Annotated in this window: 57 protein-coding genes, 1 pseudogene and 1 riboswitch (2 of these 59 only partly in view); of the genes and pseudogenes, 46 read left to right on the plus strand and 12 right to left on the minus strand. The window is 38.9% G+C overall.

From position 1 onward, the window contains the following. The 7 genes and pseudogenes from MHI47_RS02855 to hemQ form a co-directional block, all read right to left on the minus strand. Positions 1 to 1,306: the 5' portion of an amino acid permease gene (locus tag MHI47_RS02855; RefSeq protein ID WP_340829394.1), read on the minus strand. It extends 92 nt beyond the left edge of the window; the window shows 1,306 of its 1,398 coding nt (coding positions 1–1,306); its start codon is at positions 1,304 to 1,306; the stop codon falls past the left edge of the window. Positions 1,307 to 1,617: 311 nt separating this feature from the next. Further along, positions 1,618 to 1,755, minus strand: coding sequence for a formate--tetrahydrofolate ligase (locus tag MHI47_RS20170; protein WP_445678291.1), 138 nt, complete (start codon positions 1,753 to 1,755; stop codon positions 1,618 to 1,620). A 2-nt stretch (positions 1,756 to 1,757) separates the two neighbouring features. Next, a pseudogene (locus tag MHI47_RS02860) lies at positions 1,758 to 2,030 on the minus strand (formate--tetrahydrofolate ligase); the annotation flags it as partial. A 178-nt stretch (positions 2,031 to 2,208) separates the two neighbouring features. Further along, positions 2,209 to 2,349, minus strand: a complete 141-nt coding sequence (locus MHI47_RS02865; RefSeq protein ID WP_340829395.1) for a hypothetical protein — start codon at positions 2,347 to 2,349, stop codon at positions 2,209 to 2,211. A 236-nt stretch (positions 2,350 to 2,585) separates the two neighbouring features. Further along, positions 2,586 to 2,915, minus strand: a complete 330-nt coding sequence (gene gerQ / locus MHI47_RS02870; RefSeq protein ID WP_340761437.1) for a spore coat protein GerQ — start codon at positions 2,913 to 2,915, stop codon at positions 2,586 to 2,588. Positions 2,916 to 2,933: 18 nt separating this feature from the next. Then, complete coding sequence (locus MHI47_RS02875; protein ID WP_340768206.1) at positions 2,934 to 3,353, minus strand: cell wall hydrolase; 420 nt, start codon at positions 3,351 to 3,353, stop codon at positions 2,934 to 2,936. 110 nt (positions 3,354 to 3,463) lie between these two features. Continuing rightward, positions 3,464 to 4,213, minus strand: coding sequence for a hydrogen peroxide-dependent heme synthase (gene hemQ, locus MHI47_RS02880; protein WP_093535847.1), 750 nt, complete (start codon positions 4,211 to 4,213; stop codon positions 3,464 to 3,466). A 152-nt stretch (positions 4,214 to 4,365) separates the two neighbouring features. Between hemQ and pta the strand changes: the two genes are divergently transcribed. After that, positions 4,366 to 5,310, plus strand: coding sequence for a phosphate acetyltransferase (gene pta / locus MHI47_RS02885; RefSeq protein WP_340761438.1), 945 nt, complete (start codon positions 4,366 to 4,368; stop codon positions 5,308 to 5,310). Between the two features lie 20 nt (positions 5,311 to 5,330). Beyond that, the gene (locus tag MHI47_RS02890; protein ID WP_340764365.1) at positions 5,331 to 6,161 is read left to right on the plus strand and encodes a lipoate--protein ligase family protein; all 831 of its coding nucleotides are present in this window, start codon (positions 5,331 to 5,333) and stop codon (positions 6,159 to 6,161) included. 19 nt (positions 6,162 to 6,180) lie between these two features. Here the strand turns inward: MHI47_RS02890 and MHI47_RS02895 are convergent, their stop codons facing one another. Beyond that, positions 6,181 to 6,804 carry an RsfA family transcriptional regulator gene (locus tag MHI47_RS02895; RefSeq protein WP_093535843.1) on the minus strand — a complete coding sequence of 208 codons (624 nt, stop codon included), beginning with the start codon at positions 6,802 to 6,804 and terminating at the stop codon, positions 6,181 to 6,183. Positions 6,805 to 7,059: 255 nt separating this feature from the next. Between MHI47_RS02895 and MHI47_RS02900 the strand changes: the two genes are divergently transcribed. The 3 genes from MHI47_RS02900 to MHI47_RS02910 all read left to right on the plus strand — a co-directional run bounded on the left by MHI47_RS02900 (position 7,060) and on the right by MHI47_RS02910 (position 9,201). Beyond that, positions 7,060 to 7,287, plus strand: coding sequence for a DUF1450 domain-containing protein (locus MHI47_RS02900; protein ID WP_093061364.1), 228 nt, complete (start codon positions 7,060 to 7,062; stop codon positions 7,285 to 7,287). 76 nt (positions 7,288 to 7,363) lie between these two features. Beyond that, positions 7,364 to 8,659: an HD domain-containing protein gene (locus MHI47_RS02905; protein WP_093535841.1), complete on the plus strand. Its 1,296-nt coding sequence runs from the start codon at positions 7,364 to 7,366 to the stop codon at positions 8,657 to 8,659. 26 nt (positions 8,660 to 8,685) lie between these two features. After that, positions 8,686 to 9,201 (plus strand): YwgA family protein, encoded by a 516-nt coding sequence (locus tag MHI47_RS02910; protein WP_093535839.1) that lies wholly within the window; start codon positions 8,686 to 8,688, stop codon positions 9,199 to 9,201. 687 nt (positions 9,202 to 9,888) lie between these two features. On the opposite strand, the gene MHI47_RS02915 is transcribed toward MHI47_RS02910, so the two are convergent. Next, positions 9,889 to 10,074 carry a 2-hydroxymuconate tautomerase gene (locus MHI47_RS02915; RefSeq protein ID WP_090564533.1) on the minus strand — a complete coding sequence of 62 codons (186 nt, stop codon included), beginning with the start codon at positions 10,072 to 10,074 and terminating at the stop codon, positions 9,889 to 9,891. 66 nt (positions 10,075 to 10,140) lie between these two features. Here MHI47_RS02915 and MHI47_RS02920 point away from each other — a divergent pair, with 66 nt between their 5' ends. After that, entirely contained in the window at positions 10,141 to 10,662 is a 522-nt protein-coding gene (locus MHI47_RS02920; protein WP_340829397.1) for a YwhD family protein, read from the plus strand. A 337-nt stretch (positions 10,663 to 10,999) separates the two neighbouring features. Here MHI47_RS02920 and MHI47_RS02925 read toward each other — a convergent pair whose 3' ends face one another. Then, a complete protein-coding gene (locus tag MHI47_RS02925) occupies positions 11,000 to 13,066 on the minus strand; it encodes a transglycosylase domain-containing protein (RefSeq protein WP_340768210.1) in 2,067 nt (688 codons plus the stop codon). Positions 13,067 to 13,233: 167 nt separating this feature from the next. On the opposite strand from MHI47_RS02925, the gene speE reads away from it, so the two are divergent. Together speE and speB are read left to right on the plus strand one after the other, a co-directional pair. After that, entirely contained in the window at positions 13,234 to 14,067 is an 834-nt protein-coding gene (gene speE / locus MHI47_RS02930; RefSeq protein WP_093535831.1) for a spermidine synthase, read from the plus strand. A gap of 4 nt (positions 14,068 to 14,071) precedes the next feature. After that, positions 14,072 to 14,944 (plus strand): agmatinase, encoded by an 873-nt coding sequence (gene speB, locus MHI47_RS02935; RefSeq protein ID WP_340761443.1) that lies wholly within the window; start codon positions 14,072 to 14,074, stop codon positions 14,942 to 14,944. A 249-nt stretch (positions 14,945 to 15,193) separates the two neighbouring features. Here the strand turns inward: speB and MHI47_RS02940 are convergent, their stop codons facing one another. Next, the gene (locus tag MHI47_RS02940) at positions 15,194 to 16,282 is read right to left on the minus strand and encodes a diguanylate cyclase (RefSeq protein WP_340829399.1); all 1,089 of its coding nucleotides are present in this window, start codon (positions 16,280 to 16,282) and stop codon (positions 15,194 to 15,196) included. Between the two features lie 213 nt (positions 16,283 to 16,495). Between MHI47_RS02940 and MHI47_RS02945 the strand changes: the two genes are divergently transcribed. From MHI47_RS02945 to MHI47_RS03060, 24 genes are all read left to right on the plus strand, one after another. Continuing rightward, positions 16,496 to 16,915: a DUF1934 domain-containing protein gene (locus tag MHI47_RS02945; RefSeq protein ID WP_340829401.1), complete on the plus strand. Its 420-nt coding sequence runs from the start codon at positions 16,496 to 16,498 to the stop codon at positions 16,913 to 16,915. Beyond that, positions 16,916 to 18,583, plus strand: coding sequence for an arginine--tRNA ligase (gene argS / locus MHI47_RS02950; RefSeq protein WP_340829402.1), 1,668 nt, complete (start codon positions 16,916 to 16,918; stop codon positions 18,581 to 18,583). A 448-nt stretch (positions 18,584 to 19,031) separates the two neighbouring features. Further along, a riboswitch (cobalamin riboswitch) is annotated at positions 19,032 to 19,172 on the plus strand. 122 nt (positions 19,173 to 19,294) lie between these two features. After that, on the plus strand, positions 19,295 to 20,248 hold the full coding sequence (locus tag MHI47_RS02955; RefSeq protein WP_340829404.1) for an ABC transporter substrate-binding protein: 954 nt from the start codon (positions 19,295 to 19,297) through the stop codon (positions 20,246 to 20,248). A gap of 4 nt (positions 20,249 to 20,252) precedes the next feature. Further along, positions 20,253 to 21,236 carry a FecCD family ABC transporter permease gene (locus MHI47_RS02960; RefSeq protein ID WP_419958817.1) on the plus strand — a complete coding sequence of 328 codons (984 nt, stop codon included), beginning with the start codon at positions 20,253 to 20,255 and terminating at the stop codon, positions 21,234 to 21,236. Positions 21,237 to 21,240: 4 nt separating this feature from the next. Next, entirely contained in the window at positions 21,241 to 22,713 is a 1,473-nt protein-coding gene (locus MHI47_RS02965) for an adenosylcobinamide amidohydrolase (protein WP_340829406.1), read from the plus strand. After that, complete coding sequence (cbiB, locus tag MHI47_RS02970; protein ID WP_340768215.1) at positions 22,713 to 23,672, plus strand: adenosylcobinamide-phosphate synthase CbiB; 960 nt, start codon at positions 22,713 to 22,715, stop codon at positions 23,670 to 23,672. Before MHI47_RS02965 ends, cbiB begins: the two co-directional genes overlap by 1 nt. Next, entirely contained in the window at positions 23,659 to 24,735 is a 1,077-nt protein-coding gene (locus MHI47_RS02975) for a pyridoxal phosphate-dependent aminotransferase (protein WP_340829408.1), read from the plus strand. The genes cbiB and MHI47_RS02975 overlap by 14 nt, the downstream gene beginning before the upstream one ends. Before the next feature lie 8 nt (positions 24,736 to 24,743). Next, positions 24,744 to 25,238, plus strand: a complete 495-nt coding sequence (locus MHI47_RS02980) for a bifunctional adenosylcobinamide kinase/adenosylcobinamide-phosphate guanylyltransferase (RefSeq protein ID WP_340829409.1) — start codon at positions 24,744 to 24,746, stop codon at positions 25,236 to 25,238. 9 nt (positions 25,239 to 25,247) lie between these two features. Further along, entirely contained in the window at positions 25,248 to 26,078 is an 831-nt protein-coding gene (locus MHI47_RS02985; RefSeq protein WP_340829411.1) for a cobyric acid synthase, read from the plus strand. Further along, positions 26,075 to 26,824: an adenosylcobinamide-GDP ribazoletransferase gene (cobS, locus tag MHI47_RS02990; RefSeq protein ID WP_340829416.1), complete on the plus strand. Its 750-nt coding sequence runs from the start codon at positions 26,075 to 26,077 to the stop codon at positions 26,822 to 26,824. The genes MHI47_RS02985 and cobS overlap by 4 nt, the downstream gene beginning before the upstream one ends. After that, positions 26,794 to 27,393 (plus strand): histidine phosphatase family protein, encoded by a 600-nt coding sequence (locus tag MHI47_RS02995; protein ID WP_340829418.1) that lies wholly within the window; start codon positions 26,794 to 26,796, stop codon positions 27,391 to 27,393. The genes cobS and MHI47_RS02995 overlap by 31 nt, the downstream gene beginning before the upstream one ends. Further along, the gene (locus MHI47_RS03000; protein WP_340761457.1) at positions 27,345 to 27,746 is read left to right on the plus strand and encodes a bifunctional adenosylcobinamide kinase/adenosylcobinamide-phosphate guanylyltransferase; all 402 of its coding nucleotides are present in this window, start codon (positions 27,345 to 27,347) and stop codon (positions 27,744 to 27,746) included. The genes MHI47_RS02995 and MHI47_RS03000 overlap by 49 nt, the downstream gene beginning before the upstream one ends. Then, entirely contained in the window at positions 27,730 to 28,320 is a 591-nt protein-coding gene (locus MHI47_RS03005; protein ID WP_340768223.1) for a cob(I)yrinic acid a,c-diamide adenosyltransferase, read from the plus strand. The genes MHI47_RS03000 and MHI47_RS03005 overlap by 17 nt, the downstream gene beginning before the upstream one ends. A gap of 6 nt (positions 28,321 to 28,326) precedes the next feature. Continuing rightward, positions 28,327 to 28,809: an ECF transporter S component gene (locus MHI47_RS03010; protein WP_340761458.1), complete on the plus strand. Its 483-nt coding sequence runs from the start codon at positions 28,327 to 28,329 to the stop codon at positions 28,807 to 28,809. Further along, the gene (locus MHI47_RS03015; RefSeq protein ID WP_340829421.1) at positions 28,802 to 29,464 is read left to right on the plus strand and encodes a hypothetical protein; all 663 of its coding nucleotides are present in this window, start codon (positions 28,802 to 28,804) and stop codon (positions 29,462 to 29,464) included. Before MHI47_RS03010 ends, MHI47_RS03015 begins: the two co-directional genes overlap by 8 nt. Positions 29,465 to 29,722: 258 nt before the next feature. Beyond that, positions 29,723 to 31,879, plus strand: a complete 2,157-nt coding sequence (locus tag MHI47_RS03020; RefSeq protein ID WP_340829422.1) for a (Fe-S)-binding protein — start codon at positions 29,723 to 29,725, stop codon at positions 31,877 to 31,879. Positions 31,880 to 32,258: 379 nt separating this feature from the next. Then, positions 32,259 to 33,467, plus strand: coding sequence for an acetyl-CoA C-acetyltransferase (locus MHI47_RS03025; protein WP_340829423.1), 1,209 nt, complete (start codon positions 32,259 to 32,261; stop codon positions 33,465 to 33,467). Next, entirely contained in the window at positions 33,464 to 34,315 is an 852-nt protein-coding gene (locus MHI47_RS03030) for a 3-hydroxybutyryl-CoA dehydrogenase (RefSeq protein ID WP_340768227.1), read from the plus strand. Before MHI47_RS03025 ends, MHI47_RS03030 begins: the two co-directional genes overlap by 4 nt. 14 nt (positions 34,316 to 34,329) lie before the next feature. Then, positions 34,330 to 35,466 (plus strand): acyl-CoA dehydrogenase, encoded by a 1,137-nt coding sequence (locus MHI47_RS03035; protein ID WP_093535787.1) that lies wholly within the window; start codon positions 34,330 to 34,332, stop codon positions 35,464 to 35,466. Between the two features lie 232 nt (positions 35,467 to 35,698). Then, entirely contained in the window at positions 35,699 to 36,838 is a 1,140-nt protein-coding gene (locus MHI47_RS03040) for an acyl-CoA dehydrogenase (RefSeq protein WP_093535785.1), read from the plus strand. A 9-nt stretch (positions 36,839 to 36,847) separates the two neighbouring features. Then, the gene (locus MHI47_RS03045) at positions 36,848 to 37,465 is read left to right on the plus strand and encodes a TetR/AcrR family transcriptional regulator (RefSeq protein ID WP_340829424.1); all 618 of its coding nucleotides are present in this window, start codon (positions 36,848 to 36,850) and stop codon (positions 37,463 to 37,465) included. Positions 37,466 to 37,501: 36 nt separating this feature from the next. Continuing rightward, positions 37,502 to 40,759, plus strand: coding sequence for a fused isobutyryl-CoA mutase/GTPase IcmF (gene icmF / locus MHI47_RS03050; protein ID WP_340829425.1), 3,258 nt, complete (start codon positions 37,502 to 37,504; stop codon positions 40,757 to 40,759). 338 nt (positions 40,760 to 41,097) lie between these two features. Then, positions 41,098 to 41,640: a DNA-directed RNA polymerase subunit delta gene (gene rpoE / locus MHI47_RS03055; RefSeq protein ID WP_175496206.1), complete on the plus strand. Its 543-nt coding sequence runs from the start codon at positions 41,098 to 41,100 to the stop codon at positions 41,638 to 41,640. Positions 41,641 to 41,859: 219 nt separating this feature from the next. Then, positions 41,860 to 43,455 carry a CTP synthase gene (locus MHI47_RS03060; RefSeq protein WP_340829427.1) on the plus strand — a complete coding sequence of 532 codons (1,596 nt, stop codon included), beginning with the start codon at positions 41,860 to 41,862 and terminating at the stop codon, positions 43,453 to 43,455. A gap of 366 nt (positions 43,456 to 43,821) precedes the next feature. On the opposite strand, the gene MHI47_RS03065 is transcribed toward MHI47_RS03060, so the two are convergent. Next, positions 43,822 to 44,337: a DUF2529 family protein gene (locus MHI47_RS03065; RefSeq protein WP_340829428.1), complete on the minus strand. Its 516-nt coding sequence runs from the start codon at positions 44,335 to 44,337 to the stop codon at positions 43,822 to 43,824. 167 nt (positions 44,338 to 44,504) lie between these two features. On the opposite strand from MHI47_RS03065, the gene MHI47_RS03070 reads away from it, so the two are divergent. The 14 genes from MHI47_RS03070 to MHI47_RS03135 all read left to right on the plus strand — a co-directional run. Beyond that, positions 44,505 to 44,861 carry a response regulator gene (locus tag MHI47_RS03070; protein ID WP_093535775.1) on the plus strand — a complete coding sequence of 119 codons (357 nt, stop codon included), beginning with the start codon at positions 44,505 to 44,507 and terminating at the stop codon, positions 44,859 to 44,861. 204 nt (positions 44,862 to 45,065) lie between these two features. Then, positions 45,066 to 45,923: a class II fructose-bisphosphate aldolase gene (locus MHI47_RS03075; protein ID WP_093535773.1), complete on the plus strand. Its 858-nt coding sequence runs from the start codon at positions 45,066 to 45,068 to the stop codon at positions 45,921 to 45,923. A gap of 83 nt (positions 45,924 to 46,006) precedes the next feature. Continuing rightward, positions 46,007 to 46,654: a fructose-6-phosphate aldolase gene (fsa, locus tag MHI47_RS03080; RefSeq protein ID WP_090565661.1), complete on the plus strand. Its 648-nt coding sequence runs from the start codon at positions 46,007 to 46,009 to the stop codon at positions 46,652 to 46,654. A gap of 19 nt (positions 46,655 to 46,673) precedes the next feature. Next, on the plus strand, positions 46,674 to 47,951 hold the full coding sequence (locus MHI47_RS03085) for a UDP-N-acetylglucosamine 1-carboxyvinyltransferase (RefSeq protein ID WP_340761472.1): 1,278 nt from the start codon (positions 46,674 to 46,676) through the stop codon (positions 47,949 to 47,951). A gap of 249 nt (positions 47,952 to 48,200) precedes the next feature. Continuing rightward, positions 48,201 to 49,163, plus strand: a complete 963-nt coding sequence (gene glpX, locus MHI47_RS03090) for a class II fructose-bisphosphatase (RefSeq protein ID WP_093535769.1) — start codon at positions 48,201 to 48,203, stop codon at positions 49,161 to 49,163. A gap of 472 nt (positions 49,164 to 49,635) precedes the next feature. Beyond that, a complete protein-coding gene (gene rho / locus MHI47_RS03095) occupies positions 49,636 to 50,919 on the plus strand; it encodes a transcription termination factor Rho (RefSeq protein WP_093535767.1) in 1,284 nt (427 codons plus the stop codon). Between the two features lie 184 nt (positions 50,920 to 51,103). Then, positions 51,104 to 51,331 (plus strand): 50S ribosomal protein L31, encoded by a 228-nt coding sequence (rpmE, locus tag MHI47_RS03100; protein WP_093535765.1) that lies wholly within the window; start codon positions 51,104 to 51,106, stop codon positions 51,329 to 51,331. Between the two features lie 127 nt (positions 51,332 to 51,458). Further along, positions 51,459 to 52,031: a thymidine kinase gene (locus MHI47_RS03105; protein WP_093535763.1), complete on the plus strand. Its 573-nt coding sequence runs from the start codon at positions 51,459 to 51,461 to the stop codon at positions 52,029 to 52,031. 874 nt (positions 52,032 to 52,905) lie between these two features. Continuing rightward, positions 52,906 to 53,985: a peptide chain release factor 1 gene (gene prfA / locus MHI47_RS03110; RefSeq protein WP_093538727.1), complete on the plus strand. Its 1,080-nt coding sequence runs from the start codon at positions 52,906 to 52,908 to the stop codon at positions 53,983 to 53,985. Next, the gene (gene prmC, locus MHI47_RS03115; RefSeq protein ID WP_340829430.1) at positions 53,969 to 54,835 is read left to right on the plus strand and encodes a peptide chain release factor N(5)-glutamine methyltransferase; all 867 of its coding nucleotides are present in this window, start codon (positions 53,969 to 53,971) and stop codon (positions 54,833 to 54,835) included. The genes prfA and prmC overlap by 17 nt, the downstream gene beginning before the upstream one ends. A gap of 193 nt (positions 54,836 to 55,028) precedes the next feature. Further along, the gene (locus tag MHI47_RS03120; RefSeq protein ID WP_340761474.1) at positions 55,029 to 55,559 is read left to right on the plus strand and encodes a stage II sporulation protein R; all 531 of its coding nucleotides are present in this window, start codon (positions 55,029 to 55,031) and stop codon (positions 55,557 to 55,559) included. Positions 55,560 to 55,627: 68 nt separating this feature from the next. Continuing rightward, positions 55,628 to 56,656, plus strand: coding sequence for an L-threonylcarbamoyladenylate synthase (locus tag MHI47_RS03125; protein WP_340829432.1), 1,029 nt, complete (start codon positions 55,628 to 55,630; stop codon positions 56,654 to 56,656). A 63-nt stretch (positions 56,657 to 56,719) separates the two neighbouring features. Further along, positions 56,720 to 57,223, plus strand: a complete 504-nt coding sequence (locus tag MHI47_RS03130; RefSeq protein WP_093538723.1) for a manganese efflux pump — start codon at positions 56,720 to 56,722, stop codon at positions 57,221 to 57,223. A 59-nt stretch (positions 57,224 to 57,282) separates the two neighbouring features. Beyond that, positions 57,283 to 57,671, plus strand: the 5' portion of a protein-coding gene (locus MHI47_RS03135; RefSeq protein ID WP_340829434.1) for a low molecular weight protein arginine phosphatase. The gene runs 58 nt beyond the window's last position; 389 of the gene's 447 nt are visible here — the first part of the coding sequence; it begins with the start codon at positions 57,283 to 57,285; its stop codon lies beyond the right edge, outside the window.

Raw genomic sequence — 57,671 nt, forward strand, 5'->3', positions numbered from 1 at the left:
TACCAGCATAGATGACCCAGATGGAGTAAAGGGTAGCAAAAAAACCAATGATTCCGTCCAATATTCGAGTTCTTTTCGCGGTGTACGTTTCCCCTGTATAGACTAGCTTCAACTGGAAAGTGGAAGCGATAAAGTAAGGAACCAAGTACGACAGTGTGGCCACAATAATCATGAAATCGAATGCTGCGGCAATTGTATTAGAAATAGTGGAGAAGATAAACAATTGTCCTATCCCGTTTGTAATGATCATCGAGAAAACAGGTATCCCTTTTTCATTTACTTTTAAGAACGAGGGAATAAATAATCCCTGTTTTGCTGCTTGATACGGAATTTCAGCGCTTAACATAACCCAACCAACTGTTGAGCCGAATAAACTGACTAGCCCAATTGCAGCTAGAACTTTACCTCCAACTGGCCCAAGTACAGTAGAAATAGCATCAATCAGTGGTTTATCGGACGCTACGAGTGCGTCATGGTTTAACATTCCTAAAACGAGAGTGCTAATTCCAATATAGATGGCAAGGGCAATAAGCAGTCCGAGAATGGTAGCACGTTTCACATCAATTGATTTTTTGGCACGTGATGCAAAAACAATAGCGGATTCAACGCCTACAAATGCCCACAGTGTTGCGACTGCAGCGTTATTAAGCTGTCCAAATAACCCGATTTGATGTCCAAGCTCATCGTATCTTGGTGCAGCAAATGGAAGGATATTTGCTTTCTGGAAAGCAAACAGGCCAATCACAATGAATAACAGAAAAGCGATTACTTTTGTAGCTGTTGCCACTAGATTGATTTTCCCGGCACCCTCCATCCCATTAAGAATAATAAAATGAACTCCCCATAATAGAAGAGAACAGACAATAAAAGTTAACGCATTTCCTACTTTTAATGTAAAGGAGCCGATTGTAATAAGCTCTGCCTGACTTATTAAGATTGGGAAAAAGGTGGATAGATAACCTGCAAACGTCGTAATGATAGCGATGTTCCCGACCAAATTTCCAATCCAATATCCCCAAGAAGACATAAAACCCGATAGAATTGAAGAATTGCTTCCAGTTTTGAACAACTCCTTGGCATAGATTTGTGGTCCACCGTTTAAATCAGGTTTTCTGATTGCCAAGTTTCCGAATACAAGGGCAATCATCAAAACCCCGCCACCTGTAACAAGCCAAGCGGACAGAGCACCAGCTGGGCTGGCAACCTCACTTAATGTGCGTGGTAGCATAAAGATACCTGAGCCCACCATATTACCAACTACTAATGCAGTCAGTATCCATAAACCAAGTTTTTTATTTGAATCCATTCCTAATTATTCCTCTCTAATGACCTCTAAAAAGAGTATGTTATTTAAAAACAAGCATAGTTAAAACCTCTACTCTAGCATGAGTAGAAGTGGGTGATATTTATTCACTCGTAACAATATAGATTCATGTTAGCTAAAAGTCAAATGTCACCCAATTCCGATTATAATTAAGTGCATACCATTAAATCTGATTATCTAAACTTCGTTTTATAGTAGGTAGAGAAAAAAAGTGCCTGGTACCGAAACTTATTGCGTGACATAATTGTCTCACTTGAGTCTCGGTGCCAGGCACCATTTTCTTATAGAGTGATTTAGAATAGACCGATTGCTTCACCGTCAGGACCAACATCCATTTTTAGAGCTGCAGGCTGTTTTGGAAAACCAGGCATCGTCATGATGTCGCCAGTCAGGCAAACTAAGAAACCTGCACCTAGCTTAGGTAAGTGCACGGAGTTGCTACAATAACGACAGCATCCGGATGGAAATTAACTTTTCTTGATTTGATGTGCATAAATTTTTCGGCACCTAGATCAGCTCCGAAGCCTACTTCAGTCACGACCACACCCACAAGTCTGCGTGCAGTGTTGGTGGCGATTAAAGAGTTACACCCGTGCGCAATGTTCGCAAATGGGCCGCCGTGAATAATTGCTGGTGTCCCTTCAATTGTTTGTACCAAGTTAGGTTTGAACGCATCTTTTAGTAGTAGTGTTAGAGCTCCTTCGACCCCAACAAATGAATATTGTCTACTGGTAAATTCAATGGATCATTAAAAAAAGAAATTAATTTTCAATTTCCCACATATATCCAGCATTACCGTATCGTTTATCATTTTCCTCTTTTAAAACAAGCAACTGCTTAAATGGAGTAACTTCTCTTGGAATAGATACATTCTTCCAGCTCTTTCATTCCATCTCTTGCGCTTTTATTTCATCTGAAAAGACCTGGTGAAACTTGTAACGTTTTAAAGCATAGGCAATGATGTCCTCAAAATTTATAGATAACTCTTCATTCGGTTCTTCAGGGTCATTACTGTAAAAATACACATTAAAATCTCCTTTACCATGCCCACTGGACCATGAAGCAAAGTAACGATTTGAGGTTTTCAATCCCTCAACATTAAGTGTTAACTCCCACGAGTCGAAACTTTCTCAAATTGGCCCAACAGATACATCAGCAGAGAAAAAAATTTCATATCTACGTTTTTATTATAAGAGTACCGGGTCAGAGTTTCACTCAAACAACAAAAAAGCTTATTCGCATAACGAATAAGCTTTAAGTATTAAGCGTAATAATTAATTTCTTCATCAAATGTTACATAATCTAAGTAAATCATAAGCATTAAGTATCTTTTACCATTTGGATCACTAATAATAACATGATCGCGACCAGCAGCTTCTATATAGCCGGTAACTACAAAATTATTCCTTTCTCGGTTGTTCTCGAACGTAAAATAGAATGTACCTAACTTGCCTTTGTTGGCTCTTAAAATATTTTCAATATAAGATTCTTCCTGTCCTCTTGTAGCTGCCGGTATTTGAGGTGGGGTCATAGGTTGTTGCATTTGCTGCTGTTGAGGGAAACCTCCAGGGTGCCAATAATATTGAACCATTCAAACATCCTTTCAAATTTATATTTGGGGACAATCTGCAGTAGAAGGTGCGAAGAAGCAATGTGATTTAAAACGGCCTGTATTCGGTTGGTTATACCATTGTGCAGGACATTCTCCTGCTGGTTCAAAAAACCATAATGAACGAGTTGCAGGGTGAAACCGCTCCCCATTAATCACTCTTTGGGCAAGTTTTTTATCTTGCTCACGTGCACTTTGATAGAAGTACGACTTCTGTGTTGCTTCAAATCCTCCAGGGCTTTGAAAAACCATTTCCTCCAGCGTACGTATATCTTTGAAATCTAGGCAGGCAGCACGAACTCTATTTACTCCTACGTTCCCTACCATGAGCATGCCAAGCTCACCCTCACCTTCAGCTTCTGATCGCATCAGCCTCGCAAGTAATTCCAGTTGCTTCGTGTTGGATTTGACGACTGCCATTGCATCACCTCCTACCCATACACTATGCAAACAGATTGCAAATGATGAACAAAGTTTGTATAGACATATAGAAGCAAAAAAAAAGACTGCACAATAGCAGTCCTTTCATTTTAGATATTAAAGAATGTAGAGCGTTTCTCTCCTGCAAGAATAGTACCAGTGAAGAATGATCCAAATTCTGCATAACGAGCGCTTACTTCGTCAAAACGCATTTCATATATTAGCTTTTTAAATTGAAGAACATCGTCTGAGAATAGTGTTACGCCCCATTCAAAATCGTCAAAGCCGATAGATCCAGAGATAATTTGCTTAACTTTTCCAGCATAGCTGCGACCGATCATACCATGGCTACGCATTAAATCTTTACGCTCTTGCATTGGAAGCATATACCAGTTGTCATTACCGTCACGACGCTTGTCCATTGGATAGAAGCAAATATATTGAGAACGTTGAAGCTCTGGATATAAACGTGCACGTACATGTGGGTTTTGATATGGATCTTCGTTAGATTCACCAGCAAGGTAGTTAGACAATTCTACTACTGAAACATATGAGTAACCTGGAATTGTGAAATCGGCAATTGTTAATTTATTAAATCTTGCTTCTAGTTCTTGAAGTTCATCCATTGTTGGACGTAATGTCATTAACATAAAATCAGCTTTTTGCCCAACGATTGTGTAAAAAGCATGTGCTCCTGTTTTAGCATCATCCGCAAGTTGCATTTCATCTAAAAATGCTACGAACTCATCTGTAGCTTGTTTGCGTAGTTCTGGATCTACTTGTTTCCACGATGCCCAGTCCATTTGGCGGAAATCATGTAATACGTACCAACCATCTAATGTAATTGCTGCTTCATTCATAATTTATGACACTCCTTTAGATTAAAAATATCTCCCATTTAGTGTATCATATAGTCCCGAACATTTCTTCTAATGGTACGGCTCTCACATGACAATCTGTGACAATCTCGTGTATGCTTGAAGTAACAAAAAAGAGCGTAGGAGGAGACAATATGGCAGATTTATTTCAAGAGATAAAAGAGAAATTAAGGGACGCCAAACTATCCATTATATTGCCAGAGGGAAATGATGAACGAATCATTTCAGCGGCATTGAAACTCCAGGAAGAAGGAATTATTCATCCTATTATTATTGGAAACAAAGAAGAAGTCCCTTCTGCTTTAACTGTTATTAATCCTCAAAATTATGAAAAAATGGACGAGCTTGTCGCTGCTTTTGTAGAACGTCGAAAAGGCAAAGTGACAGAAGAACAAGCTCAAGAGATCCTACAAGATGTTAATTATTTCGGAACGATGCTAGTTTATATGAAAAAGGCAAATGGCTTGGTAAGCGGTGCAGCGCATACGACTGCTGAAACGGTACGTCCTGCATTGCAAATTATTAAAACAAAGCCAGGAATCTCGAAAACAAGTGGAGCATTCATTATGGTGAAAGGGGAGACTCGGTATGTATTTGCGGATTGTGCGATTACCATTTCCCCAACGAGCGAGGATTTAGCAGAAATAGCGGTTGAAAGTGCTAAAACAGCTGCAGCCTTTGGTATAAAACCGAAAGTGGCGATGCTATCCTTCTCTACGAAAGGCTCGGCACAATCAGAGGAAACTGAAAAGGTAGTGAGAGCAACTGAATTAGCCAAAGAGTTGGACTCCACTATTCTAATAGAAGGAGAGCTACAATTTGATGCAAGTATAGTTCCTGCGATAGCGGCGAAAAAGGCGCCTGATGCTGTACTACAAGGGGATGCGACTGTATTTGTATTTCCTTCATTAGAGGCAGGGAATATTGGTTATAAAATTGCACAACGTTTAGGTGAGTTCGAAGCAATTGGCCCTATTTTACAGGGATTGAATGCACCAGTTAATGATTTATCACGAGGTTGTTCTGCAGAGGATGTTTATAAGTTAGCTTATATTACTGCTGCACAAGCACTTATTTGAGGAGTAGTCACATGTCAGAAATAGAAGTTTTATTGCAGCAAGAAAAATGGCGATTTTGGGATCAATCGCTTAGTGGGAAAAGTAGATCTGCACTCGAATCATTCGCATCAGATGATTTACTATGTCACCTAGTAGGACAACAACAGTCACCGGCTACTGTACGTACGTGGGTCCACTCTCAAACTGTTGTTTTAGGTATACAAGATCACCGACTCCCGTTTGTGGAGGATGGGCAGAACTTTCTTCGTACCCAGGGATATTCCCCCATTGTACGAAATTCGGGAGGACTAGCAGTTGTTTTAGATGAGGGTGTACTAAATGTATCTATTATTTTACCGGAAGCGAAGCAGGCGATAGATATTCCTACTGGCTATGAAGTGATGCTTGCATTCGTCGAGCTTTTATTCCCCGAAGCAGATGGGAAAATAGAAGCTTATGAAATTATTGGATCGTATTGTCCAGGTTCATATGATTTAAGTATAGATGGCAAAAAATTTGCGGGAATTTCCCAGCGAAGATTGCGTCAGGGAATAGCAGTGCAGGTGTATCTATGTATTGAAGGTAGTGGAAGTGAACGAGCAGAACTGATACGTAGATTTTACGAAATTGGCATTCAAGGTGAAAATACTAAGTTTACATATCCAGATATTAAACCAGAAGTGATGGCATCTATGAATGAACTGCTAGATACCTCGTTTAGAGTAGAGGATATCGTTATTCGTATCCAACAATTACTTCAACAGTTGTCAGACACAGTCATCCATCAATCTGTCACACCTGATGAAATGGACTTGTATATGTTTTACATGCAACGAGTAGTAGATCGCAATAAAAAAATGCTAGAAAAATAAAATAAAAACCACCAATCTTCTAAACGATTGGTGGTTCTTTAGATACGAGATTACCATTCTTCTCCATTTGGAAAACGGGTACTGCTGGTATTTCCTCGTCGTTTAAAGTTACAAGACGTCTTGCACGGTTCATGATCTGAACGAATTGCTCGTAATCTTGTTTAATAGCTGCGTTTTCTTTTTCTAGTTTTGCAAGCTCACTTTCTAATTTACGAATCTTTTCATTTGATATAGTTGAAAGGTGACGGTATCTAGAAACATCTGAATCACTATGTTGCAAACGTACGAGATATGCAATGATAATATCGATCGATAATGCAGATACCGGAATGGATTGGGTGCGTTCACCATCATCTTGAGATTTAGCTAGATAAATTCCATTTCCTCTTCGTCTATAATCTTTTCCTAATATACGAAGCTTTTCTTTTCTTTCTTTTTTCGCTTCCTTCAACTCATTTTCATATTGATGACGAACGACTGCGTTCCAGCGAAATCCACAAGCTGCTGCAGTTCTATTTAATTCGTCTCCTGCTTCTTCAAATGCGTTTAGTTGCGTGCTGCCTTCTCGAACGTGACGTAATACCATCTCTGCTAGCATTTCATCATTCTCTGTCATCCATGCGTCTTGTCTAATTTTTACCATGTTCTTCCTCCTGCCATGTTCATAGTTTCGTTGTTCTATTAACATAATGGTCAACTTAGTGCTCTTTTATTCACGTAATATACACTTGATAGCAATATAAACTTTAAGATACAATGACCTGTAGACTATTACTATTAAACATTCAGCTATTTGTACTAAAACTAATGAAAAAATGATAATGTTTCCGGCGAATATCGCAGATATTAAGAGGAGGCAATTACGCCAAGACGTAATGAATGAAAGGGGTTGAAGACTATGGCAAACCATTTTCGTGTTTGCGATGAGTGTCAAGCCGTCAATTTAAAAACATTAATACCTAAACTAAAAGCGATTGATCCGGAAGCTGAGATTGAAGTGAAAGAATGTCAGTCGTACTGCGGTCCCGGACGAAAAAAAACATTCGCCTTTATTAATAATCGTCCCGTTGCTGCGTTAACGGAAGACGAATTAATGGAAAAAGTACGAGCGAAGATAGCAGATTAACAGAACTTTTGCCGTGTATTCAATATGCGGTTTTTTCTTTATAATGAATACTAAACTACATTTCGGAGGTGGAAGAATGAGCTATGCGACACAAAAGCTAGCAGAAGAAAAAGTGTTTAAAGATCCAGTTCACCGCTATATCCACGTTCGTGATCAGGTCATCTGGGATGTTATCGGAGCAAAAGAGTTTCAACGACTTCGCCGGATTAAACAGCTCGGAACTACATATCTAGTTTTTCATGGTGCCGAACATAGCCGTTTTAATCACTCACTAGGTGTGTACGAAATTGTGAGAAGAATCGTAGATGATAGCTTTAGTGGACGTCCAGAATGGGATGATTCAGAAAGGCTAGTAGTATTATGTGCTGCTCTTCTCCATGATTTAGGGCACGGCCCATTTTCTCATGCATTTGAGAATGTATTTGGGTTAGACCATGAATATTTCACACAACAAATAATACTTGGCGATACGGATGTCAATAAGATACTAAAAAGAGTTAGCGAAGATTTTCCGCAACGAGTTGCCGACGTTATCGGTAAAACATATCCAAACAAGCAGGTAGTAAGTTTAATATCCAGTCAAATAGATGCTGACCGTATGGATTACTTGCAAAGAGATGCTTATTTTACTGGGGTAAGTTATGGACATTTCGATATGGAAAGAATTTTGCGTGTCATGCGACCAAGAGAAGACCAAGTAGTCATCAAATCGAGTGGAATGCATGCAGTGGAAGATTATATAATGAGTAGATATCAAATGTATTGGCAAGTATATTTCCATCCAGTTTCCCGTAGTGCCGAAGTAATTTTGACGAAAGTTCTACATCGAGCAAAAGCATTAAGTAAAATGGGTTATGATTTTAAACAGCAACCGACTCATTTTAGAGGATTCTTTGATGGTACATATACATTAAATGAGTACCTTGCTTTAGATGAAGGGGTATTATTAACTTATTTTCAGTTATGGATGTCAGAAGATGATCCAATTCTTTCGGATTTGAGCGATCGTTTTGTGAACCGGAAGTTATTTCAATATATAGAGTTCGATTTAGCAAAAGATTATATGAAGATGAAAGAATTAGAATTACTATTCAAAAAAGCGGGTATAGATCCAGAGTATTACTTAGTGTTCGATTCCTCTTCAGATCTACCGTATGATTTTTACCGTCCAGGAGAAGAAGGCGAACGAATTCCAATACATTTGCTAAAACCTAACGGAGAAATTCGTGAGCTATCACGTGAATCGGATATTGTAGAGGCAATCTCTGGGAAAAGAAGAACAGACCATAAATTGTACTTTCCAGAAGATATCTTGACGAAGGACGGAAAGAAAAAAGCATTGAAGAAACAAATACTCGATTTATTAACTTAATGATTTGAAGTAAAGGAGGGGTCTAAGTGATAGAAGAACATGCAAAAGTTGTACAATTTATCGGAGCAGCGGATGGCATTACGGGTCGGAAAAAACTGCAAAAAATGATTTACATCGCAAAAAAACTTCAATATCCATACAAGGAAAAATACGAATTTCATTTTTATGGCCCTTATTCAGAAGAGCTTACCTTACGGATCGAAGAATTATGTAATATGGGATTCCTACAAGAAGAACGCCAAGATAAAGGCTCCTATGTACAATATAAATACCAAATGACTGACGCAGGTGAGCATTTTACTAAAATGGCTCAAGTTCCTGAAGCACCAAGAGATTTGGTAGCATGCATTAACCAAATGAAAGATAAAAGTTCTCGTTTCCTTGAACTAGTATCGACGTTATTATATTTCGATTATCTACCAAAAGAAGAGCAAATCGAAAAACTTCATGTCGTAAAAGGAAAACTCAATTTTTCAAAAGAAGAAATCGACGAGGCCTTCACATTTGTCATGAACCTCATGAATGAAAGAGCTATCCAATAGGATGGCTTTTTCTTTTGGAAAAAAATATTCATTCCGAAAGTAAAGGATACCATTGAGCAAGTAAACTTACTTAAAGTGCAAGTAAGATCCGGGTATTATTGATTTCCGCTTCAGGTGGACGCTTTCCGTGGGCACGGCTTCAATCTGCTCCTCACTACGAAAACATATGCTCCTACGGGGCTTTCAGCTCGCGCTGTTCCCACTGGAGTCGTCACCTTGCGCTCCAATCAACCAGTTTCGCTTTATATAATCGGATAAAAAACCACATAAATATACATATTTTATTTTAAAAATTAGTAACGATGAAATGGACTCTTATAAAAGAAAATTCCTTCTTCAAATTTCTTAAAAAATAGTATACCTAATAGAACAGACGGTTTTTTCCCTAAATTAACTTTGACTACTCTTATTATCTAAGCGATAAACTATGCTCTATCTTATAGTTGAGTACCACTTGCTCAATTGATTGTAGTGAAAGGTGGCGACTCCGACGGGATGAGTGAGACAGGTGAGACATCACAGCGACGCGTTAGCGACGGTGATGGCTCCACCGCTCACCCCGCGGAACGCGTCCACCTGTAATGGAAATCAGTAGCATATTTTATTCTTTCAGTTCCCATGACCTGTTGTTCACATATACTTTCTGCATAAAAAAGAACCCTTAAAAAAGGGTCCGTCTCTGTTTAATTATCGATCACTAAATAACTTGCCAGCAGTTCCATAATGATTCTTCGGCATTTCTTCGATGAATACAGTAACATTCTCGACTGGTGCATTAACTGTTTCGGAAACAGCAGCAGTTACCTTCTCCACTAATGCTCTTTTTTGCTCGTCGGTACGTCCTTCAAGCATTTTTACTGTGACATATGGCATTTCATTTCCTCCTTTAGTGAACTTTTCTGTATACTAGTATCATAACAGAATGGAGGGAACTGTCGAATGACGAACGAAGAAAAACCAAAACAAAAGATAGGCTTCACGATTATTAAAAATGATCCGACTGACGGACATAAGGGATTCGGTATAGGTTCTCTATCATTAGAGAATGTATCTCCAGTCATTATTGATATAGAAGAAGACCTTGCTAGGGTAGAAGTTGGAGCAATGCATGCAAGAAGTGATACAGAGCGAGGCATTAAGTTTACAACGAACCGAGAAGACTCCCTGGGAGGGAAATTGTATTGGCTTGTTTGGGTGACGATCGATTATAATCCACAAGGACCATATTATGCTGGGGTCAGTGCTTGTGAAATGGTTATTAACCGAGAAAAACGTCGCGGCTATAAGAATTTAGCTGATCACGTTAATCGCATGGACAAATCAATGAAACGTCATATTTTAGTCGATTTTATGGATGACCGCTCAAAAAATATTTTACGTGAATTTTTACAGTCTCATAACAAAGAAATGTGGGATAGAAGTGAAGAAAAGCTACATCAAGACCTATCTGTCGAAGCCTAGTATACAAATAGTCCGTTAGGTAGTTGAATTAAAGACGAAAAGACAGTACAATTTAGATAAAGCTTACTTCCAAGTAATGCTAGGACACTTAGTGGACGCAAGTAGGTAAAATGTATGCGTGAATTGACCACCCATTCCAATGACCGCATTCATTTACAGAAAGCCAAGCTAAGAAAAAGCTTACTACTACCTAATTAAGGTGGCAGTAAGCTTTTTATTATGCTTATAAAAACGAACAACGCATTAGTGGAAGGAATTCATACGATTATAACGAATACGACCAATTTCTGATTTCTTTCCATTGGTTTTCATCATTATTCAATCAATTCTCCAAGTCCTATTCAAACAAATTAAATGGGAAAATTGACCACGGTTCAGATTCTTCCACACTCTCCTCGAATGTTTGCTGCTTCAATTTAGGGTCGGTGCAAAGCTTAGTTGGAACATCTTTTTGTTTCATGTAAACTAGTCGCTGTTTTTCACAAGCAGATGTAGCGATTCCACCTGTTTCTATATCGACAATGACGCCCTGAACACCGTCCGGGGCTATGAAAGGCTCAACGGGAAGTCCTTGGTGAACTGCTTCCATAAATTCAATCCATACTTGTTTCGTTACTTGTCTTGCTTCCGCATCACTCACTTGTTTACCTTGATCATAGCCATTCCATACACCTGCTGTTAATTGAGGTGAGAAGCCTATCAAATATTGGTCTGTATTTGTAGTTCCAGACTTTGCTGCATATGGTCTGGTTTGTTTTGCTCGAATACTTATCCCTGTAGCAGGTGAATAGTCGTTGAAAACGGGGTCGAACATTCCTGTTAGTAAATGGGATAGTATAAACGAGTCCTGTTCGCTTAAAACTTTTTTCCCTTTTTCCTCATTGTTCTCTATATCATAAATGACGTTCCCGCTTTTATCAGTTATTTTTGTTATATACTTAGGTTTTTTCTGAATTCCACCAGCAGATATAGTGTTATAAACTTTTGTCATTTCTAATAGCGAAACTTCTGTTGTACCGAGAGCAGTAGAGGGAGCATCCTTTACCTTCATATCTAGATTAAATCTTTCTGTTAACCGTTGAAAAGGTTTATATCCAATTTGTTCTAACGTTTTAACGGCATAAATATTATCGGAAATAGCGAGGGCCTGCGCCAATGAAATAGGATGACCAGCGAACTCCCCGTTCACATTTTTAGGTTCATATTCTTGGCGGCCATTATCGTATGTGAAAATAGTACGCTCACTTTTCATATAAGTGAGCGGAGAGAATCCGTTTTCTAAGGCTGCTGCAAATAATAACGCTTTGATGGTAGAACCTGGCTGCCTTTTTGCTTGTGTAACTCGGTTGAAGGGACTATCCGTGAAATTTCTTCCACCGAGCATTGCAGTTACATAACCAGTATCTGGTTCCATACTTACAAATCCTATTTGTAGTTCTCCTTTTGGCATCCATTTTTCAACTATTTCTTCCGCTACTTGTTGATGTTTTTTGTTTAAAGTGGTTTCAATCGTCCATCCACCTTCTTCAATACGGCGACCATTTTCCAAAGTGATTTCTGTTGCTTCTTTCCACACTTCTTCTAAAAAGTAAGGGGCCGTTTTTTGCTTTATTAGAGAGTCCTCTGCTTTTAATACATAATTTTCATTGAATGCTCGTTCCTTTTGGTCAGCAGTTATCTTTTGTTGGTTTTCCATCAATGTTAGGATTAGTTGCTGACGAGTAACTGCTTTTTCTTCATTTACTAACGGTGAATAATAGGTAGGGCCTTTCGGTATTCCAACTAATAGGGCGGATTCTGCTAGAGTCAAAGATTTAGCGCTCTTCGCAAAATAGAATCTACTCGCTGCCTCGACGCCATACATACCATGACCAAAGTACACTGTATTCAAATAACCTTCTAACAGTTCGTCCTTATCGTAGAAAAGCTCTAATCGGTAGGCATATAGCGCTTCATTTATCTTTCGAGTCCAAGACTTTTCATGGGTAAGAAACAAATTACGAGCATATTGCTGCGTAATTGTACTGGCTCCTTCTACTTTTTTTCCAGCTTTTATATCCTTTAAAATGGCTCCAGCAATCCGTGAATAATCAAATCCATGATGCTCATAAAACTCCTGGTCTTCTACCGCCACAGTGGCTTGAGGTAAAAAAGGAGACATCTCCTCCAATGAAATCCAATATCTCCTTTGGTCCTCAAAGCGATCACCGATAACATTTCCTTGACTGTCTAAAAATACAGAAGAAATTGGGACTTGAATTATGGGAGCACCAACGATTTGAGCATATATTCGGAGCGTGATGAATGCGCTCAAAAGTGCACAGCCAGCAGCAACACATAAAAGGAATAGCCTTTTCCATCGTTTGCTTCGTATGACTTTTTTTCTATGTTGAATACGCCCCATTAAATCAACTCCGTTCTAAATGATGTTTTCATTAGTATGAGAACAATAGATTCAAATTAAACGGGCAAACAAAAAAGTATTGCACTTTTGTCAAAAAGCACTATACTTTCAATGTATTTATTTTTTTTATAAATACCAAAAACTATTGTAGAAACGGAGATAGATAAATGGCTGGATTTTGGTTTACAGAGAAGCAAACCGAGAATTTTGGCATCACAATGAAGGTGAATCGCACTCTTCATACCGAGCAAACAGATTTTCAATTGTTAGAAATGGCAGAAACAGAAGAATGGGGAAATATGCTCTTCTTAGATGGCATGGTAATGACCTCTCAAAAAGATGAGTTTGTATACCATGAAATGGTTGCGCATGTTCCTTTATTCACACATCCTAACCCTGAAAATGTGTTAGTAGTTGGTGGTGGAGACGGTGGAGTAATTCGTGAAATTATGAAGCATCCAAAAGTGAAGAAAGCTACACTTGTTGATATAGATGGAAAAGTAATTGAGTATTCAAAAATATATTTACCAGAAATCGCATGTGAATTAGAAAATCCTCGCGTAGACGTGCAAGTAGGCGATGGTTTCATGCATATTGCAGAATCTGAAAATGAATATGATGTGATTATGGTAGATTCTACAGAACCAGTAGGACCAGCAGTAAACCTATTTACAAAAGGTTTCTATGCTGGAATTTCTAGAGCTTTAAAAGAAGATGGTCTATTCGTTGCACAATCGGACAACCCATGGTTTAAGGCAGATTTAATCCGCCAAGTTCAAAAAGACGTAAAGGAAATCTTCCCAATAACTAATATGTATTTGGCAAACATTCCTACATATCCAAGCGGACTTTGGTGCTTTACAATTGGATCTAAAAAGTATGATCCACTTCAAGTTCCGGACGAGCAATACTTTGATATTGAAACAAAGTATTACACAAAAGAGCTTCATAAAGCGGCATTTGTACTACCAAAATTTGTGAAAGATCTTGCAGGAGAGTAAGGCTATGCGATTTAGTGAAGAATACTCAGGAAATGTTTTTATAAAAAGCAAACAAAATTATGATGAAGCACAAGCAGTCATTTATGGAATGCCAATGGACTGGACTGTAAGCTATCGTCCTGGATCACGTTTTGGTCCTGGTCGTATCCGTGAAGCTTCAATAGGTTTAGAGGAGTATAGCCCGTATCTTGACCGCGAGCTAGATGATGTGAACTATTTTGATGCAGGGGATATTCCTTTACCATTTGGTAATGCAGAGAAAAGCTTAGAGTTAATTGCAGGCTTTATCCGCCAATTACTGATAAATGGGAAGATTCCAGTAGGCATGGGTGGAGAGCATCTAGTGTCCTGGCCTGTCATGAGGACAGTGGCAGATAACTATGATAATCTAGCCATTATCCATATGGATGCACATACAGATTTACGCGAGGAGTATGAAGGAGAACCGCTTTCTCATTCGACACCTATTCGTAAAATTGCTGAATATATCGGTCCTAAAAACGTCTATTCATTTGGAATTCGTTCAGGCATGAAAGAAGAGTTTGACTGGGCAAAAGAAAATGGTATGCAAATTCACAAGTTCGAAGTTTTAGAGCCTCTGAAAAAAGTGCTACCAACACTTGAGGGACGTCCAGTCTATGTCACAATTGACATCGACGTTCTTGACCCAGCGCACGCACCAGGAACTGGAACTGTAGATTGTGGCGGAATCACAAGTCGTGAGCTTTTAGCTTCTATCCACGCAATTGCAAACTCCGGCGTAAATGTAGTAGGTTTCGATTTAGTCGAAGTAGCACCAAATTACGATCCATCAGAGCAAACAGTAAACACTGCTAGTAAATTACTACGTGAAATGATATTGGGTTGGGTTAAGTAGAACGGAGTATCTGGTGTTACTGCGACGAGCTTGCGCAGGAGCAAACAGTAAACACTGCTAGTAAATTACTACGTGAAATGATATTGGGTTGGGTTAAGTAGAACAACGGAGTATCTGGTGTTACTGCGACGAGCTAACGCAGGAGCAAACAGTAAACACTGCTAGTAAATTACTACGTGAAATAATATTAGGATGGGTAAAATAGAACGCAGAAAAAGTGATGTCCTAACTAAGGGCATCACTTTTTTATCAAAACAATATATTTTGATTGATATGAACTACTTTATTTCTTCCAGAAGTTTTAGCAAGGTAAAGGGCTTCATCAGCAAGTTTGTATAATTCATGTGTGGTTACAGCATCTTGTGGGAAAGTACTAATACCGCCTGAAGTAGTTATATCTAACTTTTCTCCAGTTGAGATTTGAAATAATTTCTTTTCTATTGATTGTCGAACTAGATCAGCAACTTCCAGTGCTTTTTCATCTGTAGTATTTGGGAGGAGTATGGAAAACTCTTCTCCTCCATTTCGAGAAACAATACCCCCAAAAGGTTTACTAGTATCTTTCATTCGGAGTGCTAATTCTTTCAATACTTCATCTCCAACGGGGTGCCCATATGTATCGTTGACCTTTTTGAAATAGTCTATGTCTAGTAATAGGAGTGAAAAAATTTCATTTTTTGCTATAAGATTTTGAGTATGTTCTTGGAATTTACGGTTATTATATAGACCCGTAAGATAGTCTGTTACAGATATCTCTTCAATATGCTTTATTTTTTCAAATAGAGAGCTTAGCTGTTTAAGGATAATGAAAATAATGGAAAAAGACACGATTGAAAATATGATAAAACTGATAATAGCTAACGACGTTTCAAATTTCCAACTGCCTAAGAAACCTAAAACAATAGAAGTTTGTATGATGGAATAACCAAAAAAGTAAGGGACGTTTTGAAAGGTCATTGTTTTCTTCCAACTGCAAACTCCAATAACCAATCCCACTATAATAGTGCTACTTCCTGCTATAAGAGCACTTGTAGAATATCCGTACATAAACAAACGGAACACTCCGATAATAATGCCGCTTATAATTGGTGCGAATGGTCCTCCTAAGACACCAGATAATGCAATAACAGCCATTCTTCCGTCCATAATAACGACATCAGTAATGTTTATAGCAGTTAACATTAACAAACAACCAGTAAGTCCACTTAACAATCCAAGTATAAAAGGGGTGTATTTAGAAGATGGAATATAAACATTTAATTTGTTTTGAAATGGTATGTAGGTAAGAATTGCAAAAGTAAAAAGAATACAAAAGTTAATAATAAAGTCAATTAGCAATAGAGTCACCTTCTTAATAATCTGAATCTATTATAGCCTTTCAGACTAAATATGGTATACATTTTTATGCAATTGGTTGTCATAAACGTTAAATTTAAGCTATAATATGAAGGTTATAGTAAAATGCAACGTTAGTGTGAATAAGCTTCCTATCGCTAGTTATTGCAAACTGAGAAGCTGACATAAATAAAATATCTACAAAGGATGTTAAGCATGTCTACACCAGTACAAAAGACAGTAAAAGTACAATTAGTTTCTACAATTCGTCATCCAAATGTCCAAGAAGAAACAATCAACATAAAAACAAAAGGCATTTTAACACTAAGAGGCGAACAAAATTATTTAGTTTATGAAGAATCTCAAAATGAAAAGACTATTCGAACGACTGTGAAACTAAGTGGGCAGAATGCCTTGATATTACGAAGTGGTGGAGTCAAAATGCGTTTGCCTCTTGAACGTGGAGAGTTCCAAACTGGGAGCTATGAAACTCAATATGGGACAATGATTATTACAACAAATACGAAGCACTTACACTTTGAGGTTGGACGCTTTCAAGTGAAATATGAGCTAATTATAAATGAAGAAGTGGCCGGTACATATACATTAGAACTAACTTATACGGAGGCGGAATAAATGAACGCAGTAGAAAAGCTACAACAAACCATTAAAGATGCATTACAACAGGCAATAGTGAAAGCAGAACTTGTAACGGAAGAGCAAATTCCAACTATCCAACTTGAAACTCCAAGAGACAAAGTAAATGGAGACTATGCAACAAATATTGCGATGCAATTAACAAAACTTGCGAAAAAGAATCCTCGTCAAGTGGCGGAGGCAATCATAGAAAACCTAGAATTGTCTGGAACAATGATGGAAAAAGTGGATATTGCAGGTCCTGGATTTATGAATATTACTGTTCGTAAAGATTACTTACAAGATGTAGTGAAGGCTGCTTTAACAGAAAAAGAAAACTACGGCCGCTCAACTTCAGGTGCTGGAGAGAAAATTCAAGTAGAATTTGTTTCTGCAAATCCAACTGGTGATTTACATTTAGGACATGCACGTGGGGCATCTGTAGGTGATTCTTTAAGTAACGTTCTTGATTTTGCAGGATTTGATGTTGCTCGTGAATATTATATTAATGACGCAGGAAACCAAATTCATAACTTAGCGATCTCAATTGAAGCTCGTTATTTCCAAGCTCAAGGATTAGACAAAGAAATGCCTGAAGGTGGCTATCATGGGCAAGATATTATCGATATTGCTGCAGCTCTTGTTGCAGAACATGGCGATAAATTTGTCTCTATGTCAGATGAAGAACGCTACAAAGTATTCCGTGCACATGGGTTAAAAGTAGAGCTTGCTAAACTACAAAAAGACTTAGCTGATTTCCGTGTTGGTTTTGATAACTGGTTCTCGGAAACTTCTTTATATGAGAACGGCAAAATTGAAGTGGCTTTAGATAAGTTACGTGCAAATGGTCATATTTTTGAAGAAGAAGGAGCTACATGGTTCCGTTCGACGACATTTGGAGATGATAAGGATCGCGTGCTTATTAAAGGTGATGGTTCTTTCACTTATTTATTACCAGATATTGCGTACCATGAAGATAAGTTAGTTCGTGGATTCGATCAACTGATTAATATTTGGGGAGCAGACCACCATGGCTACATTCCACGTATGAAAGCAGCCATTGAAGCACTTGGATATGAGCGTGAAAAACTAGAAGTATCGATTATTCAAATGGTCCAATTATATAAAGACGGCGAAAAAATGAAAATGAGTAAACGTACAGGTAAAGCTGTTACCATGCGTGAACTTGTAGAAGAAGTAGGACTGGATGCAGTACGTTATTTCTTCGGTATGCGTTCAGGTGACTCACATATGGATTTCGATTTAGACTTAGCTGTTTCTCAATCCAATGAAAACCCAGTATTTTACGCTCAATATGCACACGCACGTATTTGTTCGATTTTACGATCAGCAGAAACGCAAGGAATGAAAGTATCGACTGATTCACTTGAGTTATTGCAAAGTGAAAAAGAATTAGACTTACTTAAAAAAATTGGTGACTTCCCACAGATAGTTGCAGATGCTGCAAAACTTCGTGCTCCTCACCGTATTGCAATCTATATCCAAGAACTAGCAACGACTTTCCATAGCTTCTATAACGCAGACAAAGTATTAAATGCGGATAATCTTCCTCAAACAGAAGCTCGTCTGGCACTAGTAACTGCTGCGCGAGAAACAATTGCAAATGCCTTACGTTTACTAGGTGTATCTGCTCCAGAACAAATGTAAATAGAAAACCCTCGACTTCGGTCGAGGGTTTTTGTAATTCTGCTTCGAATAAAGAGAGTAAATTTGGAGAAAATATCCTCATAGCCTCCAACAGCAAATAAACAGGGCACGTCGGCAAGTAGTATTTCCAACTTAAGCGCCAGTAAAAGTCGACTGAGAGTGAGTAAACAACAATCGAACGCAAGTAACCACTTATAAGAGAGAGATGAGCATCTATACGAGAGTAATCGAAGCCTACACGAGAGTGTATCTGTCCTATACGAGATTGACCCATCTATATGAGAGAGCTTATGATCTATACGAGAGAGATTTCAATCTATACGAGAGCAACATCGTCATGTAAAAGAGAGTCTCCCACTATCCACCAGTAAAAAGGTCAGACAACGCTTCACTCAAAACGAAGTCGACAGTTGTATAAAATAAGGTATAATGAAGGCAAAGCAATATGAATAATTTAATGCATAGAGGTGCTCTCGCAATGGATTGCTGGAGTTAAAAGGGAAGCTGGTTAAAGTCCAGCACGGTCCCGCCACTGTAAGTGATAGAACATATCACGAGTCAGAAAACCTGCCTATATGCTTTGCACCCGTTACCTACGAGGATAGGTTTGGTGTAGATCTGGCTCGTTGTGACTTCGCGCAGGTTTATACCTATCTATCTCTCATCATAGGATGGGAGATTTTTTATTGTCTAAATTAGGAGGAATGTAAAATGAAAAAACGATGGTTAATCGCTGTAATGGCGGTACTTTTATTAGTTGGATGCGCACAGGAAGAAACGAAAAAGGTAGAAAGTACTGAGACGGAGCAGTCGGCCAGTGAAAATATAGAATTCCCAATGACATTGACGGATGCCGTTGGAGAAGAAGTTACGTTAGAGGCAGCTCCGGAGAAAATCATCTCCATGATTCCTAGTAATACAGAGATCTTATTTGCACTTGGGTTGAATGAGGAAATTATAGGGGTAAACGATTTTGAAAGCTATCCAGAAGAGGCATTAGAGAAAGAAAAAATCGGTGGCATGGAGTTCAATGTGGAAAAAATCCTTTCGTTAGATCCGGACATTGTGTTTGCGCATGAATCGATTGTAGGAATGGCGGAAGCTGGACTGCAACAACTACGTGATTCGAATATTTTGGTGTATGTGGTGAGTGACGCTAAGGATTTTGATGAAACATATACAACTATTGAAGAAATGGGTCGAGCTACTGGGAAACTTAAAGAAGCCCAAAAAATTGTAGAAGACATGAAAGTAAAAGTAGAAGATATCCAACAAAAAGTACAAAAAGTAGAATCGAAGAAAACTGTATTTGTTGAAACTTCGGATGTTCCAGAAATTTATACAACAGGGAATGGAACGTTCATGCAAGAGATATTAAATATGTTGAATGCTACAAATATTATGGAGGATCAAGAAGGTTGGGTAAAAATTGATCCCGAAGAAATTGTAAGTCGTAACCCAGATGTAATGCTTATCACATACGATTACGTAGAAGGTATTGTAGAACAAGTGAAACAACGTGATGGATTTGATACAGTTACTGCTATTCAAAATGATGCAGTGATACAAGTAAATGAAGACACGACGAGCAGACAAGGTCCACGTTTAGTGGAAGGATTAGAAGAAGTTGCGAAAGCAATCTATCCGGAGGCTTTTAGTGAGTAAATCAATGATCGGTTACATCATGTCCATTTTTGTGCTTTTGTTAGCAATTTGGCTTGGTGTATCGGTCGGTTCTGTGAAGGTGCCGATCCAAACGTTATGGGATACGGGGGCCGATGCGATAGCGACCAATATCGTTTGGAAGATTCGTATGCCGCGAGTGGTACTAGCTGGTTTAGTAGGTGCATCTTTGGCGATTGCTGGTGCTGCATTTCAAAGTTTGCTTAAAAACCCGCTTGCTGACCCCTATACATTAGGAGTGTCGTCCGGTGCCTCGGTCGGTGCTGTGGCTACGCTCTTTTTCGGGATTTCCATACCGTTTTTAGGGATATTTACATTACCTGTCTTTAGTATGGTTGGTGCGTTAGTGACAATGCTATTAGTTATTTCATTCGCCAAGCTAGTAGATCGTGGGATGAAAATGGAGACGATTATTTTAACAGGAATTATTTTTAGTTCCTTTTTGGGATCTGTAATTTCGTTAATGATTGCTTTAACTGGTGAAGAGTTGCGTCAAATTATTGGGTGGTTGCTCGGCAGTGTGTCGATGCGAGGCTGGAGCTTTGTGCAGATGGCCTTACCTTTTGTTATTATCGGAACGTTTTTATTGTGGATAAACAGAAGAGAGCTTAATGCCATGCTGTTTGGGGAAGAACGTGCCAAGCACTTAGGAGTAGATGTGAAAAAGCGCAAAATGATGATACTTATTGGTGGGTCTATGCTAACTGGTACGGCCGTTTCTGTGTCAGGGACGATTGGCTTTGTAGGACTAGTTGTGCCACATATGACTAGGCTTTTATTTGGCTCGGATAATCGCCATGTATTACCATTGAGCTTTATAAACGGGGCTTCGCTTTTAATCATCTGTGATCTGGTATCTCGTACGATTATTTCACCGACTGAGTTACCAATTGGTGTTATTACAGCATTTATCGGAGCACCTGTGTTTGCATTTATATTCTTTAAACAACGTAAAAAAGGAGGCGTTTAACACCATGCTAGAGATAAAAAATGTTTCAGGTGGTTACGACGAAAAGCTAGTTGTCCAAAACGTCTCCTTTCAAGTGAAAAAGGGAGAAATGCTAGGCATATTAGGACCGAACGGAAGTGGTAAATCTACCTTACTAAAATTGATAAGTGGCATTTTACCAATGAAATCAGGAGAAGTCCTTATTGAAGATAAAACACTTCAATCCTTTGCTTCTAAAGAGCTCGCAAAAAAAATGGCAGTACTTCCACAATTACATAGTCAGGCTTTTTCTCATACGGTTCGGGATACTGTTTCACTCGGACGTTACCCCCACCAAAGCGGCTGGTTTTCTAGTTGGTCTAACGAGGATGAAGCGGCGGTTCAAGCTGCGATGAAGCTAACGGCCATCCAAAGATATGAGCATCAGCTGTTGGAACTGCTGTCAGGAGGGGAACAACAACGAGTATTTGTAGCTCAGGCCCTTGCACAGCAAGCACCTATACTCCTGCTGGATGAACCTACCAATCATCTAGATATTGCCCATCAAAAACAGTTACTCGATACTATAAAAACACAAACGATAGAAAATGAAATTACGGTTATTAGTATTTTTCATGATATAAATCTTGCCTCTTTATACTGTGATCGCCTCTTACTGATGGATCAGGGGCAGATAAAAGTAATCGGGGAACCACAGGAAGTAGTAAAGAAAAGTCTAGTGGAAGCAGTTTATGAAGCACGAGTAAGTACTACTTCACATCCAGAGCGTCCAAAACCTCAAGTGACCATTTTGCCAGACGTAATGGAACGTTATAAGGAGCGGATTATCAACGCTGAAAACTTCAAAGTAACGGAAGATTATGTCCTTTTTCAAGCAGAAATACAATTGAAGACATGGTCTTCTGCGGTCATTAATGCAGGAAGTGGCTGGTATAAAAACTTCGTCAATAGAAGAGTAGATGCTAGTTATGCTTGTGATAATGTACAAGAAGAAATGCTCGTCTACTTGGCGAATAACGGATTTTCTGAAGCTGATACAGTAGGAATGATGACTGCGGTAAGGACAACGGATGCCGTCATCAAAGAGTATAAGACACCTTTTGGTAATATTATCATTATGGTGACTGCGGGAGTAGGGAATGCCGTGGACATTTCTAGAGCATATGAAGTAGAGATGCTTCCAGCAATAGGAACGATTAATACATGGGTAATTGTAAATGGGGAACTTTCGGACGAAGCTTTTATACAATCTGTTATTACAGCCACCGAAGCGAAAACAAAAGCTCTCGCATTTGAGCAAGTGAAGGATCCGCGAACGGGAACGATTGCCACTGGAACATCAACGGATAGTGTGTTAATAGCAGCAACACAAAAAGGGACGCATATTCCTTATGCAGGACCAATTACTGAAATAGGTAAGAAAATTGGACTTGGTGTGTATGAATGCACTGTGGAAGCTATTCAAGTTTACAAAAAAGCAAAAGGTTGGGAATCATAATGGGTCCGCATATTATAGCTATAGCAATTGGTTTGATACTAGACCGAATAATTGGAGATCCACCAAGTTGGCCACATCCCGTAAAGTTCATTGGAAAGCTCATCACGAAACTGACAGGCTGGTTGAATAAAGGAAGAGCTCGCAAAGCAAAAGGAGTTTTACTCGTTATTATAGTCGTTGGCATTACCTTCTTCGCCACTTTAGCTATTCTAATAGGTGCCTATTCCGTTCATATATGGGTCGGAATTGCAGTGGAAAGTATTCTAATCGCATCAGGGCTTGCCCAGAAGAGTTTAAAGGTAGCCGCAATGGATGTGTATAAACCACTGGTAGCAAAAGATTTACCGTCAGCAAGACAAAAACTTTCCTGGATTGTTGGTCGAGATACAGAGAAGTTAAACGAACAAGAAATTACACGGGGCGTCGTGGAAACAGTTTCGGAAAATATTAGTGACGGTATAACCGCACCGCTTTTTTACGCCTTCGTATTTGCCGGTGCTCCAGGACTTTGGTTATATAAAGCGATCAATACGCTCGATTCAATGGTCGGTTATAAAAATGAAAAGTACTCCGAATTCGGATATGCTGCTGCAAAGTTAGATGATATTGCAAACTATATACCGAGTCGATTGACGGGCTATATCATTATGTTGTGGGGAAAAAAAGAAAGTAAGTTGCCTTTTGGTAAACGGATGAAAGGCTGGTGGCAGGATGCGAAAAAGCATCCAAGTCCAAATAGCGGCTATCTAGAAGCTGCAACTGCTTATCAGTTGGGTATTCAACTGGGGGGCATTAATACATACAAGGGAACTGTTTCTAATCGTGCACTTATGGGGATTGGTGAAGTTCCATTATCGCCAAACCATATATTAAGCAGCCTCTCTCATTTGAATTCGGCTGTCATTCTATTTTGGCTATGGATGATGGTGATCGGAGGGATATTATTTGGCATTACCTAATCACGGAGCAAATGCTCATCACGTTTATGAACAACTAGGAATGAGCATGCCTGAAACGGTTTTCGATTATAGTGAAAATGTGAACCCACTAGGACCGCCAGCTTTTGTAAAGGAAAAATGGTCAACGTATGCACAGCTAATTACTAAATATCCAGATCCACTGGGAGAACCGTTTTTATCAGCTGCTGCAAAATTTCACGGTGTACCAGTAGAAAATGTAATAGTTGGAAATGGAGCGGCAGAAATATTCGCAAGCCTTGCAAAACGATATGAAAATAAACGCGTTGTATTGGTTCATCCAACTTTTTCTGAATATGAAGCAACTCTTACTCCTTACAATGTGTACATCAAGGAAATAATTGCAACTGGGAAACTCCCTTTGGATGAAGTGCTCGATGAAGTAGAGTTTGCGGAAGCAATCTACATTTGTAGACCAAATAATCCGACCGGGTATTTAATTCCATTAGAAGAAATTATTCAAATAGCAAATTATGCGAAGACGTATAAGTGTGAAGTTATTTTAGATGAAGCATTTCTCGATTTTATAGATGAAAAAGAATCATTTATCCCTTATTTAAAAGATTTTCCAAATGTTATTTTTGTACGCTCAATGACGAAAATGTACGCTATTCCGGGAATTCGTCTTGGGTACGCGCTGGCTAGTAAAACCATCGTTAGCGATATCCGTTCGAGAATATCACATTGGAATAGTAATGCGATTGCCACGACAGTCGGAGCTGACTGTTTGCTAGAAGAAGACTACCGAATAACAGCAATTGCATTTGCAAAAGAAATGCGAGAGCAAATGACAGCGTTTCTAGAGAGATGGAATTGTATCGTGCTACCATCTCAAACAAATTTTATTTGTTTTCAATTGCCAGATCCTGCTCTTTCAAAGGAGTTTTTCGAAAGCTTGTTACATAAAGGTTGCGTACTTCGCCATACAGAAAACTTCAAAGGACTTAACGGCAAATGGTTTCGTGTGGGGATGAAAGAGGAGCCTCAAATGAAGTTCTTGCAAAAGGAGATGAGCGCATGGTTCGAGGAAAACTTATCTTCATAACGGGAGGTGTGCGCAGTGGCAAAAGTAGTTTTGCTGAACATTATTTAATGCATAGGCTGGCAAAACGAAATGTGTACATCGCTTCTGGCGTTGCAGTAGATAGTGAAATGAAAGAACGCATAAAAAGGCATCAACTTGACCGTGAGAATTACTCAGTTAAATGGGTGACCCTCGAGCAACCACAGCATTTTGAGCAAATTGTTCCTCAAATCCAGCGTGGTGACGGCATCTTATGGGATTGTGTCACTACTTGGTTAGCGAACGAACTCTATGATGGACAAATGGAATCAGTAGAAGAGCAATTGTATGAAACAATTGACCAGTTATTAGAAAAAGCTAAACTAGTCGTCATCGTTTCAAATGAAGTGCTCGACGAACCTTTATCAAATTATGAAGATACAGCGCTTTATCAATCTTGGATTGGAAGAATTCATCAAAAGCTTGTAGCGATGGCAGATCATGCCTTTGAGATGGAGTATGGCTTAAGCCACCAGTGGAAGTGAGGGATATAGGTGAAGGGTTTAATGATACAAGGTACTGCTTCAAGCGTTGGGAAAAGTTTGATATGTACAGCTATTTGTCGACTTCTTGCAAATGAAGGAAAGCAAGTGGCCCCTTTTAAATCGCAAAACATGTCGGGCTTAAGCATTCATACAGAGGATGGTTTGGAAATAAGTGTTTCGCAATCCTTGCAAGCAAGGGCAGCGAAAATCCCTTATTCAGCTGAGATGAATCCGATATTATTGAAACCAATAGGGAATATGGAGTCAGACATAATTATTCTAGGAAAAAAGTTGGACACAATGAGTGGCATGCACTACCGAGAGCAATTTTTTGAAAAAGGACAAGAACTTATAAAAAATTGTTTAAGCCAGTTGTCTGCCTCTTATGAGTATTTAATATTAGAAGGTGCGGGGAGTCCCGTTGAAGTAAATTTACGTGAACGTGAGTTAGTGAATATGCGAGTAGCTGACATGGCAGATATTCCAGTTATATTAGTGGCTAATATTGAGTTTGGCGGGGTATTTGCATCCCTAGTTGGGACACTTGAACTACTGCCAGAATCACAAAGAGCACGAGTAAAAGGGATTATTATAAATAAGTTCCAGGGAGATATTTCTTTATTTCAGGACGGAATCGATTTCATCGAAACATATACAGGAATAGATGTGTTAGGAGTCATCCCTTATTTTGAAAATGAATTTGAGGAAGAAGACGGAGAAGAAAAAAATGGACAAATGGCATCAAATGAACAAATAAATGAATGGGCCAGCCATTTTAAAAAGCATGTAAAGTGGGGAAAAATTTTAACTACTTTATCTAACAATGCGGTGAAAAAATGAATAGTATTTTGTTAGCATTTCAATTTTTCACTATCATTCCAGTGAACAAAAATTTACCGATGGACAAACGATCGATTACAGGAATGTATAGTATCTTCCCTTGGATCGGGGGAGGCATAGGTGCCATTTCTTGTTTAGTGCTCTATTTCGATTGGAGTTCACTAATGACTGGATTTTGTATTGTCCTTCTCGGAGTTGTCCTTTCTGGTGGTCTCCATATGGATGGTTTTATAGATACTTCGGATGCGTTTTTTTCCTATAAAGATCGATTGAAGCGATTCGAAATATTGGAAGATCCACGAGTTGGAGCTTTTGGTGTGATGGCAGTAGTTTTTTTAGTCTTCGGTAAGGTAATTATAGTATCCGAAGTGTTATCGACAGATTCCTTTCATTGGGTTTTTGTATGGCTAATTCCTTTTTTCTCACGAGCTACGCTTACACTGTTATTTTCATTGACGAATACCGCTAAGGCAAGTGGTCTTGCTTATTACTTCAAGGGAAAAATAAATGCAAATATCGTCCTAATCGCAGCCATATGTAATTTTGCTATTGGTCTAGCTGCTTTAGGATGGATGACAAATTGGATGGTCGCCGTCACGTTTGCGGTTGTGTTATTTGCTTTTATTTGTTTATTCCTTAATTGGATATTGAAAAATTTCGGTGGAGTGACTGGTGATTTACTTGGTGCAAGTGTGGAGATTTCGGAGGTGATACTATGGATAACGCTATTGTTGTTACTCTCATAAGGCATTTGCCTACGCAAGCAAATCGAGACAAAAAGTATATTGGCTGGACTGATGAACCTATCCTAGCTGGATTGAAGACAAAGAATATTGCGTGTGAAACCAATGAAATAATCGGTAGCGATTTAATTCGCTGCAAACAAACAGCCGCTCAACTATTTAGCGGAGTTCCTTATACTGACAATGCAAATTTTCGAGAATGCTCTTTTGGTGATTGGGAAAACAAAACATATAATGATTTAAAAGAGGAAGCTTCCTACAGAAAATGGTTGGATAATCCGTTGCAGTTAGCACCTCCAAACGGGGAGTCAATGCAAACAATGGAAAATCGCGTGTTACAAGCTTTCTTAGAAGCATTTGAAAAGTTAGAGGAACCAGTAATCATTACGCATGGTGGACCCATTCGGTTTTTATTGACCAAGTTTGCAATTGTAGAAAAGAACTTTTGGGATTGGGAAGTACCTCATGGCAGTATGTTTACAATGTATTGGGCCGATAAAAAAGCTGTATTGGAGGGGACACGATGCACGTCATTTTCGGTGGAGCATTTAATGGAAAACGAGCGTATGTAGAGCAGATGGTGCAAGGACGCAATGTCCAGTGGTTAAATGTTGAAGTAGATGCATATGTTTTATTGCCAAATGTAGAAGTGATTGTTGTTTCTGGTGTCGAGCATTTGTTACAGACCGAAAGTAATGAGTTACTACAGAGAATGGAAAAGTGGCGTACACAAGCAGAAGTGGTCGTTATTGCAACGGAAATAGGTCGAGGAATTGTACCGATGGATGCCAGTATACGCAAGCTGCGGGATGATGTCGGTCGATTTTATCAACAGCTGTTTACAAAGGCATCGCGTGTAACGCGAATATGGTACGGTATATCACAAACAATAAAGGGAGATGGGCAAATTGAAAATTTACACTAAAACAGGTGACAAAGGACAAACAGGTTTAATCGGGGGAAGAACGGACAAAGACGATATCCGCGTAGAAGCTTACGGAACAATTGATGAAGTGAATTCATTTATCGGAAAAGCAGTAACAGAGCTAGATTCATCGAAATTTGGGGATATTCTAGAGGATCTAGAAACAATCCAGCATGAGCTCTTTGACTGTGGTGGAGACCTTGCAAATGTTTCCAATCGTCGCGTTTATAAAATGACAGACGAAGCAATTGATGCAATGGAAAAAAGAATTGATGTACTAGTTGAAGAAGGGCCAGTTTTAGAGAGATTCATCCTACCTGGAGGAACTCCAGCTGCGGCAACGCTTCATATTGCTCGTACCATTACTAGACGTGCAGAACGTTTGACTGTTACGTTAACGAAGTCACAAGAGGATGTGCCGACTGTGGTACAGCGCTATTTAAACCGTTTATCAGATTATTTATTTGCGGCAGCACGTGTAGCGAATGTGAGAGAAAACGTTGCGGATGTTGAATATGTTCGCAGTGCAAAAGTTTTTAAAAATGTAGGAAGCGAGAAGGTAGAAGGGAAGTAAGGTTCTATGAAACTTCGAGTATTAACACTTGCGGCTATGTTTGCAGCACTATGCGCAGTCGGGGCATTTATTAAAGTTCCTGTCGGCATCGGAAGTGCTGCATTGGATACGGTGCCGGCGCTGATTTCAGCTTCCTTTCTGCCACCCGTTTATGCTGGTGCTGCATCGCTAATAGGTCACTTATCATCCTCTTTATATGCAGGGTTTCCGTTAGGGCCATTGCATATAATTATAGCTGTGGAAATGTTTGTCATTTTATACGTATTCACAAAGCTGCACCAATCAGGGCATCACGTTTGGAAATGGATTTTCTTTATCTTTGCTAATAGTGTCCTTGCAACGCTACCATTTTACTGGATCATTTCACCGGCATTCTTTGCGGCAGCCCTCCCAGGCATCACACTTGCGACTATTTTAAATGCAGCAATCGCTATGATTGTCTCGCCAGTAGTGGAGCGAGTGATGAAACGTGTGAAAACTCATGCGTAATGCGAGCCGATTGCCCAATGGATTCGTATTAACGACAGATAACTCCGCAGGCATCGGAGAAAAAAAGAATGACGTAGTTTCAACGCCAGACGAAATAGTCTCTTATTTCGCAGCAAGAGTTGCATTACTAGAACAATGGGCAGCTGGTGCAAATCCACTGTCCATAGTAGTTCATAACTTTTCAGGTAGCCAAAGTTGGAATAAATATATCACTGGTATAGAAAAGCTATTTAACGAAATAGGTATAAATTGCCCAGAAATTACCGGCAGCAGTGAAACCAATATGGAAACATTGCAGTCAGCAATTGCTGTGACGATGCTAGGTGAAACCGTTACAGAAAAGAATAAAAATGTACGCTGGTGTGTATACGGCAAGCCAAGTGTCGGGGAAGAAGTTATTAGGAATAGTGAAAAAATCGCAAACTTGAAAAAGATTAAGGAAGCAGTAAGTCTAGGATTAGTACATCAAGTATGGCCAGTCGGATCAACCGGAATTAAAAGCGAGTGCGAACGAATAGGCATAAATGCACATTTAGCAGAGTGGGATTTAGAGAAATCGGCAGGACCAGCTACCACAGTTTTACTTGGCATTGATAGGATGAAAGAAAACGAAGCAAAACTTCATTTTGGCCACTATTTTGAGACGATCTCTTGAGGAGATGGTCTTTTTCTTTTGGGTAGGTACTGCCACTTCGGCAAAATAGTTAGCAAATCATAGGTTACACGCATGATGAATACTGAAGTAACAAACCATTTGCGAAAAAAATTAAAAAATTCACATCTATCGGAATAAATAACTATTGACTGAATGCTCATTCAGTTTTAATATTGAATTACTTATATATTAGTTTACGAATCTAATGTATTATTCTATTCAAAGTATCATTTTACAACTCAGAGGGGGAGAAATAAGATGAATCCATTTTTAATTGCAAACTGGATACTGTTTATCGCAGTAGTTGTGTATGCTGTTGGATTGTTCGCATATTTGTTGAAAACAAGATATACGTATATCAAACTAGGGAAAAAAGTCGAATTTGAAGATAATGTGAAGGAAAGACTTCGCAAAATATGGGTGTATGTTTTTGGACAAAAGAAATTATTAAAAGATAAGAAGAGCGGAATTATGCACGTTATGTTCTTCTATGGCTTCTTATTAGTCCAAGCAGGAGCAATCGATTTTATTTGGAAAGGGTTAGCGCCAGGGTCTCATATTCCGCTTGGTCCATTATATCCAGCGTTTACTTTCTTCCAAGAAATTGTCACATTATTAATCTTAGTTGCCGTTGTATGGGCATTTTATCGCCGTTACGTAGAGAAATTAGTTCGCTTAAAACGAGGATGGAAAAATGGTTTAGTACTTATTTTCCTAAGTGGATTAATGCTTTCTGTTTTAATCGGGAATGGTATGGGGATGATTTGGCACGATCATAGTGCTACTTGGTCAGAACCAGTTGCATCAGCCATCGCTACTATTTTCGGTTTCTTACCACCGACAGCAGGAGCAGTAATTTTCTTTGCAATGTGGTGGGTGCATTTAATCATTCTATTAACATTCTTAGTGTATGTTCCACAATCTAAGCATTTCCACTTAATAACTGGACCTGCAAACGTTTACTTCCACCGTTTGGACAAAGTTGGTAGATTACGTCCGATTAATTTTGAAGAAGAAGAAAGCGAAGACCCAGAGGCAGAAGAAGAAATGCCTTCGTTCGGGGTAGGTCGCATTCAAGATTTTACGCAAGCGCAGATGATCGACTTCTATGCATGTGTAGAATGTGGTCGTTGTACGAATATGTGTCCGGCAACTGGAACAGGGAAAATGCTTTCACCAATGGACTTGATCGTAAAGCTTCGTGATCATTTAACATTTACGGGAGCAGTGGAAACGAAGAAAAAACCTTGGGTACCAGCACTAGCATTCCAAGGAACAAAGGGAAATCAACTTGCGATGGCTGCTGGAGCAGAAGGCGCAATGATCGAAGACATTTATAGTCCATCTCTAATTGGAGATGTTATTACAGAAGAAGAAATTTGGGCTTGTACAACTTGCCGTAACTGTGAAGATCAATGTCCAGTTATGAACGAACATGTGGATAAAATTATTGACCTTCGCCGTTACTTAGTAATGACGGAAGGGAAAGTAAACCCTGATGCACAACGCGCAATGACTAACATTGAGCGTCAAGGAAATCCGTGGGGCCTTAACCGTAAAGAAAAAGAAAACTGGAGAGATGCTCGTCCGGAAATTCATATTCCAACAGTAAAAGAAGTATCGAAAGCTGGAGAAGAATTTGAATACCTATTCTGGGTAGGTTCAATGGGATCCTTCGATAGCCGATCGCAAAAAATTGCTCTGTCATTTGCACATTTGATGAACGAAGCGGGAGTTAAATTTGCGATACTTGGCAATAAAGAAAAGAACTCTGGGGATACACCACGTCGCTTAGGAAATGAGTTTTTATTCCAAGAGTTAGCTGGTTCAAATATCTCAGAATTTGAAAAAGCAGGGGTAACGAAGATTGTAACAATCGATCCTCATGCATATAATATCTTTAAAAATGAATACGGTGATTTTGGATGGAACGGAGAAGTTCTCCATCATACAGAAATGCTATATGACTTAGTGCAAGATGGTCGCTTGAAACCGCAATACGCAGTGGAAGAAACAATTACATTCCATGATTCTTGTTACTTAGGACGCTATAATGATGTATACGATGCACCACGTGAAGTATTAAAAGCTATTCCAGGTGTGAAGCTAGTTGAGATGGATCGTAATAGAGAAAATGGTATGTGTTGTGGAGCCGGTGGCGGACTAATGTGGATGGAAGAGCATGTTGGAAATCGTGTAAACGTAGCTCGTACAGAACAAGCACTAGAAGTAAATCCAACTATTATTTCTTCAGGATGTCCATATTGCTTAACAATGTTATCAGATGGAACGAAAGCTAAAGAAGTGGAAGAAACAGTAGGGACTTACGATATTGCTGAACTTCTAGAGAAATCGATATTTGGGGAATCTATTCCTCCGGTGGAAGAGGAAGAGTTAGAACAAATCGTTCAATAATGAGAAATGTGCAGACACCCCAGTACCACCCCTAAAAAGGGTTTGAGGAATGACGATAAATTTGTCCTATTCTTTATCTGTCATTCTGAAACGGCTCTTGGGGCTAGGCTAGATGCTGGAGTCTGAATAATACTATATTTATATTGCAAATAGTCTTATAGTTTCGTAAACTAATCTTAATCACGTTTTAAATGGTAGTAAAAGCCAGAATGGTTCACCTAATAGTCAGTGGGAGAAAAACAACACTGATGAATTTTTCACTTTATAGTAAGGGAGTAATTTGTTACTCCCTTTTTTCTTACAAATGAATCGAGCGAGCGTTCAGTCGTTTTTTATTTTTGAAAAGTTGAAAGCGTATACAATAATAAGGGGTGTCTATATGACGAAAACAGTTATTTTGGATGGAGCACGTACAGCTTTTGGTAAATTTGGAGGAGCATTGAGTACTTTAACTGCTTCTGATCTTGGTGGAGTAGCTATTAAAGAAGCTCTAAATCGCTCTGGTATTGACCCTGAGCAAGTAGACGAAGTAATTATGGGGACTGTTTTACAAGCAGGGCAAGGGCAAATTCCTTCTCGCCAAGCAGCAACTAAAGCTGGGATTCCTTGGTCCGTCAAGACGGAAACGATCAATAAAGTATGTGCCTCTGGAATGCGGAGTGTCACACTTGCTGATCAATTGATCCGCCTTGGTGACGAGGAAGTAATTGTCGCAGGTGGCATGGAATCGATGTCTAATGCACCATATTATTTACCAAAGGGCAGATTCGGCTTACGTATGGGAGATGCGACGATGGTTGATGGCATGGTTTACGACGGTTTATCTTGTTCGTTCCATCCTAAAAATGTTCATATGGGAACTTACGGTAACTCGACTGCAGAAACGTTTGAGCTGTCTCGTGAAAAACAAGATGCTTGGTCGTTTAGAAGTCATGACCTGGCATTGAAGGCTATAGATAATGGGGTATTAGGAGAAGAAATTGTCTCCCTTGAGATTCCACAACGAAAAGGTGAGCCCGTCATCGTGAAAGAGGACGAATCGCCGCGCCGCAATACATCATTGGAATCATTAGCTACACTTAAGCCAGCTTTCGGTAAAGAAGGCACAATCACAGCAGGTAACGCACCTGGTATTAATGATGGGGCTTGTGCACTCGTATTAACAAGTGAGGAAAAAGCAATGTCACTTGGAAAAGAAGCACTTGCTTACGTTATCGGACATGCAGAAGTAGCAATTGAACCGGAGAAATTCCCACAAACACCTGGATTAGTAATTAATAAAATCCTTGAGAAAACGGATAAAACACTAGCGGAGATAGATCTATTCGAAATAAATGAAGCATTTGCAGCTGTTGCATTAGTAAGCAGTCAGCTAGCAGGATTAGACGAAGAAAAAGTAAATGTAAATGGTGGAGCAGTTGCACTTGGTCACCCAATAGGCGCATCAGGTGCGCGAATTATACTTACACTTGCGTATGAATTGAAGCGTCGTGGCGGTGGTATCGGAATCGCTGCAATTTGTTCCGGTGGCGGTCAAGGGGATGCCATCATGATCGAAGTTCCAAAAACAGGAGGCAGTGAAGCATGAATATCCAAAAAGTATTAGTAATCGGGGCAGGTCAGATGGGATCTGGAATTGCTCAAGTATGTGCACAAGCAGGATTTGACGTAAAACTAAATGATCGTGAACAACAATTTTACGATCGTGGTATCCAGACAATTACAAAAAACCTTTCTCGTAATGTAGAAAAAGGTCGGATGACGGAAGATGAAAAACAATCAGTACTAAATAAAATTACAATGTCCCTGTCTATTGAAGATGCTAACGATGTCGATTTAGTAATCGAAGCTGCAGTCGAAAACATGGAGATTAAGCAATCTATTTTCAAACAACTAGATGACATTACACCGGCGCATACAATTCTAGCAACAAATACTTCCTCGTTACCAATTACAGAAATAGCAGCTGCGACAAATCGTCCAGAGCAAGTTATTGGTATGCATTTCATGAATCCTGTTCCAGTGATGAAGCTAGTAGAAATCATCCGTGGACTCGCTACATCTGATGAAGTTTACACAGCGATTGAAGAAATGACGAAGAAACTAAGCAAAGTGCCAGTAGAAGTAAATGACTTTCCTGGATTCGTATCTAACCGTATTTTAATGCCAATGATTAACGAAGCCATCTACACACTTTACGAGGGTGTTGCAACGAAAGAAGCTATTGATGATGTGATGAAAATGGGGATGAATCACCCAATGGGACCCCTTCAACTGGCGGACTTTATCGGCTTGGACACTTGTCTTTATATTATGGAAATCTTACATGAAGGATTTGGAGACAGTAAGTACCGTCCATGTCCGTTATTACGTAAATATGTGAAAGCCGGATGGCTAGGAAAGAAAACAGGCAGAGGATTCTACATCTACGAATAAAAGGGGCAACTAGAATGGAATTGAAATTCACAGAAGAACAACTGATGATGCGCAATATGGTGAGAGATTTTGCTAAAACAGAAATCGAACCTTTTATAGATAAGATGGAGCAAGGGGAGTTCCCACGTGAAATTTTGAAGAAAATGGGAGAACTCGGCTTAATGGGCATCACTGTTCCAGAACAATATGGTGGCTCAGAGATGGATTTTACAAGCTATGTAATTGCCATTAATGAGTTATCAAAAGTGAGTGCTGTAGTAGGGGTAATTCTATCCGTTCATACTTCAGTTGGCACGAATCCGATATTATATTTCGGTAACGAGCAACAAAAAAACAAGTATATTCCAAAGCTTGCAACAGGTGAGTATTTAGGTGCCTTTTGCTTAACGGAGCCATCTGCAGGATCGGATGCTGGAGCTTTGAAAACAAAAGCTGTCAAAAAAGATGATCACTATGTATTGAATGGCTCAAAAGTTTTTATTACAAATGGTGGAGAAGCAGACGTGAATATTGTTTTTGCGTCAACGGATCCTTCTCAAGGTTCAAGAGGTATTACGGCGTTTATTGTCGAAAAGGATACGCCAGGATTTATCGTAGGGAAAGATGAACATAAAATGGGTCTCCATGGTTCTAGAACTGTTCAACTAACATTCGAAGATATGAAAATACCTGTAGAAAACAGACTTGGTGAAGAAGGAGAAGGCTTTAAAATCGCAATGGCCAATCTAAACACTGGGCGTATCGGTATTGCAACGCAGGCCCTTGGGATTGCAGAAGCCGCTTTCGAAGCCGCTGTTGAGTACTCTAAAGAACGTGTACAATTCGGTAAACCAATTGCAGTAAACCAAGGAGTCGGATTTAAACTAGCTGACATGGGAACTGCTGTAGAAGCTGCTAGATTACTTGTCTATCGTGCAGCAAGTCTTCGTGAACAAGGACTTCCTTGTGGTAAAGAAGCATCGATGGCTAAACTATTTGCCTCAAAAACTGCAGTAGACGTGGCAATTGAAGCGGTGCAAGTATTCGGCGGATATGGTTATACAGAGGATTACCCAGTAGAACGCTACTTCCGTGATGCGAAAATCACGGAAATATACGAAGGTACAAGTGAAATTCAACGTATCGTAATTGCCAAACATCTAACGAATTAAAACTGTTATTTAAGAGCAATTCCGCTCTATACGAAAGCGAACTTCAGTCATACGAGAGAGATTGGGAGCTATACGAGAGAATTCCAAAGCTAAATGAGAGACTGTCAGCTGAACGAGAGAGATTTGGTTCTATACGAGTAAGAATTTCGGTCATACGAGAGAGGCCACAAGCTATACGAGAGACCCTCTCTCGCTGCTCCAACAAACTAAACTTAAAAAGGCGGGATTAACAATGAATTTCCAACTATCAGAAGAACATGAAATGATTCGTAAAATGGTAAGAGACTTTGCAGAAAAAGAAGTGGCACCAACTGCTGCTGAACGTGATGAAGAGGAACGCTTTGATCGTGGCATTTTCGATAAAATGGCTGAGCTTGGCTTAACAGGAATTCCATGGCCGGAAGAATACGGTGGAATTGGTTCAGATTATCTTGCATACTGTATCGCAGTTGAAGAGCTATCACGTGTTTGTGCGTCAACAGGTGTAACTTTATCGGCCCATACTTCACTTGCGGGTTGGCCAATTTTCAAATATGGCAGTGAAGAGCAAAAACAAAAATATCTACGCCCAATGGCAGAAGGTACAAAAATCGGTGGATATGGTTTAACAGAAGCTGGTTCAGGTTCAGATGCGGGTGGTATGAAAACTACGGCAAAATTAGATGGCGACGATTATGTTTTAAACGGTTCTAAAATCTTTATTACAAACGGTGGAATTGCAGACATATATGTTGTCTTTGCAGTAACAGATCCAGAGTCGAAGCATAAAGGTACAAGTGCATTTATCGTTGAAGCAGATTTCCCAGGATTCTCTGTTGGTAAAAAAGAGAGAAAATTAGGGATCCGTTCTTCTCCAACGACAGAAATTATTTTTGATAATTGTCGTATTCCAAAAGAAAATCTTCTTGGGGAAGAGGGACAAGGATTTATTATCGCTATGAAAACATTAGATGGAGGACGTAACGGAATTGCCGCTCAAGCTGTTGGTATTGCACAAGGGGCATTAGATGCATCAGTAACTTATGCAAAAGAACGTGTGCAATTTGGTAAGCCAATCGTTGCAAACCAAGGGGTATCCTTCAAACTTGCAGATATGGCAACTTCTATCGAAGCATCTCGTTTGCTTACATATCAAGCTGCATGGTTAGAGTCAAATGGACTTTCATACGGTAAAGAATCGGCGATGGCGAAACTAATGGCTGGTGATACAGCGATGAAAGTAACAACAGAAGCTGTTCAAGTATTTGGTGGATATGGTTATACAAAAGATTATCCAGTAGAACGTTATATGCGTGATGCGAAAATTACACAAATTTATGAAGGTACACAGGAAATTCAACGATTAGTTATTTCTCGTATGTTAACAAAGTAATCGATGTCTATGGAAAAGAAACATGAAGTAAAGACATCGGTGAAAGATGAGAATCTTATTGAAAAAAGAAGAGAGCAAATGATTCGTGCAGCTGTTACTTTATTCAAAGAAAAAGGATTTCACCGTGCAACTACGAGAGAAATAGCGAAAGAAGCTGGCTTCAGTATTGGGACTTTGTATGAATATATTCGTACAAAGGAGGACGTACTGTATCTGGTTTGTGACAGCATTTACAACGAAGTGCATAATCGTCTTTCGCAAATTACCGCAGAGAATGGTACCATCGGCGATTTAAAAACTGCGATCCGTCACTATTATGGTGTGATTGACGATATGTCAGATGAATTCGTAGTTATGTATCAAGAATCCAAATCTCTCCCAAAAGGGGCCTTGGAGTATGTACTAACGAAGGAATTAGAAATGGTCGAAATTTTTCACAAGATAATAACGGGCTGTATTCAGGCAGGGGAACTTGAATTAACCGACGCACAAGCACAACTGTATGCACATACATTAGTCGTTCAAGGGCAAATGTGGGCATTTCGCAGATGGGCATTGCGCAAGGAATTTACAATCGAACAATTTACAGAACTACAAATGGAATTATTACTACATGGGATGAAATAAAAAAGCACGTTCAACATAACAAGGGGGAATATCAACATGTCTACGGTAGAAGTATATCGTCCAAAAAATCATGTACGATTCGTTACAGCATCCAGTCTGTTTGATGGACATGATGCATCTATCAATATTATGCGCCGCATTCTACAAGCAAGCGGAGCAGAGGTTATCCATTTGGGACATAATCGCTCGGTAGAAGAGGTAGTAAATGCTGCAATTCAAGAGGATGTACAAGGAATCGCCATATCTTCCTATCAGGGAGGACATGTTGAGTATTTTAAATATATGAAAGACCTACTCGTCGAACGTGGAGCACCACATATTCGCATATACGGCGGGGGCGGCGGAGTAATTATTCCGAAAGAAATAAAAGAATTACAAGCGTACGGCATTTCCGGCATTTTCTCACCAGAGGATGGACGTAAATTAGGGCTTCAAGGAATGATCAATCAAATGCTTGTGGAATGTGATGTAGCAACAGAAGCAAAAGGTGTAAGTGAAGAAATTTCTAACGTTACGACAGAAAACCCAGAAGTTCTTGCACATCTAATCACTGTAGCGGAAGAAGCTCATCAAACACATAATGCGGAAGCAGTTAAAATGCTAGGGCAAGCAAAAGAACTATCTAAAAGCACTCCAGTACTAGGTATTACAGGTACTGGGGGAGCGGGTAAAAGTTCTTTAACGGATGAATTAATTCGTCGTTTCCTACAAGAGCTTCCGGATAAGAAAATTGCTGTCATATCTATTGACCCAACGAAGCAAAAAACAGGTGGAGCACTGCTAGGTGACCGTATTCGTATGAATGCAATATTCAACAAACGTGTATTTATGCGCAGCTTAGCTACTCGGGGTTCACGTACAGAATTATCAGGAGCGCTTGCCGATGTACTAGATGTTGTAAGAGTTGCTGGATACGACATGATTATTGTAGAGACAAGTGGAATCGGACAAGGGGATGCGGAAATTACAAATGTATCGGATGTCTCGATGTATGTAATGACTAGCGAGTTCGGAGCACCCTCTCAATTAGAGAAAATTGACATGATAGATTATGCAGATTTAATCGTGATTAATAAATTTGAACGTAAAGGCTCTGAAGACGCTCTTCGCCAAGTGCAAAAGCAGTATCAACGCAGCCGTGAACTTTGGCATGATGATTTAGATACGATGCCTGTATATGGAACTATTGCTAGTCAGTTCAATGATAAAGGAACAAATTCATTATTTGCGGCACTAGTTGCTACTATAAATGAAAAGACTGGTTCTACTTGGGAGACCTCGTACGATCAATTTGTGAAAACGCAAAAACAGAACGTCATTATACCAAATGAACGCCGTTACTACTTACGTGAAATTACAGATGCTGTTCGTGGATACCATCATAAGTCGGAAGAACAGGTTGGCTTTGCAAGAAGACTGTTCCAGCTAGAAGGTGCAATCGAACAAGTGAAGGAAAAAGCGTCAGATGATGTCCTAGTTCAGTCTCTTGAATCATTAGCTGCAGGTGTTCGTGACGAACTGACGGCAGAATCTAAACGCATTTTAGAAAACTGGGCAGCTTTAAAAGAAGCTTATGCTGGAGACGAGTTTATCACAAAGGTTCGAGATAAAGAGATTCGCACGATTCTTCGTACGGAAAGCTTATCAGGAATTAAAATACCAAAAATAGTATTACCTAAATTCGTAGACTATGGGGAAATTTTACGTTGGGTGTATAAAGAAAACGTGCCGGGTTCATTCCCGTATACGGCAGGTGTTTTTCCGTTTAAACGAGAAGGGGAAGACCCGAAACGTCAATTTGCTGGAGAAGGAACACCGGAACGAACAAATCGTCGCTTCCACTATTTATCAAAAGATGATGATGCAAAACGTTTATCGACTGCGTTTGACTCAGTGACACTATACGGAGAAGACCCAGATCATCGTCCGGATATTTACGGAAAAGTTGGGGAGTCTGGTGTTAGTATTTGTACATTAGAGGATATGAAAAAGTTATATGATGGCTTTGACTTATGTGCACCTTCCACCTCAGTTTCGATGACGATAAATGGACCGGCTCCAATTATCCTTGCAATGTTCATGAATACCGCAATTGATCAACAAGTACGCCTGAAGGAAGAAGAACTAGGTCGCACCCTAACTGTTGAGGAGTTTACAGAAGTTAAAACTTCCACGTTACAGGTCGTTCGAGGAACTGTTCAAGCAGACATATTGAAAGAAGATCAGGGTCAAAATACATGTATCTTCTCTACGGAGTTTGCACTACGAATGATGGGAGATATTCAGCAATATTTTATTGACCAAAAGGTTCGTAACTATTATTCTGTCTCTATTTCGGGATATCATATTGCAGAAGCGGGAGCTAATCCGATTTCGCAACTAGCATTCACACTGTCAAATGGCTTTACCTATGTAGAATATTATTTAAGTCGTGGCATGAATATAGATGACTTTGCACCGAATTTATCGTTCTTCTTCTCGAACGGATTAGACCCAGAGTATACGGTTATTGGACGTGTCGCTCGTCGTATTTGGGCAGTTGTTATGCGTGACAAATATGGTGCAAATGAGCGTAGTCAAAAGTTGAAATACCACGTACAAACATCTGGTCGAAGCTTGCACGCTCAAGAAATCGACTTTAACGACATTCGTACAACATTACAAGCTCTGATGGCACTACAGGATAACTGTAATTCGCTACATACAAATGCTTATGATGAGGCCATCACAACTCCTACAGAAGAATCAGTTCGTCGTGCAATGGCGATTCAAATGATTATTACGAAGGAACATGGGCTTTCGAAAAATGAAAATCCTCTGCAAGGTGCTTTTATCGTAGAAGAAATGACAGACTTAGTAGAAGAAGCTGTTCTGTCCGAATTCGATCGTATTAATGATCGAGGTGGAGTGCTTGGAGCAATGGAAACACAATACCAACGTGGCAAAATTCAAGAAGAATCTATGCACTACGAGATGAAAAAGCATACCGGCGAGCTACCTATTATTGGGGTGAATACTTATTTAAATCCTAATCCTGCTTCTGACGAGGATATTAATAATATGGAAATCGCACGTGCAACGACAGAAGAAAAAGAGACGCAGATTACAAATTTACGAAATTTCCAACAAAAGAACGAAGCGGAGACAGAGGAAGCGCTTGCTCGGTTGAAGCAAGTTGCAGTTACTGGTGGCAATATTTTTGAAGAGTTAATGACCACTGTTCAAAAAGCAAGTCTTGGTCAAATTACACATGCCTTGTATGAAGTTGGGGGACAATATCGACGTAATATGTAAATGGATAGCACCCTGAAAAAATAATTTAGTGTTCCGATGATTATCGGAACACTTTTTTACTATTTTTTTGTATAATATACCTAGTATGTAGTAAAGGAGAATTTGAATGAAAAAACCTGTTCACATTTTGATCATAATGATTCTTTTACTACTAACTTTTTTTCTATATAACAAACAACTAGCCTCTGTGCCACTTCTTTTAATATCATTTTACTTGTTTACAATTGTAGGATGTAAAATTTCTCTTTTCAAAAAGAATAAATGAATGTAGCATATAACATACTTGTGTGTATATAATGAAAAGTATGCAAACGAAACATAGAAAGGACGTGCACGATTTGAAATTTCGTGAAATGACAATAACACAACTACAAGAAGAATCGTTAATCGATCTAGCATTTGCGATTTTAGAAGATAAAAAGAACTCATTAACTTTAAAGGAATTATTTGATGAGATTCAACATTATAATGGATTAACAGATGAGGAAATGGCTTCTCGTAAACCTCAATTCTATACAGATATGAATATTGACGGGCGCTTTTTAGCAATTGCTGAAAACCAATGGGGCCTTAGAGAATGGTATCCAGTAGAACAAATTGAAGAAGAATCAGCTCCTACAGTAAAAGTTCGTAAGAAGAAAGATAAAGTAAAAGATAATGAATTAGACGATTTAGATGAGGATGAAATTATCTTCGAAGAAGAATTTGATGAGTTCGTAGAAGATGACGATGATGACGACGACGATGAGGATGATCCAGTGATCGAGTTTGTCGGAGCAGAGATCGATGAAGTAATTGAAGAAGACTTGATTGATGAAGACGATGATGAATTTGAGATTGATGAGGACTTAGACGAAGAAGACGAAGAAGAGGAAGAATAATTCTTGACTTATTTTCTTATGCGCTATAAGATTTTATTGGGCTCTTTTTAAAGAGACATTACTCATGTGCATATGCGCTCCCCTGCAACGAAGCAGGCGGAGCGCTTTTTGTTATTGCTTTACTCTTATTTATTTTGAGTGTTTTAGGCATACTGAAATAAGAAAATGTTCCCATCATATGTGGTGGCGAGCTAGATATTACATTAGGAGGAACACATAATGACTAAATTTATATTTGTTACTGGTGGGGTTGTATCCTCACTTGGAAAAGGGATTACGGCTGCTTCACTAGGTCGTTTATTAAAAAATAGAGGTCTAAACGTAACGATCCAAAAATTCGATCCTTACATCAACTTAGATCCTGGTACAATGAGTCCATATCAACACGGAGAGGTTTTCGTAACAGATGATGGGGCAGAAACAGATTTAGATTTAGGACACTACGAGCGTTTTATCGACATTAACTTGAACAAATACTCGAATATCACAACAGGTAAGGTCTACTCATCTGTCCTAAGAAAAGAACGTCGTGGCGATTATAATGGTGGGACAGTTCAAGTAATTCCACATATTACTAATGAAATCAAAGATCGTTTGTTTTTAGCTGCAAAAGAAACACATGCAGATATCGTTATTACAGAAATCGGTGGAACAGTAGGAGATATCGAATCTCTTCCATTCCTAGAAACAATTCGTCAAATGAAACGTGATGTGGGTAGCGATAACGTAATGTATATTCACTGTACTTTAGTACCATTCATTAAAGCTGCTGGAGAAATGAAAACAAAACCAACACAGCATAGTGTAAAAGAATTACGTAGCCTAGGTATTCAACCAAATGTAATAGTACTTCGTTCAGAAATGCCAGTTCCTCAAGATATGAAAGATAAAATTGGCCTTTTCTGTGACATCAGACCAGAGGAAGTAATCGAATGTATCGATGCAGATTCTCTATATGAAATTCCGTTGAATTTACAAGCACAACATTTAGACCAAATTGTAGTAGATCATTTCAAACTTCAAACTCCTGAAGCAGATATGACAGATTGGATTGGTTTAGTGGACCAAGTAAAATCATTGTCGAAAAAAGTTCGTATTGGTTTAGTAGGTAAATACGTAGAACTTCAAGATGCATACATTTCAGTAGTGGAAGCGATGAAACATGCTGGCTACAAATTTGATGCTGACGTAGAAGTGAAATGGGTAAATGCAGAAGAAGTAAATGAAGAAAATGTTGCTGAAATTCTTGCTGATGTAGATGGAATCCTTGTCCCTGGTGGATTTGGAGACCGTGGTGTAGAAGGTAAAATTTCCGCTACTAAATTTGCACGTGAAAACAATGTACCATTCTTAGGTATTTGTTTAGGTATGCAATTAGCAACAGTAGAATTTGCCCGTTCTATTCTAGATCTTGAAGGTGCTCATTCTACAGAGCTAGATCCAACAACACAACATTCTATTATTGATTTATTGCCAGAGCAAAAAGACGTAGAAGACCTTGGTGGAACCCTTCGTTTAGGATTATATCCATGTAAGTTAACACCAGGTTCAAAAGCACATCAAGCATACGGAGAAGAACTAGTATACGAACGCCACCGTCACCGTTACGAGTTCAACAACGAGTACCGCGAGCAATTCGAAGCAGCAGGATTTGTCTTCTCTGGTACAAGCCCAGATGGTCGCCTAATCGAAATCATCGAGCTACCAGATCACCCATTCTTCGTAGCTTCTCAATTCCACCCGGAATTTGTGTCACGTCCACAACGTCCACAACCATTGTTCCGCGACTTCATCAAAGCAGCCGTTGGTGAATAAGAAATGTGGAAGACGCCGTTTAGCTGCGAAAAGCGCTGGAAGACTTGAAAGAAAAGGCGTCATTTGCCTTTACTAAGAGTCTGAAGCGATCGAGCAGTTGGCGTCTGTAACTGGACCATCTAGAAAAGTGAAAGCACTAACCACAAAAAAGGATTACTCATGCGATATAGCATAAGTAATCCTTTTCTACTTAGTGGAATAACTATTTAATAATATCCTACATGGGTGTGCCTTCCTATAACAGCCGACTTGACAGAAATGACAATCTTGCATGATGGAAAACTTGGGTAGTCGTCAGCTGTAATAGATTAAATGGGAAATAATTCAAAACAACTAAAGAATAATCTCTTTAGGCATTTATATAAACTATTCACCGACTAGCATTTCATTTACCTGCATTTTCACTGCTTCATAAACAAATAATCCAGCTAGTGCATGTGGGAGCACAGTGCGGCCTCCGTCTTCAGTAGGTAGTAGTCCTTTCGAGAGTTTAGTGGATATATATGTATAGGCAAGTTCAGCTAGCATATTAGCTTCACTTACTGGTTCTGCTGCTAATGCACTGAAAGGTATAAACTCGTCATTCATCTTTTTAGCTAACTTCAAAGCTTCTTCGTCTTCACAGGAACGAGTAAGAATCCAAACCCGGTCTGCACTTGTCAGCTTTATTTCAGGTGACCAAACTTGCATAGATGGAAAAGGTTCGGCTGCAAACTGTGCATTAAGGGAAATACTTTTCATTTCTCCAAAAGTGGCGAAAAAAACTGTTCCTTCTCTAGCAGCTGCCTGGGCAAGCAAACGAGCAGTTTCCTCCATATTTTCTTCCTCTGAGCCGGCAATTCTTTGTAATAAACCAGAAAGTTGTGTAGTCAACATCTTCATTAATATTCACCTCTTCTTTATTATAATGCATATGGCGTTTTTTAAAATATATAGTTATGGGTAATAAATCAGGTTAATATGGAAAAATTTTAAATAAAAAGAGGGAATGACGCAACTAATATCGTATAATACAGATAGGGGATAAATAAAGAAGGGGTTTGCATGTTATGAAACATATCTTAATAGTAGATGATCAGTTAGGAATACGATTATTATTGAAAGAAGTGTTTGCCCAAGAAGGGTACGAAGTCAGTTTAGCTGCAAATGGATATGAGGCATTAGAAATTTTGAAGGAATACAAGATCGATGGTGTTTTACTCGATATGAAAATCCCAGGTATGGATGGAATTCAAATTTTGAAGTTAATTAAAGAACAATGGAGTGATATCCCAGTCATGATGATGACAGCATATGGCGAATTGAATTTCATAGAGGAATCAAAGAGGTTAGGTGCATCTCTCTATTTCACTAAACCATTCGATGTATTTGAACTAAGAGATTCTGTGAATAATCTCCTGAAATAAGTTGGAACAGCAGGCAGTGGAAAACATCGCCTGTTTTTGTTATGATGTAAAAGAAAAGTGGTAGATACCATTTAAAACTATTATATAGTTCTGTTAATAGTATTGCGTAAGTATATATTTTTTCAGGCGATTGGTATCTCCGTTTAAAGAATAAGAAACAAAGATAATATGGAGAATAAAAGCAAATAGAGGAGGTCCATTTCAATGGCTTTAGTTTCGATGAAAGAAATGCTGGAAAAAGGGAAAAAAGAAGGATATGCAGTAGGGCAATTTAACATTAATAATTTAGAGTTCACACAAGCAATCCTGTTAGCAGCTGAGGAAGAAAAATCTCCAGTAATTTTAGGAGTATCTGAGGGTGCAGCAAAATATATGGGTGGTTTCATTGCAGTCGTATATATGGTTAAAGGACTAATGGAATCTTATAAAATTTCCGTTCCAGTGGCAATTCATTTAGACCACGGTTCTAGCTTTGAAAAATGTAAAGAAGCAATTGATGCAGGATTTACTTCTGTAATGATTGATGCTTCTCATCATCCGTTTGAAGAAAATGTAGAAACTACAATTAAAGTTGTAGAATATGCACATGCTCGCAACGTATCTGTAGAAGCTGAACTGGGAACAGTTGGTGGACAAGAGGATGATATTATTGCTGAAGGAGTTATCTATGCAGACCCTGCTGAATGTGCAGAACTTGTGAAACGTACAGCAATCGATTGTTTAGCTCCAGCTCTAGGTTCTGTTCATGGACCATACAAAGGTGAACCAAACTTAGGCTTCAAAGAAATGGAAGAAATCTCGAAACTTGCAGACCTGCCACTTGTTTTACACGGTGGAACTGGTATACCAACACATGATATTACACGTTCTATTTCACTTGGAACTGCAAAAATCAATGTAAATACAGAAAATCAAATCGCTGCTACTAAAGCTATTCGTGATTTCTTTGCTGCTGACACAGAGCAATATGATCCACGTAAATATTTGACGCCTGCACGTGATGCGATTAAAGCAACAGTAATCGGTAAAATGCGCGAGTTTGGAAGCTCAAATAAAGCTTAATAATAATTAGAAAAATAGCTACAAGGGAGAAGTGTTCAATGAACCTTCTCCTGTTTTTCCATCATGAGGAGGATATTATTCATATGAAATTTTTTATCGATACTGCCAATTTTGACGAAATAAAAGAAGCACACGCTTGGGGGATTCTATCAGGAGTAACAACGAATCCATCTCTAGTTGCAAAAGAAAATATCTCATTCCACGATCGCCTTCGTGAAATCACTGCGTTAGTAGACGGATCAGTTAGTGCAGAAGTAATTGCACTAGATGCAGAAGGAATGATTAAAGAAGGTAGAGAACTTGCTGCCATAGCACCAAACATTACTGTAAAGTTACCAATGACTCCAGAAGGTCTGAAAGCATGTTCAGTATTCCGTTCAGAAGGCATTAAAACGAATGTTACGCTTATTTTCAGTGCAAACCAAGCATTATTAGCAGCACGTGCTGGGGCAACGTATGTATCGCCATTTTTAGGTCGCCTAGACGATATCGGTCATGATGGTATGGAACTGATTGCGAAAATTGCTCAGATATTTGATATTCATAATATCGACACTGAAATTATTGCAGCTTCTATTAGACATCCTCAACATATTACAGATGCAGCTTTAAACGGTGCACATATTTCAACGACTCCTATTAAAGTATTGAAACAATTATTCAATCATCCTTTAACTGACAAAGGAATTGAAGGATTTCTAGCGGATTGGAACAATCGTAAAAGCGAGTAACAAGACGAGGGAGAACTGTATGGAAGTTTATAAAATAAAAGGGGGACAACGCCTTCAAGGAACTATTAAAGTAAGTGGGGCAAAAAATAGTGCAGTTGCACTTATTCCTGCTTCTTTATTGGCGAATTCCCCTGTAACTATTGAAGGATTACCAGAGATTTCGGACGTTTTAACACTAAAAGAAATTTTAGAGGAAGTAGGAGCTAAAGTAACATTTGAAAATGGAACAATGACGATTGATCCGACAAATGTTGTGGATATGCCTCTACCAAATGGCAACATCAAAAAACTACGTGCATCTTATTACTTAATGGGTGCCTTACTTGGACGATTCAACAAAGCAGCAATTGGTTTACCTGGTGGGTGCCACTTAGGGCCACGACCTATTGATCAGCATATTAAGGGGTTTGAGGCTTTAGGTACATCAGTATCCAATGAACATGGTGCGATTTATTTGCGTGCACAAAACTTAGTTGGCGCTAAAATCTATTTAGATGTTGTAAGTGTAGGTGCTACTATTAATATTATGTTAGCAGCCGTTAAAGCAAAAGGCCGTACAATCATTGAAAACGCAGCAAAAGAACCGGAAATTATTGACGTTGCAACATTATTATCTAATATGGGTGCGAACATCAAGGGTGCAGGTACAAATGTCATCCGAATTGACGGTGTTGATGAATTACATGGTACAAAGCACACGATTATTCCAGATCGTATTGAAGCTGGCACATTTATGATTATGGCCGCAGTCGCTGGAGATGGTGTGACAATTGATAATGTAATTCCCTTTCACGTAGAGGCATTAACTGCAAAGCTTCGTGAAATGGGTGTGAAGGTGGAAGAATATGAGGAGAAGATTGTCATTCCGAAAGTGGAAACAATCTTACCTGTAGACGTAAAAACTTTGGTATATCCAGGTTTTCCAACCGACCTACAACAACCTTTTTCTGTATTGATGACCCAAGCTACTGGCACATCTGTTATTACAGATACTATTTACTCCGCTCGATTTAAGCAAATCGATGAGTTACGTAGGATGAATGCAAATGGACGTGTGGATGGAAGAACGGCAATTATTACAGGACCGGTAAAATTACAAGCAGCTACTGTTCGTGCAAGTGATCTTCGTGCTGGAGCAGCGCTTGTACTTGCAGGTTTAATTGCTGATGGTGAAACGGAAATTCAAGATATATTCCATATAGAACGTGGTTATAGCTCCTTAGTAGATAAGCTTCAAGGACTTGGAGCGAATATTAGACGAGTAGAAATAAAAGAAATAGAAGTAAATAACGATTAATACTCTACTAGCAGTGTGGTTTATTTGATATTTGAAAATTATATTGTTATTTGTCTAGCCTCTCGAGTAGCTTAAGAACTGTAAATAAAGGCAAAGAACGCCTTCATTGCAGTTCTCCCAGCTCTCATCAGGACTGACATAGGCATTTACTATTTTCTTAATATCAAATTTGACAAATATGCTACAATGAGACAGGAAGAAAAGCAATTTGGAATTTCTGATATTGCAAAACTGGAGGCTTATATTATTATGGAACGTAGTTTATCAATGGAATTGGTTCGAGTAACAGAAGCAGCAGCAATCGCATCTGCACGTTGGATGGGGCGAGGGTTAAAAAATGAAGCGGATGATGCAGCAACAACTGCGATGCGTACAGTTTTTGACACGATTCCTATGGAAGGCGTAGTTGTAATCGGAGAAGGAGAGATGGACGAAGCACCAATGTTATATATTGGTGAAAAACTTGGTCTTGGAAGCGACGGTCCTCATGTTGACATCGCAGTAGATCCTTTAGAAGGTACAAATATCGTAGCTTCAGGTGGTTGGAATGCACTTGCGGTACTTGCAGTTGCCGATCGTGGAAACTTACTTCATGCTCCAGATATGTATATGGATAAACTTGCCGTAGGACCTGAATCTGTAGGTCTAGTGGATATTAATGCATCAGTTTTAGATAATTTAAAAGCAGTTGCTCGTGCAAAAAATAAAAACATTGAAGATGTTGTGGCTACTATTTTAGGTCGTCCTCGTCATCAAAAAATTATTGATGAAATCAGAGCAGCTGGTGCACGTATAAAACTAATTACAGATGGTGACGTTGCAGGAGCTATTAATACTGCGTTTGATGATACAGGTGTAGATATTTTATTCGGTATGGGTGGTGCTCCAGAAGGAGTTATCGCTGCTGTTGGATTAAAATGTTTAGGTGGAGAAATCCAAGGGAAACTTATTCCTCAAGACGAAGCAGAGCTTGAGCGTTGCATCAAAATGGGATTAGACGTAAACAAAATTTTACGTATGGAAGACTTAGTTAAAGGCGATGACGCTATTTTCGCTGCTACAGGAGTGACAGATGGAGAACTACTTCGTGGAGTACAATTTAAAGGTGCCTTCAGTTCAACGCATTCCATCGTTATGCGTGCAAAATCAGGTACAGTTCGATTTGTTGAAGGTCGTCACAGTCTTAACAAAAAACCAAACCTAGTTCTATAAAGAAATTTGAAAGCACCTTTTGGGGGAAGTCAGTCTAAGTTCGCGACATCGTGTCGAAACGACTGACTGACCCACATCCTGTGGGCCTCCGAAAAGCGTTGGAAGACTTGCCATAAGGGCGTAGTTTGCCTTTTGTCCAAGTCTGAAGCGACCGCGAGGGGCTAGGTGCTGGAGCTAGACAGAAAAGAAATGCGAAAGCACCTACGTAAGCCCCGAAAAGCGCTGGAAGAATTGCCATAAAGGCGTAGTTTGCCTTTTGTGCAAGTCTGAAGCGACCTCGAGGGGCTAGGTGCTGGAGCTAGACAGATCTTGATTAGTAAGTTTATACTTTCTTAGTCTATAAAAAAGAACTTTCCTTTATGTTTTACCCGGCGACCAATCTCTGGCGTCGGGTAACCTCTTATAAAACTTCTTTCTCAATATCTCAAAATAGTAAAACAATAAAAAACAATAAAGAGTGGTGCATTCCTATATGACACAAACAACAATTAATGAGTTAGAAAACATGACTCTGAAAGAACTATATACACTTGCGCGAAAATTTAAAGTAGCCGCATATAGTAAACTTTCAAAAAAAGAACTTATTTTTGCAATCTTAAAATCTCGTGCGGAACAAGAAGGATTTTTCTTCATGGAAGGCGTACTTGAAATTATTCAACAAGAGGGCTTCGGTTTCTTGCGCCCGATTAACTATTCGCCTAGTTCAGAGGATATTTACATCTCCGCTTCTCAAATAAGAAGGTTTGACCTTCGTAACGGAGACAAAGTAACAGGAAAAGTGCGACCACCAAAAGAAAGTGAACGTTATTATGGCCTGTTACATGTTGAATTGGTCAACGGGGAAGACCCTGAAGTAGCAAAGGAAAGAGTTCATTTTCCTGGACTAACCGCTTTATATCCTGATCGTCATATCAAATTAGAAACGGATCCTGAGAAACTATCGACTCGTATCATGGACTTGGTAGCACCAGTTGGTTATGGTCAACGTGGATTAATAGTAGCGCCACCAAAAGCTGGTAAAACATTACTTATTAAAGAAATTGCTAACGCAATAACTACGAATCATCCAAATGCGGAACTAATTGTTTTATTAATAGATGAGCGTCCAGAAGAAGTAACTGATATTGAGCGTTCGGTTAAAGCAGATGTAGTGAGTTCTACATTTGATGAAGTTCCAGAAAATCATGTAAAAGTGGCTGAGCTTGTACTGGAAAGAGCAATGCGATTAGTTGAACATAAACGCGACGTTATTATTTTGATGGATTCAATTACTCGTTTAGCTCGTGCTTACAACTTAGTTATTCCACCAAGCGGTCGTACACTATCAGGTGGTATTGATCCTGCTGCTTTCCATCGTCCAAAACGATTTTTCGGAGCAGCTCGTAATATCGAAGAAGGTGGCAGTTTAACAATTCTTGCCACGGCATTAGTCGATACGGGATCAAGAATGGACGAAGTAATCTATGAGGAATTTAAAGGAACTGGTAACTTAGAACTTCACTTAGACAGAAGCCTTGCAGAGCGCCGTATCTTCCCAGCGATCGATATTCGTCGTTCAGGAACAAGAAAAGAAGAATTACTTATACCGAAAGAGCAGTTGGACAAACTTTGGGCGATACGTAAAACCTTCTCGGATTCATCTGATTTTGGAGAACGCTTCTTAAGAAAGCTTCGCCAAACCAAAACAAATGAAGGATTCTTCGAACAACTTGCTGTAGAAATGAAAGCGCATAAAAGTGGTAAAGTTTCACTATAAAAAGTAATTACTAAAAACAAATATAAACTAAACATTTGCATTAAACGCCTATAGATGGTATTATATTTAACGTAACATCACAATTTTCTGCTACATATGCGATTGACATCAATCGGATCGTGTAAGGTATCAGTATCATAACCAACTCTGTTCCAGATGGTTCAGGGCGAGAGGAGAGATAGAGATGAAAGCAGGAATTCATCCCGATTACAAAGAAGCTACAGTATCATGTTCATGTGGTAACACATTCACAACTGGTTCTGTAAAAAATGACATTAAAGTCGAGTTCTGTAACGAATGTCACCCATTTTACACTGGGCGTCAAAAATTCGCAGCAGCTGATGGCCGTGTGGATCGCTTCAACAAAAAATACGGCATTAAAGAAGAAATTTCAGAAGACCAAGAAAACTAATATTGAAGTACCTGTAGAGCATTTTGCTTTGCAGGTATTTTTATTTTAAGGCAAATATGGTTTCCGTTAACAGTTCACGTATGATATAAATAAGATAGAAAATACATAGCACACAAGGAGACAAATTATGGCGCAATTATTTTATAAACACGGAGCGATGAATAGTGGAAAATCAATAGAGATATTAAAAGTTGCTCATAATTATGAGGAACAGGACAAACCTGTTTTAATATTTACACCAGGAATAGATACACGTGACGAAGTCGGTCATGTTTCTAGTAGAATTGGCTTGAAAAGAAAGGCAACAGCTATTTATGATGAAACTAATCTATTTGAATTAGTTCAGGCAGAATCTATTAAGCCTTACTGTGTGTTAATCGATGAAGTTCAGTTTTTAACAAAGGAACATGTTCTGCAACTAACGAAAATAGTAGACGATTTAGATATTCCAGTAATGGGCTTCGGACTAAAAAATGATTTCCAAAATGAACTTTTTGAGGGAAGTCGTTATATGCTTATTTACGCAGACAAAATTGAAGAGATGAAAACTATCTGCTGGTTCTGTCATAAAAAAGCAATTATGAATCTACGAGTTGATGACCAAAGAAAACCTGTCTACACTGGCGAACAAATTCAAATAGGCGGCAATGACTCCTACTACCCAGTATGCAGAAAATGCCACGCCAATCCACCGTTATAAAGTAGTTATTAACCACTTCATGTATTTTATTGAAGTGGTTTTAAATTATAAAAAGTATAAAAATATGTTTAACTAAACCCAGTGGCTAATGATACTATTAATTTCCGTTTCAGGTGGACGCTTTCCGTGGGCACGGCTTCAATCTCCTCGTCACTACGAAAACATATGCTCCTGCGGTTACTCGTCGCAAAGACATTGATCTAACAAAGTTTGACCAATGTCTTTCCTGCGGGGCTTTCAGCTCGTGCTGTTCCCACTAGAGTCGCCACCTTACACTCCAATCAATTAAATGAGTAGTACTCTATATTAAGGGTTAGCATAGCCTATCGCTTAGATTATAATATTGCTCAAAGTAATAAAGCGATAAAACCCTCTGTTTAAAACAGGATACTATTCGGTAATGAAAGATGAAGAAAGTAATTTTTTTTACTAGTGGAAATAAGAAAAATAATAAGTATTTATTCTATAAAGAAGCAAAATAGCAAACGAAATTGCATCTTCGTTAGCTTCTTCTAGGAATAAGAAAGTATCTTTTATCTAGTTATCCAAAGAGTCCTTAACCTGTTTCCAAAAGTTGTAGGAGGGCGATGAAAAGATAAAAGCCATAAGATTACCGAAAAAAAGGGGTGCTAGGTTAGTTGTGACGAACGTCACAACTTAACCAGTCCCCCTAAAATTCACTCGGTAAAAATATAGCAGAAAATCTGTCCAAAGCCCATCGAAAATCGTAGAAACAGGTTTCGAACTTAAAGATCTTAGGATTTTTCTTGCTATTTTTCTCGTACAACTAAAACCTTTACAGAAAAAGTAGCGGGAATGTTAGTTTTTCTTTATAATAGGAAAGATATATACTTAAATGAACGAGGTGAGCTCGATGTTTGATCGATTACAATCGGTAGAAGATCGTTACAATAATTTAAATGAACTGCTTAGTGATCCAGAAGTGGTCAATGATCTAAATAAGCTAAGAGAATATTCAAAAGAACAATCGGATCTACAAGGAACTGTAGATGCCTACCGTGAATACAAAGAAGTTAAAAGTCAGTATAAAGACTCGAAGCAAATGCTAGAGGAAAAGTTGGACGCTGATATGCGTGAAATGGTGAAAGAAGAGGTCAGTGATTTAGAGGACCAAATCGAAGTGTTAGAAGAACGATTAAGACTATTGTTAATTCCGAAGGATCCAAATGATGATAAAAACGTTATTATGGAAATTCGCGGGGCTGCTGGCGGAGACGAAGCTGCGTTATTTGCAGGGAATTTGTTCCGTATGTATAGCAGATTTGCGGAAACCCAAGGCTGGAAAATAGATATTATGGAATCCAACCCAACTGGGCTTGGCGGCTTCAAAGAAATTATTTTCATGATTAACGGAAAAAGTGCTTATTCCAAGATGAAATATGAAAACGGGGCACACCGAGTACAACGTGTTCCAGAAACAGAATCAGGCGGACGTATTCATACTTCTACGGCCACTGTTGCTGTACTTCCGGAAGCGGAGGAAGTGGACGTGGAGATCCACGAGAAGGAAGTTCGTGTGGATACATTTGCTTCATCGGGTGCGGGAGGACAGTCTGTAAATACAACTATGTCCGCGGTTCGAATGACACATTTACCAACGGGAATTACTGTTTCTATGCAAGATGAAAAATCACAGATTAAAAACAGAGAAAAAGCGATGAAAATTCTTCGTGCCCGCGTAGCGGATAAATTCCTTCAAGAAGCACAAGCAGAATATGATGCTGTGCGTAAATCGGCAGTAGGAACAGGTGACCGTTCGGAACGGATTCGTACGTATAACTATCCACAAAATCGTGTAACAGATCACCGAATCGGATTGACTTTGCAAAAACTTGATCAGGTCCTAGAAGGCAAAATGGATGAAGTAATTGATGCATTAATAATGGAAGATCAAGCAGAAAAATTAGAGAGAATGAATGATACGAATGTGTAAAACAAATTTTGAGGCCCTAAAACGGGCTTCTTCTTTTTTAGAGGAGAATAATCGTGAAAAAGAAGTTGCTCGCTACTTATTACAGCATGTCTTACAGAAAAACTACTCCGAGTTGATGATTGCTATATATGATGAAATAACTATAGAAGCATTTCAAACATTTTGGGCTTATATAGAAGAACATGCCACTGGTAGGCCTTTCCAATATATTATAGGACAAGAGAGTTTTTACGGTCGTGATTTTTTAGTGAATGAACATGTTTTAATACCGAGACCAGAAACAGAAGAATTAATTGTAGAAGTTCAAAAAAGAGCTGCAAGTCTATTTGAGTTAAACAAACCTATAAAAATTGCTGATATTGGAACTGGAAGTGGCGCAATAGCAATAACTATTAAAAAGGAAATACCACATGCAACTGTCACTGCAACAGACATATCGCCGGAGGCTTTAAGTGTAGCTATAAAGAATGCCGAGCGCTTAGAAGCGCTGATAGATTTCAAACAAGGTGATTTACTAGCCCCAATCGCCGATCAAAAATGGGATATTATATTATCGAACCCTCCATATATAGGATCACATGAAGCGGCAAGTCTTTCAGATACAGTAATAGATTATGAACCACATCTTGCTCTATTTGCAGATGAGGATGGCTTACAGCTTTATAGAAAAATGGCAGAAAAGCTTCCTAGTGTGATGAATGCTCCGAGTTTCATAGGTTTTGAGATTGGCTACGAACAAGGCCCAGCTGTTCAAAAAATGCTGCAAAATGTTTTTCCAGAAGCACTGGTAGAAATCGTTCAAGATATTAACCAAAAAAATCGTTTTGTTTTTTGCACAATCAAGGATTAAAGCGATTATTCATTTGCTTTCCTTTGATATTAAGATTAATACAAACGTGCATATGGAAAGCGTTGTTCTTTTATTGCATCGCCACCAAACAAGTTGATGCAGAATTTCATAATAATTAATTTTATGAAATTCACTCAAGCACTGAATAAAATATGAATCTACTGGTAACAATGTTCCTAAGGGGGAATGTTATATGTTACCAGATTACGAGATTAAAAAAGCACCAAGTATCGGGAAACAAGTAGATGCATTGATATTCTTTGTTTGGATGTTGTTACTAATTCAGTTTTGTTTATTTTTATTGTTTCAACAAAACGAAGAAGTAGAAGGTATGCGTTTTCGACTAATAGCAAATAGTAATACAATGGAAGACCAACAAATGAAAAATGACGTGAAACATCATATAGAACCAATATTGCTAAACTACGTAAGTAATCCACAAACAACGTATAGCGAATTAGAAAAAGCAGTCGAGAAGTTATCGAACTCTTTAGATACAAATATTAACATTACGAAAGGCCAGGCAAGCTTTCCACCGAAAGTTTGGGAGGCAGGTATTTCTTCACAAGTGATGACAGAATCTATTGTTATTTCCATTGGTAACGCAAGAGGGGATAACTGGTGGTGCGCACTTTTCCCAAAGGTATGCTATAAAGAAGAAGTGAAAGAAGAAAAACCTAAATTCTGGGTATGGGAGTGGCTGAAAAAGAAGTTTTCCACATAGTTACTAACAATAAAATGATAGTTATCAACAATTTGTGGATAAGTAAGCAAGAAAGGAGAAAATACAACATGAAAACGATAATTAAGAATGTGGATAACTTATTAACAAATAACGATAGTTATACACAGGCTGTGGATTTATTAACAAAAGGGGAAGTGGTAGCTTTTCCAACAGAAACAGTATACGGATTAGGTGCGATTGCCACGAACGAAGAAGCAGTAGCTAAAATATTCGAAGCAAAGGGAAGACCACAAGACAATCCGCTTATTGTCCATATTGGTACTAAAGAAGAGATGATGGCATTTACTCAAGATATACCTAAACTTGCGGAAGTATGTATGGATGCATTTTGGCCCGGCCCCCTAACGCTTATCCTGCCGCTAAGACCGAATACCTTGGCAAAAAATGTAACAGCTGGATTGCAAACTGTTGGAGTCAGAATGCCAGAGCATAAGGTAGCGCTAGAATTATTAAAACAATTAAAACAACCTGTTGCTGCTCCAAGTGCCAATAAAAGTGGGAAACCAAGTCCAACAAAAGCAGTGCATGTACATCATGATTTAGAAGGGAAAATACCCCTTATTTTAGATGGTGGAACAACTGGCATAGGTTTAGAATCTACTGTAATAGAATTTGTAAATGATTTACCTACTATTCTTCGTCCAGGTGGAGTAACGAAGGAAATGCTAGAAAAAGTGATTGGGCAAGTCGGGGAAGCTCAACCGACCGATGAAAAAGAAGCTCCACGAGCACCAGGCATGAAATATGCCCATTACGCTCCTGATTCTCCTGTATATTTAATAGAAGCATCTTTAGTAAAGCTTAAAGAAGCAGTAGAAAAAATACATAATGAACAGAAAAAGGTAGCAATAATAGCAAGTGAATCATTTAGGCACATAAACGTAGATTACTTTTTTTCATTAGGAAAAGAAGATCTGCTTAGTGATGCAGCGCATTTACTGTATCAGGCTTTAAGAGATTGTGATGAAACAGATGCGGATATTATCCTCGTTCCCGTTCTCTCAAAAGCAGGTGTGGGAACAGCGATTATGAATCGGTTCGAAAAAGCGGCGGATGGTAAATGGTTTTATAGCTAATATTGTATTCTCGCCCGTCTATTTGCATACATTTAAGTATGCAAATAGACGGGGGAGATTTTTTTGTGGCGTGAAATTTTAGCAGGCGCCTTGATGTCTGTGGACGTACTTATTTTATTTTCGTTGGTTGTATATCGTAAGCAAATTTTTACACTTGCTGCATGGGTAGCTTCTTTACATATGCTTTTTCCGTTAATCGGTTATTATGCAGGTGTCGTTGTACAAAATTATTTGGCTTATGCAAGTCCTTATTTATCGGGTATTCTTTTATCATTAGTAGGATTACAGATGATTTTAGCTCAATCTCCAAAACAAGTTCCACTGTTGTCCCCATATTTACTCGCAGTTTTTGCTAGCCTAGATACCTTTTCAGTTAGTGTTTCATTTGGTATGCTTAAATTAGAAAAGTTTGTATTTATATTAAGTGCTGGCCTCTTTTCGTATATCGCTGTATTTATAGCGCAAAAGGTTATATTCAAACATACTTTTATGAACCGAGCACTTATTTTAAGATTTGCCGGAGTACTAATTTTGTTAATGGGTATTCTCACGTTACGAAATATTTAACAATTTACAACACAATTATAGGACTAATTAATATATACTAGAGATGAGGAAATAGATCTATGAATATTCTGTTTGTTTGTACGGGCAACACTTGTCGGAGTCCAATTGCCGAGGCATTATTAAAATCACGAAACATTGATGGGTTGCAGGTTCGATCAGCCGGCATCTATGCTTCGGAGGGTGGACCTATATCCAGAAATAGTCAATTAGTATTAGAACAAAAAATGATTCCATTTGCGCACTCATCTAGTTCTGTAGATGAGACTCTAATCGATTGGGCTGATTTAATCCTAACAATGACGGCCTCTCATAAACATGCAATTATTTTAGGTTTCCCTCATGCAATATCTAAAATATATATGTACAAAGAGTTTGTGACCCCTGATGATATCAAAGATGTATCAGATCCGTACGGGGGAGATTTGTTTACATATGAAAGTACTTTTCA

Origin of the sequence: Psychrobacillus sp. FSL H8-0487, from assembly GCF_038008385.1 — a bacterium.
In the GTDB taxonomy this organism is placed as follows: Bacteria; Bacillota; Bacilli; order Bacillales_A; family Planococcaceae; genus Psychrobacillus; species Psychrobacillus psychrotolerans.

Bases quoted from the DNA above. Each gene is read 5' to 3' on its own strand.
- rpmE (WP_093535765.1), top strand. From the start codon at position 51,104: ATGAAAGCAGGAATTCATCCCGATTACAAAGAAGCTACAGTATCATGT.
- MHI47_RS02955 (WP_340829404.1), top strand. From the start codon at position 19,295: ATGAAAAAACGATGGTTAATCGCTGTAATGGCGGTACTTTTATTAGTT.
- argS (WP_340829402.1), top strand. From the start codon at position 16,916: ATGAACGCAGTAGAAAAGCTACAACAAACCATTAAAGATGCATTACAA.
- MHI47_RS02900 (WP_093061364.1), top strand. From the start codon at position 7,060: ATGGCAAACCATTTTCGTGTTTGCGATGAGTGTCAAGCCGTCAATTTA.
- MHI47_RS03120 (WP_340761474.1), top strand. From the start codon at position 55,029: ATGTTACCAGATTACGAGATTAAAAAAGCACCAAGTATCGGGAAACAA.
- glpX (WP_093535769.1), top strand. From the start codon at position 48,201: ATGGAACGTAGTTTATCAATGGAATTGGTTCGAGTAACAGAAGCAGCA.
- MHI47_RS02925 (WP_340768210.1), bottom strand. From the start codon at position 13,066: ATGGGGCGTATTCAACATAGAAAAAAAGTCATACGAAGCAAACGATGG.
- MHI47_RS03035 (WP_093535787.1), top strand. From the start codon at position 34,330: ATGGAATTGAAATTCACAGAAGAACAACTGATGATGCGCAATATGGTG.
- MHI47_RS03020 (WP_340829422.1), top strand. From the start codon at position 29,723: ATGAATCCATTTTTAATTGCAAACTGGATACTGTTTATCGCAGTAGTT.
- hemQ (WP_093535847.1), bottom strand. From the start codon at position 4,213: ATGAATGAAGCAGCAATTACATTAGATGGTTGGTACGTATTACATGAT.
- speE (WP_093535831.1), top strand. From the start codon at position 13,234: ATGGCTGGATTTTGGTTTACAGAGAAGCAAACCGAGAATTTTGGCATC.
- MHI47_RS03065 (WP_340829428.1), bottom strand. From the start codon at position 44,337: ATGAAGATGTTGACTACACAACTTTCTGGTTTATTACAAAGAATTGCC.
- MHI47_RS02920 (WP_340829397.1), top strand. From the start codon at position 10,141: ATGACGAACGAAGAAAAACCAAAACAAAAGATAGGCTTCACGATTATT.
- MHI47_RS03125 (WP_340829432.1), top strand. From the start codon at position 55,628: ATGAAAACGATAATTAAGAATGTGGATAACTTATTAACAAATAACGAT.
- cbiB (WP_340768215.1), top strand. From the start codon at position 22,713: ATGGGTCCGCATATTATAGCTATAGCAATTGGTTTGATACTAGACCGA.
- MHI47_RS03075 (WP_093535773.1), top strand. From the start codon at position 45,066: ATGGCTTTAGTTTCGATGAAAGAAATGCTGGAAAAAGGGAAAAAAGAA.
- prfA (WP_093538727.1), top strand. From the start codon at position 52,906: ATGTTTGATCGATTACAATCGGTAGAAGATCGTTACAATAATTTAAAT.
- MHI47_RS03085 (WP_340761472.1), top strand. From the start codon at position 46,674: ATGGAAGTTTATAAAATAAAAGGGGGACAACGCCTTCAAGGAACTATT.
- fsa (WP_090565661.1), top strand. From the start codon at position 46,007: ATGAAATTTTTTATCGATACTGCCAATTTTGACGAAATAAAAGAAGCA.
- MHI47_RS03070 (WP_093535775.1), top strand. From the start codon at position 44,505: ATGAAACATATCTTAATAGTAGATGATCAGTTAGGAATACGATTATTA.
- MHI47_RS03030 (WP_340768227.1), top strand. From the start codon at position 33,464: ATGAATATCCAAAAAGTATTAGTAATCGGGGCAGGTCAGATGGGATCT.
- gerQ (WP_340761437.1), bottom strand. From the start codon at position 2,915: ATGGTTCAATATTATTGGCACCCTGGAGGTTTCCCTCAACAGCAGCAA.
- MHI47_RS02915 (WP_090564533.1), bottom strand. From the start codon at position 10,074: ATGCCATATGTCACAGTAAAAATGCTTGAAGGACGTACCGACGAGCAA.
- MHI47_RS02965 (WP_340829406.1), top strand. From the start codon at position 21,241: ATGCTAGAGATAAAAAATGTTTCAGGTGGTTACGACGAAAAGCTAGTT.
- MHI47_RS02895 (WP_093535843.1), bottom strand. From the start codon at position 6,804: ATGGTAAAAATTAGACAAGACGCATGGATGACAGAGAATGATGAAATG.
- speB (WP_340761443.1), top strand. From the start codon at position 14,072: ATGCGATTTAGTGAAGAATACTCAGGAAATGTTTTTATAAAAAGCAAA.
- MHI47_RS03060 (WP_340829427.1), top strand. From the start codon at position 41,860: ATGACTAAATTTATATTTGTTACTGGTGGGGTTGTATCCTCACTTGGA.
- MHI47_RS02945 (WP_340829401.1), top strand. From the start codon at position 16,496: ATGTCTACACCAGTACAAAAGACAGTAAAAGTACAATTAGTTTCTACA.
- rho (WP_093535767.1), top strand. From the start codon at position 49,636: ATGACACAAACAACAATTAATGAGTTAGAAAACATGACTCTGAAAGAA.
- MHI47_RS03045 (WP_340829424.1), top strand. From the start codon at position 36,848: ATGGAAAAGAAACATGAAGTAAAGACATCGGTGAAAGATGAGAATCTT.
- MHI47_RS02905 (WP_093535841.1), top strand. From the start codon at position 7,364: ATGAGCTATGCGACACAAAAGCTAGCAGAAGAAAAAGTGTTTAAAGAT.
- MHI47_RS02995 (WP_340829418.1), top strand. From the start codon at position 26,794: ATGGATAACGCTATTGTTGTTACTCTCATAAGGCATTTGCCTACGCAA.
- prmC (WP_340829430.1), top strand. From the start codon at position 53,969: ATGATACGAATGTGTAAAACAAATTTTGAGGCCCTAAAACGGGCTTCT.
- MHI47_RS03010 (WP_340761458.1), top strand. From the start codon at position 28,327: ATGAAACTTCGAGTATTAACACTTGCGGCTATGTTTGCAGCACTATGC.
- MHI47_RS02875 (WP_340768206.1), bottom strand. From the start codon at position 3,353: ATGGCAGTCGTCAAATCCAACACGAAGCAACTGGAATTACTTGCGAGG.
- MHI47_RS03000 (WP_340761457.1), top strand. From the start codon at position 27,345: ATGCACGTCATTTTCGGTGGAGCATTTAATGGAAAACGAGCGTATGTA.
- MHI47_RS03015 (WP_340829421.1), top strand. From the start codon at position 28,802: ATGCGTAATGCGAGCCGATTGCCCAATGGATTCGTATTAACGACAGAT.
- icmF (WP_340829425.1), top strand. From the start codon at position 37,502: ATGTCTACGGTAGAAGTATATCGTCCAAAAAATCATGTACGATTCGTT.
- MHI47_RS03040 (WP_093535785.1), top strand. From the start codon at position 35,699: ATGAATTTCCAACTATCAGAAGAACATGAAATGATTCGTAAAATGGTA.
- MHI47_RS03105 (WP_093535763.1), top strand. From the start codon at position 51,459: ATGGCGCAATTATTTTATAAACACGGAGCGATGAATAGTGGAAAATCA.
- pta (WP_340761438.1), top strand. From the start codon at position 4,366: ATGGCAGATTTATTTCAAGAGATAAAAGAGAAATTAAGGGACGCCAAA.
- MHI47_RS02960 (WP_419958817.1), top strand. From the start codon at position 20,253: ATGATCGGTTACATCATGTCCATTTTTGTGCTTTTGTTAGCAATTTGG.
- MHI47_RS03025 (WP_340829423.1), top strand. From the start codon at position 32,259: ATGACGAAAACAGTTATTTTGGATGGAGCACGTACAGCTTTTGGTAAA.
- cobS (WP_340829416.1), top strand. From the start codon at position 26,075: ATGAATAGTATTTTGTTAGCATTTCAATTTTTCACTATCATTCCAGTG.